This is a genomic window from Blautia sp. DFI.3.45, from assembly GCF_020593505.1.
Lineage (GTDB): Bacteria > Bacillota > Clostridia > Lachnospirales > Lachnospiraceae > Blautia_A > Blautia_A wexlerae.
In genome coordinates, this window is the sequence record NZ_JAJDMI010000006.1 from 1 (window position 1) to 57,671 (window position 57,671).

51 protein-coding genes and 1 riboswitch (1 of these 52 running past the window's edge) are annotated in these 57,671 nt (G+C 42.6%); of the genes, 42 read left to right on the forward strand and 9 right to left on the reverse strand.

Translation table 11 applies throughout. The annotated features are described in order from the left end of the window. Positions 1-348: 348 nt before the first annotated feature. The 3 genes from LJE09_RS03380 to LJE09_RS03390 form a co-directional block, all read right to left on the reverse strand. Positions 349-1,275, reverse strand: a complete 927-nt coding sequence (locus LJE09_RS03380) for a DMT family transporter (RefSeq protein ID WP_055053085.1) — start codon at positions 1,273-1,275, stop codon at positions 349-351. A gap of 328 nt (positions 1,276-1,603) precedes the next feature. Then, positions 1,604-2,980: an NCS2 family permease gene (locus LJE09_RS03385; protein WP_055053058.1), complete on the reverse strand. Its 1,377-nt coding sequence runs from the start codon at positions 2,978-2,980 to the stop codon at positions 1,604-1,606. Between the two features lie 162 nt (positions 2,981-3,142). Next, positions 3,143-4,420, reverse strand: a complete 1,278-nt coding sequence (locus LJE09_RS03390) for an amidohydrolase family protein (RefSeq protein WP_055199706.1) — start codon at positions 4,418-4,420, stop codon at positions 3,143-3,145. 71 nt (positions 4,421-4,491) lie between these two features. Further along, positions 4,492-4,587, reverse strand: a riboswitch (purine riboswitch). A 516-nt stretch (positions 4,588-5,103) separates the two neighbouring features. Here LJE09_RS03390 and LJE09_RS03395 point away from each other — a divergent pair. After that, on the forward strand, positions 5,104-6,252 hold the full coding sequence (locus LJE09_RS03395; protein WP_055199707.1) for an AI-2E family transporter: 1,149 nt from the start codon (positions 5,104-5,106) through the stop codon (positions 6,250-6,252). A 163-nt stretch (positions 6,253-6,415) separates the two neighbouring features. Next, complete coding sequence (locus LJE09_RS03400) at positions 6,416-6,790, forward strand: BlaI/MecI/CopY family transcriptional regulator (protein ID WP_020993513.1); 375 nt, start codon at positions 6,416-6,418, stop codon at positions 6,788-6,790. Between the two features lie 144 nt (positions 6,791-6,934). Here LJE09_RS03400 and LJE09_RS03405 read toward each other — a convergent pair whose 3' ends face one another. Beyond that, a complete protein-coding gene (locus LJE09_RS03405) occupies positions 6,935-8,161 on the reverse strand; it encodes an argininosuccinate synthase (RefSeq protein ID WP_008706208.1) in 1,227 nt (408 codons plus the stop codon). Between the two features lie 460 nt (positions 8,162-8,621). Here LJE09_RS03405 and argC point away from each other — a divergent pair, with 460 nt between their 5' ends. The 4 genes from argC to LJE09_RS03425 all read left to right on the forward strand — a co-directional run bounded on the left by argC (position 8,622) and on the right by LJE09_RS03425 (position 13,445). Continuing rightward, positions 8,622-9,662: an N-acetyl-gamma-glutamyl-phosphate reductase gene (gene argC / locus LJE09_RS03410; protein WP_022380055.1), complete on the forward strand. Its 1,041-nt coding sequence runs from the start codon at positions 8,622-8,624 to the stop codon at positions 9,660-9,662. A gap of 369 nt (positions 9,663-10,031) precedes the next feature. After that, on the forward strand, positions 10,032-11,255 hold the full coding sequence (gene argJ, locus LJE09_RS03415; RefSeq protein WP_020993511.1) for a bifunctional glutamate N-acetyltransferase/amino-acid acetyltransferase ArgJ: 1,224 nt from the start codon (positions 10,032-10,034) through the stop codon (positions 11,253-11,255). Positions 11,256-11,371: 116 nt separating this feature from the next. After that, positions 11,372-12,268, forward strand: coding sequence for an acetylglutamate kinase (gene argB / locus LJE09_RS03420; RefSeq protein ID WP_055053055.1), 897 nt, complete (start codon positions 11,372-11,374; stop codon positions 12,266-12,268). Next, positions 12,255-13,445: an aspartate aminotransferase family protein gene (locus LJE09_RS03425; protein ID WP_055053054.1), complete on the forward strand. Its 1,191-nt coding sequence runs from the start codon at positions 12,255-12,257 to the stop codon at positions 13,443-13,445. The genes argB and LJE09_RS03425 overlap by 14 nt, the downstream gene beginning before the upstream one ends. A 65-nt stretch (positions 13,446-13,510) precedes the next feature. On the opposite strand, the gene LJE09_RS03430 is transcribed toward LJE09_RS03425, so the two are convergent. Then, positions 13,511-14,830, reverse strand: a complete 1,320-nt coding sequence (locus LJE09_RS03430) for an ATP-binding protein (protein ID WP_055053053.1) — start codon at positions 14,828-14,830, stop codon at positions 13,511-13,513. A 1-nt stretch (position 14,831) separates the two neighbouring features. Then, the gene (locus LJE09_RS03435; RefSeq protein ID WP_055053052.1) at positions 14,832-15,548 is read right to left on the reverse strand and encodes a LytR/AlgR family response regulator transcription factor; all 717 of its coding nucleotides are present in this window, start codon (positions 15,546-15,548) and stop codon (positions 14,832-14,834) included. Between the two features lie 385 nt (positions 15,549-15,933). Here LJE09_RS03435 and LJE09_RS03440 point away from each other — a divergent pair, with 385 nt between their 5' ends. The 16 genes from LJE09_RS03440 (at position 15,934) to mobB (ending at position 35,580) form a co-directional block, all read left to right on the forward strand. After that, positions 15,934-16,308 (forward strand): response regulator, encoded by a 375-nt coding sequence (locus tag LJE09_RS03440; protein WP_008706201.1) that lies wholly within the window; start codon positions 15,934-15,936, stop codon positions 16,306-16,308. A 26-nt stretch (positions 16,309-16,334) separates the two neighbouring features. Beyond that, positions 16,335-18,401: a hypothetical protein gene (locus LJE09_RS03445; RefSeq protein ID WP_055199710.1), complete on the forward strand. Its 2,067-nt coding sequence runs from the start codon at positions 16,335-16,337 to the stop codon at positions 18,399-18,401. 171 nt (positions 18,402-18,572) lie between these two features. Continuing rightward, complete coding sequence (locus LJE09_RS03450; RefSeq protein WP_055199711.1) at positions 18,573-18,893, forward strand: hypothetical protein; 321 nt, start codon at positions 18,573-18,575, stop codon at positions 18,891-18,893. 20 nt (positions 18,894-18,913) lie between these two features. Further along, the gene (locus tag LJE09_RS03455; RefSeq protein WP_227194290.1) at positions 18,914-22,033 is read left to right on the forward strand and encodes a hypothetical protein; all 3,120 of its coding nucleotides are present in this window, start codon (positions 18,914-18,916) and stop codon (positions 22,031-22,033) included. Positions 22,034-22,162: 129 nt separating this feature from the next. Next, positions 22,163-22,597, forward strand: coding sequence for a DMT family transporter (locus LJE09_RS03460; RefSeq protein WP_128866308.1), 435 nt, complete (start codon positions 22,163-22,165; stop codon positions 22,595-22,597). 96 nt (positions 22,598-22,693) lie between these two features. Next, on the forward strand, positions 22,694-23,575 hold the full coding sequence (locus tag LJE09_RS03465; RefSeq protein WP_055199713.1) for a helix-hairpin-helix domain-containing protein: 882 nt from the start codon (positions 22,694-22,696) through the stop codon (positions 23,573-23,575). Positions 23,576-23,585: 10 nt separating this feature from the next. Next, positions 23,586-24,278 carry a response regulator transcription factor gene (locus LJE09_RS03470; RefSeq protein WP_008706194.1) on the forward strand — a complete coding sequence of 231 codons (693 nt, stop codon included), beginning with the start codon at positions 23,586-23,588 and terminating at the stop codon, positions 24,276-24,278. 58 nt (positions 24,279-24,336) lie between these two features. Beyond that, on the forward strand, positions 24,337-24,435 hold the full coding sequence (locus LJE09_RS19100; RefSeq protein ID WP_368222107.1) for a DUF6783 domain-containing protein: 99 nt from the start codon (positions 24,337-24,339) through the stop codon (positions 24,433-24,435). A 207-nt stretch (positions 24,436-24,642) separates the two neighbouring features. Further along, entirely contained in the window at positions 24,643-25,125 is a 483-nt protein-coding gene (locus LJE09_RS03475; protein ID WP_008706192.1) for a complex I 24 kDa subunit family protein, read from the forward strand. After that, entirely contained in the window at positions 25,122-26,999 is a 1,878-nt protein-coding gene (locus LJE09_RS03480) for an NADH-quinone oxidoreductase subunit NuoF (RefSeq protein ID WP_227310965.1), read from the forward strand. The genes LJE09_RS03475 and LJE09_RS03480 overlap by 4 nt, the downstream gene beginning before the upstream one ends. A 13-nt stretch (positions 27,000-27,012) precedes the next feature. Next, complete coding sequence (gene fdhF, locus LJE09_RS03485; protein ID WP_055053035.1) at positions 27,013-29,721, forward strand: formate dehydrogenase subunit alpha; 2,709 nt, start codon at positions 27,013-27,015, stop codon at positions 29,719-29,721. A gap of 210 nt (positions 29,722-29,931) precedes the next feature. After that, positions 29,932-31,656, forward strand: a complete 1,725-nt coding sequence (locus tag LJE09_RS03490) for a [Fe-Fe] hydrogenase large subunit C-terminal domain-containing protein (protein ID WP_055053034.1) — start codon at positions 29,932-29,934, stop codon at positions 31,654-31,656. Further along, the gene (locus LJE09_RS03495; protein ID WP_070100109.1) at positions 31,643-32,845 is read left to right on the forward strand and encodes a PP2C family protein-serine/threonine phosphatase; all 1,203 of its coding nucleotides are present in this window, start codon (positions 31,643-31,645) and stop codon (positions 32,843-32,845) included. The genes LJE09_RS03490 and LJE09_RS03495 overlap by 14 nt, the downstream gene beginning before the upstream one ends. A 269-nt stretch (positions 32,846-33,114) precedes the next feature. Then, positions 33,115-33,549, forward strand: coding sequence for an MOSC domain-containing protein (locus tag LJE09_RS03500; RefSeq protein WP_020993504.1), 435 nt, complete (start codon positions 33,115-33,117; stop codon positions 33,547-33,549). A 239-nt stretch (positions 33,550-33,788) separates the two neighbouring features. Further along, positions 33,789-35,051 (forward strand): molybdopterin molybdotransferase MoeA, encoded by a 1,263-nt coding sequence (locus LJE09_RS03505; protein WP_055059783.1) that lies wholly within the window; start codon positions 33,789-33,791, stop codon positions 35,049-35,051. A 16-nt stretch (positions 35,052-35,067) separates the two neighbouring features. After that, positions 35,068-35,580, forward strand: a complete 513-nt coding sequence (mobB, locus tag LJE09_RS03510) for a molybdopterin-guanine dinucleotide biosynthesis protein B (protein ID WP_008706182.1) — start codon at positions 35,068-35,070, stop codon at positions 35,578-35,580. Here mobB and fdhD read toward each other — a convergent pair. Then, on the reverse strand, positions 35,555-36,373 hold the full coding sequence (gene fdhD, locus LJE09_RS03515; protein WP_070100662.1) for a formate dehydrogenase accessory sulfurtransferase FdhD: 819 nt from the start codon (positions 36,371-36,373) through the stop codon (positions 35,555-35,557). The genes mobB and fdhD overlap by 26 nt on opposite strands. A 210-nt stretch (positions 36,374-36,583) precedes the next feature. Here fdhD and moaA point away from each other — a divergent pair, with 210 nt between their 5' ends. Continuing rightward, the gene (gene moaA, locus LJE09_RS03520; RefSeq protein WP_144137285.1) at positions 36,584-37,558 is read left to right on the forward strand and encodes a GTP 3',8-cyclase MoaA; all 975 of its coding nucleotides are present in this window, start codon (positions 36,584-36,586) and stop codon (positions 37,556-37,558) included. On the opposite strand, the gene LJE09_RS03525 is transcribed toward moaA, so the two are convergent. Continuing rightward, positions 37,541-38,077 carry a type III toxin-antitoxin system ToxN/AbiQ family toxin gene (locus LJE09_RS03525; RefSeq protein WP_144137284.1) on the reverse strand — a complete coding sequence of 179 codons (537 nt, stop codon included), beginning with the start codon at positions 38,075-38,077 and terminating at the stop codon, positions 37,541-37,543. The two genes, moaA and LJE09_RS03525, sit on opposite strands and share 18 nt — an antisense overlap. A 217-nt stretch (positions 38,078-38,294) precedes the next feature. Between LJE09_RS03525 and mobA the strand changes: the two genes are divergently transcribed. From mobA to holA, 16 genes are all read left to right on the forward strand, one after another. Continuing rightward, positions 38,295-38,915 carry a molybdenum cofactor guanylyltransferase gene (mobA, locus tag LJE09_RS03530; protein ID WP_128866314.1) on the forward strand — a complete coding sequence of 207 codons (621 nt, stop codon included), beginning with the start codon at positions 38,295-38,297 and terminating at the stop codon, positions 38,913-38,915. Between the two features lie 74 nt (positions 38,916-38,989). Beyond that, complete coding sequence (locus LJE09_RS03535; protein ID WP_144137282.1) at positions 38,990-39,649, forward strand: CPBP family intramembrane metalloprotease; 660 nt, start codon at positions 38,990-38,992, stop codon at positions 39,647-39,649. 553 nt (positions 39,650-40,202) lie between these two features. Further along, on the forward strand, positions 40,203-40,562 hold the full coding sequence (locus LJE09_RS03540) for a hypothetical protein (protein WP_227310966.1): 360 nt from the start codon (positions 40,203-40,205) through the stop codon (positions 40,560-40,562). A gap of 109 nt (positions 40,563-40,671) precedes the next feature. Next, positions 40,672-40,869, forward strand: a complete 198-nt coding sequence (locus LJE09_RS03545; protein WP_055059787.1) for a phage holin family protein — start codon at positions 40,672-40,674, stop codon at positions 40,867-40,869. A 624-nt stretch (positions 40,870-41,493) separates the two neighbouring features. Next, positions 41,494-41,727, forward strand: a complete 234-nt coding sequence (locus LJE09_RS03555; RefSeq protein ID WP_227226643.1) for a hypothetical protein — start codon at positions 41,494-41,496, stop codon at positions 41,725-41,727. Beyond that, positions 41,720-42,244, forward strand: a complete 525-nt coding sequence (locus tag LJE09_RS03560; protein ID WP_055059789.1) for an RHS repeat domain-containing protein — start codon at positions 41,720-41,722, stop codon at positions 42,242-42,244. Before LJE09_RS03555 ends, LJE09_RS03560 begins: the two co-directional genes overlap by 8 nt. A 64-nt stretch (positions 42,245-42,308) precedes the next feature. After that, positions 42,309-42,722, forward strand: a complete 414-nt coding sequence (locus LJE09_RS03565) for a hypothetical protein (protein ID WP_062807411.1) — start codon at positions 42,309-42,311, stop codon at positions 42,720-42,722. Continuing rightward, positions 42,723-43,175 (forward strand): DUF5071 domain-containing protein, encoded by a 453-nt coding sequence (locus LJE09_RS03570; protein ID WP_025578529.1) that lies wholly within the window; start codon positions 42,723-42,725, stop codon positions 43,173-43,175. It begins immediately after the preceding gene. A 345-nt stretch (positions 43,176-43,520) separates the two neighbouring features. Beyond that, on the forward strand, positions 43,521-44,972 hold the full coding sequence (locus LJE09_RS03575) for a sensor histidine kinase (RefSeq protein WP_025578528.1): 1,452 nt from the start codon (positions 43,521-43,523) through the stop codon (positions 44,970-44,972). Between the two features lie 11 nt (positions 44,973-44,983). Then, the gene (locus LJE09_RS03580) at positions 44,984-45,925 is read left to right on the forward strand and encodes a GerMN domain-containing protein (protein ID WP_118338559.1); all 942 of its coding nucleotides are present in this window, start codon (positions 44,984-44,986) and stop codon (positions 45,923-45,925) included. Positions 45,926-45,953: 28 nt separating this feature from the next. Then, positions 45,954-48,251 carry a DNA internalization-related competence protein ComEC/Rec2 gene (locus LJE09_RS03585; RefSeq protein WP_227310968.1) on the forward strand — a complete coding sequence of 766 codons (2,298 nt, stop codon included), beginning with the start codon at positions 45,954-45,956 and terminating at the stop codon, positions 48,249-48,251. Between the two features lie 177 nt (positions 48,252-48,428). Beyond that, positions 48,429-49,718 carry an L-aspartate oxidase gene (locus tag LJE09_RS03590; protein WP_025578522.1) on the forward strand — a complete coding sequence of 430 codons (1,290 nt, stop codon included), beginning with the start codon at positions 48,429-48,431 and terminating at the stop codon, positions 49,716-49,718. After that, a complete protein-coding gene (gene nadC / locus LJE09_RS03595; RefSeq protein WP_173700885.1) occupies positions 49,711-50,562 on the forward strand; it encodes a carboxylating nicotinate-nucleotide diphosphorylase in 852 nt (283 codons plus the stop codon). Before LJE09_RS03590 ends, nadC begins: the two co-directional genes overlap by 8 nt. 74 nt (positions 50,563-50,636) lie before the next feature. Then, positions 50,637-51,185 (forward strand): transcription repressor NadR, encoded by a 549-nt coding sequence (locus LJE09_RS03600; protein ID WP_173721280.1) that lies wholly within the window; start codon positions 50,637-50,639, stop codon positions 51,183-51,185. A gap of 19 nt (positions 51,186-51,204) precedes the next feature. Then, positions 51,205-52,122, forward strand: a complete 918-nt coding sequence (gene nadA, locus LJE09_RS03605; RefSeq protein ID WP_055151112.1) for a quinolinate synthase NadA — start codon at positions 51,205-51,207, stop codon at positions 52,120-52,122. Between the two features lie 173 nt (positions 52,123-52,295). Then, a complete protein-coding gene (gene holA, locus LJE09_RS03610) occupies positions 52,296-53,282 on the forward strand; it encodes a DNA polymerase III subunit delta (protein WP_008706160.1) in 987 nt (328 codons plus the stop codon). Positions 53,283-53,404: 122 nt separating this feature from the next. Here holA and rpsT read toward each other — a convergent pair whose 3' ends face one another. Then, the gene (rpsT, locus tag LJE09_RS03615; RefSeq protein WP_020993497.1) at positions 53,405-53,668 is read right to left on the reverse strand and encodes a 30S ribosomal protein S20; all 264 of its coding nucleotides are present in this window, start codon (positions 53,666-53,668) and stop codon (positions 53,405-53,407) included. Positions 53,669-53,885: 217 nt separating this feature from the next. On the opposite strand from rpsT, the gene gpr reads away from it, so the two are divergent. The 3 genes from gpr to lepA form a co-directional block, all read left to right on the forward strand. Next, a complete protein-coding gene (gene gpr, locus LJE09_RS03620) occupies positions 53,886-54,800 on the forward strand; it encodes a GPR endopeptidase (RefSeq protein ID WP_177968919.1) in 915 nt (304 codons plus the stop codon). Between the two features lie 78 nt (positions 54,801-54,878). Then, positions 54,879-56,183, forward strand: a complete 1,305-nt coding sequence (locus LJE09_RS03625; RefSeq protein WP_022380110.1) for a stage II sporulation protein P — start codon at positions 54,879-54,881, stop codon at positions 56,181-56,183. A 233-nt stretch (positions 56,184-56,416) separates the two neighbouring features. Then, positions 56,417-57,671: the 5' portion of a translation elongation factor 4 gene (lepA, locus tag LJE09_RS03630; RefSeq protein WP_025578511.1), read on the forward strand. It continues 554 nt past the right edge of the window; only the first 1,255 of its 1,809 coding nucleotides appear in the window; the start codon lies at positions 56,417-56,419; the stop codon falls past the right edge of the window.

A 57,671-nucleotide genomic window follows, 5' to 3' on the forward strand; every position in this document is an offset into this window, starting at 1 on the left:
ATACCCCCATATAGGACTTTTATATTTCATTGTCCTATATGAGGGTAGCATATCAGGATGAATTTCTGACGAAGTGGGGAGTTTATTTTTTTAAGTTAGTCAGAGACTATTTCTGTTACATAGCTTCCATGCCCGTCTATAGCAATAACTTTTTCTTTTCCATCTTCTGTTTGAAATATCCATGGAGCAGAATAAGGATTACGAAAAAAAGGCTTACAACGAATGGTGGTGTGGTACAATGCTGTAGAAAGAAGAATGCTGGAAAGCCGTATAGTCGTATGAAGGAGAAACTCACATGCAGTTTGATGAGAGGAAAGAGGGAATAGACCCTCTGACCTACTCTGCATATTATTCTGTCTGCTTCTGTGGAAGCTGTGCAAGGATGATAGCAGCAAACATGATGACACATCCAAGGATTTCTTTAGTACTTAGTTGCTGTCTGAGGATGATCCATCCGGCTAGGACAGAGATGCAGGATTCCAGGCTGAGTATCAGGGATGCTACAGTTGGGTTCATGTTTTTCTGACCGATAATCTGCAAGGTGTAAGCTACTCCGCATGACATGACACCTGCGTAGAGGATTGGCTGCCATGCTGCCAAGATGGATGAGAGTTCCGGATGCTCAAGGAGCAGAGCGGGAATGCCGGAAAGGATACCACATGTCAGGAACTGAATGCAGGAGAGCTTTACTCCGTCTACTTTTGGAGAAAAGTAGTCGATGACCAGTATGTGCAGTGAAAATAGAAATGCGCATACCAGTACGAGCAGATCTCCTTTTCCGATAGAAAATCCATCTGTGATGCACAGGAGATAAAGTCCGATCAGAGCCATTGCAACGGCAGCCCAGATAAATTTTGTGCATTTTTTGCCAAGGAATAGTCCGATGACAGGGACGATCACAATATAACAGGCAGTGATAAAGCCGGCTTTTCCGACGGTTGTATACTTGATGCCGAACTGTTGGAAATTGCTTGCCAGACAGAGGCAGATACCGCAGGCGATACCGCCGATAATCAGAGTTTTTTTCTCCTGCATATTGGATACAGTATTACTTGAGGTGTCAGATCTGCCAGATGCTTTGGAAGCAGAATCTGAAGGAGAGTTTCTCTTTTTCAGAATAAAAATCAGTGGAATCAGAACGACTGCTCCGATAAGGGAACGGACGGCATTAAAAGTAAAGCCTCCTACGTATTTCATTCCTACGCTTTGAGCCACAAAAGCGATACCCCAGATAATCGCTGCGAGAAGCAGGAGCAGGGAATTTTTTAAAGGGATCTGTTGTTTTTGCATGATGTGTGTAATCCTTCCTTATATTAATGTGTAAAATAATAAAGTGTAAATAGAATGTATAAAATGTGGATAAAACAAAATATTTATTCATTCAGTGTGGACAGAGGCACTGGAATTTTGTAACTGTTCAGTGCCCTCATATTATAAAATATTTCAAATATATTTTAAGAGTGCCGGTGCCTTATTGATCTGAAAATGAATAAACACTTTCATAATTATACATCATAGATATAAAAAGAGAAAGAAGATTATAGAAATAAAAAGAAGCCTCTGCAGGAGACTTCTTTTTGTAAATGTGTATCTGATATTTATATCAGATAAAGATATATTTCAAAATAAACAATACAGCGAGTACATACATCAGTACACTGATCTTCTTTTCTTTTGCTTTTCCTGTAACAACGTTGATGATCACATAGGAGATAACACCCATGGAGATACCTTCAGAAATGCTGTACAGGAATGGCATTGCGATGATCGCGATAAATGCCGGGATTGCTTCAGTCATGTCGTTGAAGTCAATCTTGGTTACTGATGTGAGCATCAGGAATCCAACGATGATCAGAGCCGGTGCTGTGGCAAAGGACGGGATTGCCAGGAAGATCGGGGATAACAGCAGTGATAATCCGAAGAGGATGGCTGCTACCAGGGAAGTAAGTCCTGTACGTCCGCCTTCAGCAACACCGGAAGCACTCTCTACGAAAGTAGTAACTGTGGAAGTACCACACATAGCACCTACTGTAGTTCCTACTGCGTCAGAAAGAAGAGCACCTTTGATGTTTGGAAGTTTGCCTTCTTTGTCAAGCATATCAGCTTTGGAAGCAACACCGATCAATGTTCCAAGTGTATCGAACATATCTACAAACAGGAATGCAAACATAATGACTACGAAATCAAGTGTGAAGACAATGGAGAAGTCCATTTTCATAAATGTGGGAGCCATGCTTGGAATGGAGATTCCGTTTGAAAAATCAGGCAGGAGGCTGAACCAGCCGGCTGCAGGATCAGGTTTGTAAAGTCCTGTCAACTGACAGATAATGCCAAGTCCCCATGTGATCAGGATACCCCAGAGAATGTTTCCTTTTACACTCTTAACAAGAAGGATGGCAGTGATGAGAAGTCCGATCAGCGCCAGAAGAACTGTAATTCCTTCTGTATTGAAGGTTCCGCCGGAAACGGAGGATTTAAAGGAAAATACACTTACCAGAGTGGAGTCGTTGTTAACTACGATCTTAGCATTCTGCAGTCCGATGAAAGCAATAAACAGTCCGATACCAACAGATACCGCATGTTTCAGGTTCATTGGGATCGCATTGAAAATTGCCTCACGCACATTGGTCAGAGATAACAGGATAAAAATAATACCCTCTACAAATACAGCTGCCAGTGCCTGCTGCCAGCTGTAACCCATGCCAAGAACAACAGTGTAGGCAAAGTAGGCATTCAGGCCCATGCCAGGTGCAAGAACGAATGGATAATTAGAAAGCGCAGCCATCAGACAGGTGGCAATAAAGGATGACAGTGCGGTCGCTGTAAAAACAGCTCCTCTGTCCATGCCGGATGCTTCCAGAATGTTTGGGTTTACAGCCAGAATGTATGCCATTGTCATGAATGTGGTAATACCTGCCATAACTTCGGTCTTTACATCTGTGTGGTTCTCTTTGAGATGGAATAATTTGTCAAGATTCATAATCTTTCCCCCTTTTGATTTTAAAAATTGCCGGCTGTTTTGTGGTGTCTCAGATAATCATCCCGAAAAAACAGGGTGAAACTCCTGGAATCAATCGTCTCGGCATATCGTTTTGTTAACGATATGCCGGAAAAACACCATCAGAATCTGTATTTCCTGCAGTTACAGAATCTTTCTTCCGGCTACATATTTAGCGGTAATATTGCGGTCATCGGAAAGGTAGATCAGTCTTTCAAGTCTGTCCTTCGGAGAGAGCTTCAGTGGAGTTGGAATAGTGCTGTCATTAAGCACAACCGCATCAAATTCATACCCCTCCTTAAAGCTTCCAACCTTTCCAAAGAAGGAACCGCCTCCTTCTGTTCCCATATAAAAGGCTTCTTCAACAGTGAGCGGCTTCATGGAAGAATCAACCAGCCGCCAGTACAGCTTGGAAACCTGAATAGCATCAGCCATGGCACGCAGAATAGAAACGGAAGTTCCACCTGCAATGTCAGAGCCCAGTCCGATGTGTAGGCCTTCGTCCAGATAACGTCTCGCAGGAGAGATACCTGAGGCGAGATTTGTGTTGGACTGCGGACAATGAGCAATATAAACGCCTTGCTTTTTCATAAGGGCAATTTCTTCATCCGAAGAATGAACACAATGAGCCATAATCGTCGGACAGTCACCGCCGAAAAGATCAAACTGGCTATATGCTTCTCCATAAAAATGTGTATTCGGGCAAAGCTCCTTCACCCAGGCAATTTCACCGAAATTCTCAGAAAGGTGAGACTGCATCGGCAGGTGATATCTCTTCTGAATCTCCGAAAGCTTCTCCATCAGCTCATCAGAACAGGATGGAGTAAATCTCGGAGTAAGGATCGGCTTTACATTTTCAAATTTATCAAGCGTATCCTTAATCCACTGAACCGTAGCATCAGCAGAAGCCTGAGCACTCTCTTCCTGCAACTGCGGAGAACCATTACGGTCCATATTTACCTTGCCGACCATAGCCTTTATTCCGGTTTTATCCAGTTGTTCCATCAGGATCTCGGTAGCAGGGACATGCAGAGTTCCGAAAATACATGCTCTTGTATTCGGGCTCTTCTTCATATTCTCAGTGAAAATAGAATAAGCCTCTTTTGCAAACTCTGTATCTTCATAACGCGCTTCCTGCGGAAAAGTATAAGTATTCAGCCAGTCCAGCAGCTCAAGATCCATACCCGAGGCACGAAACGTATACTGCGGAGCATGAAGATGCAGATCAGTCAGTCCCGGAATGATCAGCTCATCGCCAAAATCTGTACATGAGATTCCTGCAAATTTCTCAGGAAGCTCATCAAACACCCCTGCACATCGCCCATCTTCACATACTAAATATCCATTTTCAGTGATGGAAAGTTCTGTCAGAGAATTACTGTAGCAAATTGTTCCCTTTAAAACAAAAGTCCGCTCGTTCATAACCATACCTCCTTTTTGTGGTTAAGGAAAGGCAAAAAAAATCTACCGATGCTGCCTTTACCTCATTCTTTCTCCCTGGGGAGAGAACTTATAGACAACTATTACGGTAGTTGGTAGAAACGTCCAACCGATTATGGACATATATAAGTTTACTTATATTGTTTATAAAATGATTATAAAATATTTGCAGTTAACTGTCAATTCCTTTCTGCAATTTAATTTATTATTCTTTTTTGTATTGCTATTTGATAATTCATAGTCTATAAAGCATTTTACAGGCAGAATTTATATAAAGTATATGATATCCCATGTGAACTTATACAATCTCTTTCATATTTAAAGTTTTTCTTATTCATGTAGGCTTTTAACATGCGAATTGATGCGATATTTTCCACCTTCCAATTACCAGCTTAGAAAAATATTTTATCTGCTATGCATTTGCAGGCATCTTAGAGATTCTTAGTCCTCTTAAATCTGCGTTATGAGAAGAAAAGTCCATTGCCTGAGCACCAGCGAGCAATCACAGACTTTTCTTCTCATGCTTTTAGCAGATTTCAGATGACTTAGAATCTCTTAGATGTCGAAACCGCATAGCAGATAAAATATTTTTCTAAGCGTCCCTCATTTTATTATTAAAATATGATATAATACTCTCCAATATCAAAAAGAAAGGAAAAACAAACATGCAGCTAGACAAAGAAAACATAAAAAAAATTCGATGGCTCATCGCATTCGCAATTCTCTTATATCTGGGTGTCCAGAACCTGCACATAGTTATCAGCACTGTCAGAGTTCTGCTTGGCTTTCTCTTTCCGTTCATCATTGGTTTCGGAATCGCTTTTATCCTCAATATTCCAATGAAATTCATAGAACATCATCTGTTCGGAAAAGCCTTGAAACAAGAGAAAAAAACAGCACAAAAACTGGCAAGGCCGGTCAGCCTGGTGCTTTCTATCTGCTTTGTGATCTGTATAATCGTGATCGTTATGCTGGTAGTAGTACCGGAACTGGGGGCAACATTCGTAAACATAGCGAAAAAGATAGAAGAAAATATTCCGGTTTTCCAGAAATGGATCGACAATGTATTCGGAAACAATCCGGAAGTTGTGAAATGGGCGCAGTCTCTTGACATTGAGCCGGGAAAAATAATCGATTCTGTACTCGGCGTACTGAAGAACGGAGTCAATAACATTGTTTCCTCCACAGTGTCCATCACCATAGGACTTCTGACTACTGCAATGAATGTATCCATTGGCTTTGTATTCGCCTGCTACGTCCTTTTGCAGAAAGAAAAGCTCCTGCAGCAGATAAAAAAAGCAATGTACGCAATGTTCCCGGAAAAACCGGTCAGATATCTGGCACATGTATGGAATCTGGCAAACAGGATTTTTTCCAGCTTTATTACCGGACAGTGTATCGAAGCTGTGATTCTTGGAAGTATGTTCTTTGTATCCATGACAATCCTGCATTTTCCATATGCAATGCTGGTGGGTGTCCTGATTTCATTTACAGCATTGATCCCGCTGTTTGGCGGAATTATCGGATGTTGGGTAGCATTTTTTCTGATCCTTATGATAAGTCCTGTAAAAGCAGTTCTGTTTCTGGGACTTTTCCTTATCCTGCAGCAGATAGAAGGAAACCTGATCTATCCTCATGTGGTAGGTGGTTCTGTCGGGCTTCCATCCATCTGGGTACTGGTAGCTGTAACACTTGGCGGCAGTCTGATGGGAATTGCGGGAATGCTGATCTTCATTCCGACAGTATCTGTCATCTATACACTTTTCAGAGAGTGGGTATATGCCCGTCTTGAGAAAAAACAGCTTGTTTTATGACGAAATGATTCGTGATGTGTAGAAAGATGTATTATTGTCCGGACAAACTTGGTAACAAATTTGTAAAAGGACTGTAAATCAGTGTAAGGTCTCTGTAATTGTAATTAATTCGATATTTCTGTATTATAGTGATATCTGGTTAAAAATGGAAGGAGATCTTAAGATGGACATCTTAAAAGGTAAACGTTATGATATTATGAATGTGCTTTGGGAAGAGGGAAGACCATTGTCTGCTTTTGAGATCAATGACATTGCACCGGAACTGAAAATGCCGACAGTAAGAAGATGCCTGGAGCTTCTTTTGAAAGAGAACCTGATCCAGGTTGCGGGAACTTCAATGAACGGCAAGGTGTATGCAAGAAATTATACCCCTCTTCTTTCAAGAGAGGATTATTTAAAGGGAAATGCCAAAAGCAGAAAGATTAATCCGGTGGAAATGATGAATGCGCTTCTGGAATCTGATGGGATTACAGTGGAAGAGCTGGAAAAACTTCAGGAGCTTATCGATAAGAAACGTGCGGAACTGGAAAGCAGATAATCATAAACATAGCAGATAAAACGGACATGGCCATCTGGCTGTGTCTTTTTTGTGCCATTTTTTACAGAATTGCAATACTGTATCAGGTAATAAAAACAGCCAGATGAATAAAGTGTCCATCTGGCTGAATCTGTTATCAATTAATTATTTCTTGTTCTGCTCAACTTCTTTTAACATCATAGCGCGAACTTTCAGTGGAAGTCCGAACAGTGTGATGAATCCATCTGCATCGTGGTGGTCATAGAGGTCACCTGTTGTGAAAGATGCAAGAGATTCATTGTACAGGCTGTATGGAGAAGTTGTACCGGCTTTGATGATGTTGCCTTTGTACAGTTTGAATTTCACTTCACCTGTTACATATTTCTGTGTGGATTCAACGAATGCCTGGATTGCCTCTCGAAGTGGTGTATACCATTTTCCTTCGTAAACAACCTGAGCGAACTGGCTGCCAAGTTTCTTCTTGGTTTCCATTGTCTCGCGGTCAAGTGTAAGTTCTTCGAGCTGTTCATGAGCTGCCATCAGGATAGTTCCACCAGGAGTCTCATATACGCCACGTGATTTCATACCAACAACACGGTTCTCAACGATATCAACGATACCGATACCGTTCTCGCCGCCTAATTTGTTAAGCTCAGTGATAATCTCGGAAACTTTCATTTCTTTGCCGTTTAATGTTTTCGGAACACCCTGCTCGAATGTCATGGTAACTTCTGTTTCTTTATCAGGGGCTTTCTCAGGTGTAACACCTAAAACAAGCATATTGTCATAATTTGGAGCCTGGGAAGGATCTTCCAGTTCCAGACCTTCATGGCTGATGTGCCATAAGTTTCTGTCACGGCTGTAGCTGTGGCTTGCATCGAATGGAAGGTCGATTCCATGAGCTTTACAGAATGCAATTTCATCTTCACGTGACTGCATGGTCCATTTGTCTGTCATACGCCATGGAGCGATGATTTTGATGTCAGGAGCAAGAGCCTTGATGCCAAGTTCGAAACGGATCTGGTCATTACCTTTACCTGTAGCACCGTGGCAGATAGCAACTGCACCTTCTTTACGTGCGATCTCAACTAATTTCTTAGCGATTGCCGGACGGGCCATGGATGTACCAAGGAGATATTTGTGTTCGTATACAGCACCTGCCTGTACACATGGAACGATGAAGTCATCACAGAATTCATCTACGATATCTTCGATATATAATTTGGAAGCACCGGAAAGCTTTGCTCTTTCATCCAGTCCGTCCAGTTCGTTTCCCTGACCGCAGTTTACGCAGCAGCAGACAACATCGTAATCAAATGTTTCTTTTAACCATGGGATTAAGGCTGTGGTATCAAGACCGCCTGAGTATGCTAAAACGACTTTTTCTTTCATGATTGTATTCCTCCTGAAATTGGATTTTATTATTTTCCTGATTTGTAAAAATTTCCTGAGATATCCGTTTGCCGAAAGTAAATGAATAGGTCGGGAGTTCAGCGCATTATTTTTGAATAAATGCGGTAATTTCTGATTGAAATTTTTGAATAAATATTCAATGCGGAACAAGATGATTTCGTGTGATTCCGCTTAACAAGTGATAATATACACCTTTTTTTATAAATATGCAATAGAAAAATGCAAAAAAGTTTTATCTGTTTTTGCATAAATATGCAACATAATATAGGAAAAGACAGGGGAAAATTCGTGAAGCAAAATAGAATCCATGTAAAAACATTGAAAAATGACTATTGCATATTATGCAGGTAAGATGTATAATTAGTCCAGCACTCTGATAGAGTAAAGTTTTACTATGAAATGAAGACCGCCGGATGAGGCGAAGATGGAGGAAATTATTATGATTAAAGCAGGAATTATCGGTGCCACAGGATATGCAGGTAACGAGATCGTGAGACTGCTTCTGGGACATAAAGATGTGGAAGTTGCGTGGTATGGTTCAAGAAGTTATATTGACCAGAAATATGCAGATGTTTATCAGAACTTTTTTAAGCTGGTAGATGCGAAATGTATGGATGATAATATGGAAGCATTAGCTGATGAAGTGGATGTGATCTTTACAGCTACTCCTCAGGGACTGTGTGCTTCTTTAATTAATGAAGGAATTCTTTCTAAGGCGAAAGTTATTGATCTGAGTGCGGATTTCCGTATTAAAGATGTGAAGAAATATGAGAAATGGTACGGAATTGAGCATAAAGCTCCGCAGTTTATTGATGAGGCGGTTTATGGTTTGTGTGAGATTAATCGTGAGGAGATTAAGAAGGCAAGATTGATTGCGAATCCGGGATGTTATCCTACATGTTCCACACTTTCTATTTATCCGCTGATTAAAGAGGGACTGATCGATCCGTCTACCATTATTATTGATGCGAAGTCCGGTACTTCAGGAGCAGGACGTGGAGCGAAGGTTGCCAATCTGTTCTGTGAAGTAAACGAGAATATTAAGGCTTATGGTGTTGCAACTCACAGACATACACCTGAGATTGAGGATCAGCTTGGTTATGCGTGCGGTAAGGAAGTGCTGATTAATTTTACACCTCATCTGATTCCTATGAATCGTGGTATTCTGGTGACTGCTTATGCTTCTCTGACTAAGGATGTTTCTTATGAAGAGGTGAAGGCAGTTTATGATAAGTATTATGAGAATGAGACTTTCGTTCGTGTGCTTGATAAGGATGTTTGTCCGCAGACTAAGTGTGTGGAAGGAAGTAATTATGTGGATGTGAACTTTAAGATCGATCCGAGAACTCATAGAGTTATTATGATGGGGGCTATGGATAATCTGGTGAAAGGTGCTGCGGGACAGGCTGTGCAGAATATGAATCTGATGTTTGGATTTAAGGAGGCTGAGGGACTGCTGCAGGTGCCGATGTGTCCGTGATAGATTAATGGAAAGGGACGCTCCGGAAATTATTTGGTTTTGAACGCGGTTTCGGGGCTTACTAACTCTAAGTGCTCGTGAATTTGCTAAAGGCATGAGGCGGCTTGTCAAACTCGCTCCGTTGCAAACTTCGCTCAGACAGTGATGCAGCCGCCTCATAACGCAAATTCCCGAGCACTAAGAGTTACTACAGCCCCTGCAAATGCGTTCAAAACCAAATAATTTCCGGAGCTGACTTTTCAGGACGGAAGAGATGTGGATGTCTGACGGACGTGACTGCGCAGGGGAGTTGCGGCAGTCGCTGAGAGTGGAGGATGTGGACGGGAAACAAGATAGTTTGTCTTATTATATAGAAAGGATTGAGGTTTTATGAAGATTATAGATGGCGGCGTTACGGCGGCTAAGGGATTTAAGGCAGCGGCGGCTGCGGCTGAGATTAAGTATAAGGGCAGAACGGATATGGCTATGGTTTACAGTGAGGTGCCATGTGTGGCTGCGGGGACTTTTACTACCAATGTGGTGAAGGCTGCGCCTGTTAAATGGGATCAGGATATTGTTTATAATCATCCGTCTGCACAGGTGGTGATCTGTAACAGTGGTATTGCCAATGCATGTACTGGTGCAGAAGGGTATGGTTATTGTAAGGAGACTGCAGATGCGGCTGCTGAGATTCTTGGGGTGGCTGCTGACAGTGTGCTGGTTGCTTCTACAGGTGTGATTGGTATGCAGGTTCCCATTGACCGTATTAAGAATGGTGTGAAGATGATGGCGCCGAAGCTGGATGGTTCTCTGGAGGCTGGTACTGAGGCGGCGAAGGCGATCATGACTACTGATACCAAAAAGAAAGAGGTTGCTGTTCAGATTGAGATTGGCGGTAAGACGGTTACTGTTGGTGGTATGTGTAAGGGTTCCGGTATGATCCATCCGAATATGTGTACAATGCTTGGGTTTGTTACTACTGATGCGAAGATTTCCAAGAAGATGCTGCAGGAAGCGTTAAGTGAGGATGTTAAGGATACTTACAATATGGTTTCTGTTGATGGAGATACTTCTACCAATGATACAGTTCTTCTTCTGGCCAATGGTCTGGCTGAGAATCCGGAGATCACAGAGAAGGGTGAGGATTACGAAACCTTCAAGGCTGCGCTGAATTATATCAATACTACTCTGGCGAAGAAGATCGCAGGTGACGGAGAGGGTGCGACTGCACTGTTTGAGGTGAAGATCATTGGTGCAGAGTCTAAGGAGCAGGCAGTTACATTGAGCAAGTCTGTTGTTACTTCTTCTCTGACAAAGGCTGCTATCTACGGACATGATGCAAACTGGGGAAGAATCCTGTGTGCTATGGGATATTCCGGTGCGAAGTTTGATCCTGAGAAGGTGGATCTGTTCTTTGAGAGTAAGGCTGGTAAGATCCAGATTATTGAGAATGGTGTGGCTGTGGATTACAGTGAAGAAGAGGCAACGAAGATTCTTTCTGAGGAAGCTGTCACAGCAATCGCTGATGTGAAGATGGGTGATGCCACAGCAACTGCATGGGGCTGTGACCTGACTTATGATTATATAAAAATCAATGCAGATTACCGTTCATAACAAAATTCTGTGAATAAGGGTGATTTTAACCGAATCAGGTAAGTCTCCTGCTTTAATTGCGAAAAGCAATAAGCAGGGATGGAGACCAGACATTGACTGGAAAAAAGGAGAGAATAATGGTTAATCAGAAATATTTGGACAAGGCGGAGGTGCTGATCGAGGCACTTCCTTATATTCAGAGATTTAATCGTAAAATCGTAGTTGTAAAGTACGGCGGAAGTGCCATGCTGGATGATGAACTGAAGAAGAACGTGATTAAGGATGTTGTTCTTCTGAAACTGGTTGGTTTCAAACCGATCATCGTTCATGGCGGTGGTAAGGAAATCAGCCGCTGGGTTGGCAAGGTTGGTATGGAGCCGAAATTTATTAACGGTCTTCGTGTTACAGATAAAGATACTATGGAGATTGCAGAGATGGTTCTTGCGAAGGTGAATAAGGAACTGGTTGCCATGGTGGAATCTCTTGGTGTAAATGCTGTTGGTATCAGTGGTAAAGACGGTGGTCTGCTGAAATGCCGCAAGAAACAGACAGAGGGTGGAGACATCGGATTTGTTGGTGAAGTTACAAAGGTTGAGCCGAAGATTCTGGAGGATCTTCTGGAGAAAGATTTCCTGCCGATCATTTTCCCGGTAGGTTATGACGATGAGTTCGCTACTTATAATATTAATGCGGATGATGCTGCATGTGCCATTGCAGAGGCTGTTCATGCTGAGAAGCTTGCATTCCTTTCTGATATTGAAGGCGTTTATAAAGACAAGGATGATTCGTCCAGCCTGATCTCTGAACTTCATGTAGATGAAGCACAGAAACTGATCGATGACGGTTATGTAGGCGGAGGTATGATTCCGAAGCTGAAAAACTGTATTGATGCCATTGAAGAAGGCGTTAACAGAGTCCATATCCTTGACGGAAGAATTCCTCACAGCTTACTGCTGGAGATCTTTACAAACAAAGGTATTGGTACTGCGATTCTGAGAGAAGACGGGGAGAAATATTACAATGAACATGAATGAACAGATGAAGGAATCCGAAGAGAGTATCCTTCACACTTATAATCGTTTTCCTGTTGTTTTTGAAAAGGGACAGGGATGTTATTTATATGATTCCGAGGGAAAGGAATATCTGGATTTTGCAGCAGGTATTGCTGTAAATTCTCTGGGATATCACTATCCGGGATATGATGAAGCATTAAAAGATCAGATTGATAAGCTGATGCATATTTCCAACTTATATTACAATGAGCCGATCATCGAAGCAGGTGCGAAGCTGGTAAAGGCAAGTAAAATGAGCAAGGCATTCTTTACCAACAGTGGTACAGAAGCAATCGAAGGTGCTTTAAAAGCAGCTAAGAAATATGCATATGTACGTGACGGACATGCAGATCATGAGATCATTGCCATGAACCATTCCTTCCATGGAAGAAGTATCGGAGCACTTTCCGTAACAGGAACTGCTCATTACAGAGAGCCCTTTGAGCCTCTGATGGGTGGTGTGAAGTTTGCGGATTTTAATGACCTTGAGAGCGTAAAGGCTCAGATCACAGATAAGACCTGCGCGATCATCACTGAGGTTGTTCAGGGTGAGGGTGGTATTTATCCGGCGAAGAAAGAATTTCTGGAAGGTCTGCGTCAGATCTGTGATGAGAAAGATATTATGCTGATCTTCGATGAGATTCAGTGCGGTATGGGAAGAACCGGACATTATTTTGCATGGCAGGCATACGGTGTACAGCCGGATATTATGACAAGTGCCAAGGCTCTTGGATGTGGTGTGCCGGTAGGTGCGTTTGTATTGAATGAGAAAGCTGCCAAAGCTTCTCTGGAGCCAGGTGATCATGGTACAACTTATGGTGGAAACCCGTTTGTATGTGCTGCAGTCAGCAAAGTATTTGACATTTATGAGAATGATAAGATCATTGAACATGTACAGGAAATGACTCCATATCTGGAACAGAAACTGGATGAAATTGTTGCAAAACATGAATGCGCTGCAACAAGACGAGGCATGGGCTTCATGCAGGGAATCGTGATCCAGGGCCGCCCGGTTGGTGAAGTTGTAAAGGCTGCGCTGGCAAAAGGACTGCTGGTGATCTCTGCAGGCAGTGATGTACTCAGAATCGTACCTCCGCTTGTGATCACAAAAGAACACATCGACAAGATGGCTGCAATTCTGGATGAGTGTATGGAATAATTTTAGATACTTCAAGAGATATTTGAATATTTTTGCAAAATGCTCCGGGTATAATCAATAACTGATTATATCCGGAGCATTATTTTTGCAGAGAAAATACCATCTTTATAGGTAAAGTCACAGGCACCGCCGTTTTTGTCGATAATGTGGCGGACAGATTCGATTCCTATGCCGTTTCCAGAGCGTTTGGAGGATTGGAAAATATTATTTTTTTGCTGTATTTTGCCATCGAAGGTGTTCTCCACATGGATCAGAAGCAGATGATTATGGTGGGGATAAACTTCCACATTAATCTTTCTGCGGGCGGGTACTGTTTTCACACTTGCCTGGATGGCATTTTCCAGCAGATTGGAGAACACAAGGCACAGATTGATCTCATCTATGGAAAGATCAGCAGGCAGGGAAACCAGTGCATGAAAAGGAATGTTTTCTCTTTCTGCAATGGTGGAATAATATCCGAAAACACTGTCAACAGCCTGATTTTCACAGAAATGCAGGTTATAGTCAGAGATTTTGCCGGTTGCAGCAGAGAGATATTCTTTAATTTTTTCTATGTCACCCTGTTCTGCCAGAGCGGACAGACGGACAAAATGATGGCGGATATCGTGACGTGCCTGCCTTGCTTCTTCAATGGCCATGCAGAGATTCTCGTATCTTTCCTGTTGAAGGGAAAGAAAATGGTTCTCCTGCTGAAGTCTGGCATTTCTGTTCAGGCTGACTGCCATCATAAGAAACAGGACATAAAACAGAAGCAGGATTATGAGCAGTACAAGACTGAAAACAATATAACACTGCAGGACTCGCCCAGTATATAAAGTACTGCGGTATTTAGGAATCATAAAAAGATTCACTCCTATGAAGATTACCGGAAGGATCCAGAATACATACCAGGTTTGAGCAAAGTTTTCGTCTGCGACCATTGTCTGTACACCGTGGAGGGCAGGATACCAGGCTGCCAGAACAAACAGCAGACAGATGACGTTATAGAAAATTCCGGCACCAGTGTGCAGCCACAGTTCGTTTTCTGTAATATGTAGGTCAGCAGTCATAAGGGCATTGACTGCCCGGGACAGACTTTTGACACATGTAAAAACTGCGAAGACTGCCAGAAAAATACTGACGGATTTCCAGACAGAGATTTTTAATGTTTTATGGTAAATGAGCATAATGACAGGCAGCAGAGGAAACAGGAACCATCTGGTCGGAATTTGCAGGGCACAGCAAACTGCCCCTCCCAAAATACAGGTTCCCAGAAAAAGGGGAAGAAGCCATGCTGTCAGCTTAAGCGGTGTCTGCCTCAGATAGTTCTTTACAGGCAGATATGCCAGCAGTATACCGGGAATGATTACGAAAAGTTCAAGTACAGGGCGAAGTATGTCAGTCATTTCAGGACCTCCTTTGGAACAGAAATTCCATAAATGTCTGTCTGGCGTTTTTCAGCAGCTTCCGGCTGACAGAGACATTGCTTCCGTTATCAAGGCGAAAGCCTGTTCCGTCAAAATCAACGGCATGCTCCAGATTGATCACAACGCCCCGGTTACACTGATAGAAACGTGAGTCCATTTTCAGGGAGGTTATGAAGGAATCAAAGGACTGGCGGGTGACCAGTTCCCTTTCACCGGAAGTGTGAATGTGGATCATATGGGAAAAATGTTCTGCGTAGATTATTTTCCGGAAGGGAATCTGAATATTACTGCCGTTTACCTTTACATCTATGTATTTCCCGGAATCCGGGATGCGGGAAAGGATTTCATCTGCCAGTACGGAAATATCATTTTCACTGTAGGGCTTTACAAGATAGTGGAGAGCCCTGACCTGAAATCCCTCTAATGCATGGTCAGTGGAAGTTGTTGTAAAGACTAGCAGACAGTCAGTATCTGACCTGCGAAGTTCTTTTGCTGTATCAATCCCGTTAGAACCATTCATATAAATATCCAGAAACACTACCGTGAAAGGACATTCCTTCGCTGCAGTGAGGAAAGTTTCTCCATTTTCATATTCAAATATATCTACGTGGACATTGCGCCTGGAAAATTGAGATTCCAGTCTGTTGCGAAGCAGTGTCCGTTCTTCTGAAATATCATCAACAATTGCAATTCTCATAGTAAATCTTCCTTTATTTATAAAATGATGTTAGGGTCAAAAGGCATTTTGCCCCTAACTTGATATCTACGAATTGCTTCGCTGCAAAGCAGCTCCCGCAATTCTCAAACATTCGAAATCCGCTGATTTACTACGTAAATCGCTGCTTTCTCATGTTTGGCGGGTCCCAAGTTCAAAAGTCTTATCGTGCAAGCACGAACGACTTTTTGAACTTTTGACCCTGATATCATAAAATTCTGCTATAAGTATATCACAAAACAATACCATGGATTTGCAATTCGTGTCATTTTCTGTCGTTTCGTGACAGAATTATTGAAAAAATTTTTGACTTTTTTATAATGAGGATAACAAATGGGAGTACATCAAATGGAAGAGGAGGGATGTCGTGTATTGTATTGCCATATTAACTGATCAGGAACAGGAAGGACAGAACTGTGCGGAATATATCAGGAATTACTGTACAGAAAAGAAAGTTTTTCCATTGATTGAAATCTATCAGAATCAGGAACAGTTTTTTGGGCGGATACGAAAAACAGTACCGGCAGTGGTGTTTCTTGCATTGCCAGGTGTGTCTGGGCTGAATGCGGCAGAACATCTCCGTTCCCTGTATCCGAAATGTGGAATCATCTGGTGCAGTGATCTTGATTTTTCGCTTCATGCGTTCAGGATGCGGATAGAATATTTTTTTATGAAACCTGTGGAAGAGCAGAAAATAAAAGAAGGACTCTCCATCTGGTTTGAACGCAGAAATGTAATATGACAAAAACACTCAGGAGGAAAACAATTATGAAGAAAAGAGCTTTAATTCTTGCAATGATCGCTTTTATAGCAGCTACAACATCTGAACCGTCAATAAATATGGTACGTGCAGAGGAAACACAGGTAGAAGAAACACAGACAGAGGAAAATGCAGGTCAGACATCAGAATTGCCTATAAAGACACTTACACCGAAGGTTATGGATGTGAATCCTTATATGGCAGCAAGTGATTCCAATATTCATCATGACTGCTATAATACAGATTCAACAGATGAGGTATTGCCTGTTGATATTTATTCTGAGATCAATGTTTCTTATGAAAAAGTTAATCCTAATGCTTCCCCGGCAGTCTTTTTTGATTCTTACGGACATGCAGTAGTTCCGTTGCTTGGTGGACTGGCAATCCGTGATATTAATGCAGAGGAAACACAGACACTGGGATATTTTTCTCCAAAACAGCATGATAATGGAGATTATCTGATCCAGAGTTCCTATTCCTTTGTAGATGAGAGTAACCGTCTGGTGTGTCCGACGAACGATAATCGGGTACTTATGCTTAAGGCTACAGATGAGGAGGGAAATGTACTTCCGGAATTTGAGAAAGTGCTGGATATTGATATTAAAGCGGCAGCAGAGGCAGCACTTGGAAAAACACTGGATCAGAATCTGTTATCTGTAGTTTTTGATTATGAGGGAAATCTCTGGTTTGCAACAGGAGGCTTCCGCATTTATCCCGACAGAAAACAGCAGGGAACCTTTGGCTATGTTTCACGTGCAGCTATCGATAAGATCTTGAATGGAGAAGATGTGGATCTGTCAGATGCAGTGTTTGTATATGAACTGGAACCGGGAGAGGGTGCAGAGAATGGTATTGCGGCATCTAAGGAGGGTGCGGTCATTCTGACAAATCAGAAGTGTTATCTGCTCAAGGCGGATAATGGTGTGAAAAAAGTCTGGGAAACTTCCTATAAAAGTGTGGGTGCCAAGGAAAGCAAAGAAGGCGATGAGACGACAGGTGGCGGTCTTGCATGGGGAGGTGGATGTTCCCCGTCTCTGACCAAAGATCTGGTTATGTTTACAGACAATCAGGATCCGGTAAATCTTATTGCGGTGGATATGAAAACAGGAGAACAGGTTGCGAGTATGCCTGTTATAGATGAGCTTCCGGAAGGTACACAGGTGTCTGTGGAAAATTCTGCAATTGTATATGATGATGGAGAGGGAACAGTAAGCACAATCGTATGTAACTGGTTTGGTGCAGGAAGTGCGAAGCTTGGAGAAGCAGATAATGATTCCTCAATACAAAGCTATGAGAATATTTATGATGTGGGCTGGCTGAGACAGGGCAATAAAATGATCGCGCCGGGTATAGAACGTGTGGATACAGTTAAGACGGAGGACGGATATGAGATGAAGAGTATCTGGTGCAGAAGTGATCTGTCTGACACTTCCATGATGAAGCTGTCCACTGCAACAGGATATATTTACGGATATGTACAGAATCTGGAAACTGGTATGTGGCAGTATATCATGCTTGATTTTGAGACAGGCGAGACTGTATTTACCATGGATATTTCTGACAAACCGGGATACAATAACATGGCTATCGGTATGTATGCCGGGAATAGCGGAAATTCACTTTATTGTCCGACCGGTTATCTGGAACTTCTGAGACTTCAGGACAGGTTTGTATATCTGCCGGAAATGCCTTACCGCAAGGTGGATCTGGATCAGGCAATGCGCAATGTGTTAAGCCAGGAGAAATTTGAAGCAGACGGCGGCCAGGGAGATGTGGAAGGATGGCTGAACACGATCACAATTGAGAATGTACATCCGAATACGACCGTTGCAATACGTATGAAAGGAATCTCAGGGGAAACAGGTTCTATGAAGCTGTATGCATATGGCGCAGATGGTACCTTGAAAGAAGTTCCGGCAGAGAAATGGCATATCCAGACAGAAGATGGTGAAACACCGGATACATTATCCGAAGACGTACTGTATGAGGTACACATGACTGTGGAAGATGGTGGTGACTTTGATCTCAGCGAAACGGAAAAAGAGATTAAGATATCCGCTGTTCTGGGAATCTGAAGGAGATTCGATACAATAATATAACCTGATTTTCCGTTTTTGGGAGCTGTTTCGGCAGCTCTCAAATTTTTTAAAAAAATTTGATTTTCAGGTGAGAGTTTTTCGGTTTTTTTGTACCTATATAAGTGAAAGACTTTTTTTGACTGTTTTTTGGGAAGGAGGTTGGAAGGTATGTATGATACCAAAACCCGTATCGCACTGGTAAAAAAACGAATGCATGAATATCACCGCCGCCAGGAGCGGCGCGCAGTCTGCCGGCTGTCTGTTCTGTGTACCCTGTTATTCCTGTCTCTTGTGGGAGCAATGGGGATAATGCAAAGCCAGCCAATAAACGTTACGGGAATGTACGGCACAATTCTGCTGCATGAGGACGCAGGCGGCTATGTGTTGGTGGCTGTCATTTCCTTTAATGTGGCAGTCGTGATTACCGCATTATGTATCAAATTCAGAAAAAGAGGACAAAAGAGTCAAGACGCAGAAGATCATGTATAAAGAAAGGAAAGGTGGAAAGCATGAGGAAAAAGTTATTAGCCGGGATTCTGGCACTTGCACTGTGTTCCGCAAATATGATCCCCCAGACCATATTTGCAGAAGAATTTACTTCCGGAAATCCGGATGTAGTGTCTGAGGAAGAAACTCCGGAGATTTTTACCAATGAGGAGCTGGAAGAGGCAGGAGAGACAGATGAGGAACTGTCTGTATTCAGTTCAGAAGAGGTTCCAGAATTTAACGATGCCCCCGATGAGGCAATGGCTGCTGCGGAAAATGAACAAGCTGGAGAAATTGTTGATTTAGCTGATAACGATAAGGTTACGAAAGGAGTTTATACTATAAAGTCGGCAGGAAATCACAAATTCATATGTAGCCAGGAAACAGGAAATAGAATTGTGGTTGATGGAGGAAAGATTTTGGCGGGAGCCAATATCAACATTTATCTTAATAACGTAAATATCAATACATTTGCTGGTCCGGCACTGCAAATAATGGGAAATGTGAAGGCTGCAGTCACTATCCATTTAACAGGCACAAATAGTCTTATAACAAAGGATAACTATAAAGCCGGTTTACAGAAAGATAACGAAGCTCAGCTTATAATAAAAACCAATGATTCAGACACTACTGCAGGAATCTTAAATGCTCGTAGTATCGATGGGGATGGCGCCGGAATTGGTGGCGGCTATCAAGGCTCCGGCTCTTGCAGTAATATTATTATTGATAGTTGTTCTGTAATTGCTAGTTCTACGTATGGTGCTGGAATTGGTGGCAGCAAGCAATGCGCTGGCAGTGATATTACCATTAATAATGCTTCTGTAAATGCTAGTTCTACGGGTGGTGCCGGAATTGGTGGCGGCTATGGATATGGAGGTTCTTGCGAAAATATTACCATTAATGGCGGCTCGGTAAAAGCCTCTTCTGTATCCGGTTCCCCAAAAAACGACCAAGATGAGGTTTACTGTTGTACTATTAACAATCCTGATTCTTTAAAGGTAAAAGTTGACGGTAGTCCATGGACACCTGTAAATCATACAAATGTTGAACCTAATAACACTAATTTGTATGCATGGCTAACTGAAGCAGAGCACATTATAACTGTTGGAACTGAAGAAAGGAAGTATTCTTTCAATAATAAGCAATTTAGTCGTATAAAAACAGATCCCACCGCTGACCAATTTGTTTTTACACAGCCAAATTTTACATATAATAAAGATAACCCTGTTGATATTAGTAAATGTATCAAATGGAAAGATGATGTCACTGGTCATGGTGAAATTACTCAAGTAACGTATTTTAAAGAAGATGGAATTTCACCCATAAACAGCCCCACAGATGCGGGTACTTATACTTTTAAGATTAATGTAGAGGAAGGTGAATACTACAGTTCAGCTACTTACATATCTGCACCAGAATGGAAATTTATCATTTCAAAAGCACAAGCACCTTCAAATAAACCAACCATTACTACAATACCCGTCTCATGGTCATGTAAGAAAGTCGGAGATGTTAAGAACTGTTTCGAGGATGACTGGAAATGGAATGATTCCGATATTTCTAAAGAATTACCTGTAGGAGAAGAAGTTTCCGCTAGAGCAGTTTATAATGGTACAGATGCTGACAATTATGTAAATAAATCTGTTGAATTTAAAATCACCAGAAAAGCATGTACACACCCACATACCGCAGAACGTTACTACTCCTCTCCATCCTGCACTTCCAGCGGCTACAGCGGAGATACCTACTGCACAGACTGTAATGAAACACTTTCCTATGGTTATACCATTTCCGCATACGGCCATGACTATGACAACGGCGTTATCACTACAGAACCAACTACAGAAACTGACGGAATCATAACTTACACCTGTAAACGATGCAAACATCAGGATACAAAAAATCTCGGAAAGCTTGGTGACGGGGAACCTTACATTGAGGGAAGTTTCCAGAAGAAAAGCTGGGATACTGTTAATGATCTGATCAAGACATCCAAAGAAAAAGATACCATCTCCATTATCATGAATGGTGCCAGGACACTTCCTGCTTCCGTTTTATCCGGGATAAAAGGAAAAGATATTTCCCTGAATCTTGATATGGAGAATGGTTTCATCTGGAAGATTAACGGTACTTCCATTACAGCAGAAACACCTGCAGATACCGATCTTTCTGTTACAAACACAGCAGAATATATCCCGGCAGCATTATACAGCCTGATTTCCACAAACCAGAATGATTTCGGTTTCCATCTTGGAAGAAACGGAACTTTTGATTTTCCGGCTGTGCTTTCTGTAAAAGCAGATGCCTCCTGTGCAGGACTTATGGCAAATCTGTTCTGGTATGATGTTGAGAATGGGGTTCTGCAGTGTATCCAGACTGTAACTGTAGGCGGTGCATTTGAGGATAGCATTCCATATGCTGACTTTACCCTTTCCAAAGGACAGGATTATTTCATGGCATTTGGTACAGAATCCCTCAATGGCAGAGTTATTCACACAGACGGAAGTATCACAGATGAAAACGGTGCATACCTGCGACCTGCCGACACCAAGATTTCCAGCTACTCCATTGACAGAAACAAGCTTACTGTCAAACTTGCCAAAGGATGTGCCGGTGCTCAGGGTTATGACTTCGTGATCAGCAGGAAATCAGATATGCTTAAGACCGGTAAATTCAGCAAAACAGTTTCCTCAACCGGCAAGCCACAGGCATCTTTCAGATATCTGGCAAAAGGTACCTGGTATGTGGCAGCCCGAAGCTGGGTTCTGGATGCACAGGGCAATAAGGTCTATGGTTCCTGGACAAAGGTTAAAAAGATCAAGATCACAGTTGTCACACCACAGCAGCCAAAGATCAGGGATATCACTGTAAAAGGAAACACAGTGACTGTTACTTACACAAAATGTAAAAATGCCACAGGTTATGAGATTCTGCTCGGAACCAAATACAAGACCTCCGCAGGAGAGAAGTATCCGGTTAAGAAATATGTGAAACGTACAGAAGGCAAAAATACCGTAACTGTAACCTTTACAAACGTAAAGAAAGGTACCTGGTATGTGACAGTGCGATCCTGGAATAGAACCTCCAAGAACAAGTCCAGAGTTTACAGTCCATATTCCACAATGAAGAAATTTGCTGTATGATTTTTTCGTAACTGAATAAACTGATACTAAAGAAAACAAGAGGTGCTGCTAAACGGCAGTACCTCTTTTCGGTACAGAAATGATTACCGGAGTAAGCAGAATGATCATATTATCCAGGAGGGCAGATTTATGTGGGGATTTATAGTGGCATTGATTTCAGGGGCACTGATGAGCATTCAGGGTGTTTTTAATACGGAGGTGACAAAGCAGACCAGCCTCTGGGTATCAACCGGATGGGTACAGCTGTCGGCTTTTGCAGTCTGCGTTCTTGCCTGGCTTTTTACAGGACGGGAAAGTGTGGCTGCACTCTGGCAGGTGAACAATAAATATACACTTCTTGGCGGAGTGATCGGAGCGTTTATTACCATTACAGTAATCCAGAGTATGGGAGCCCTTGGACCTGCCAGGGCAGCAATGCTGATCGTTATTTCGCAGCTGGCAGTTGCTTATGTAATTGAATTATTTGGATTGTTTGGGGTAGATAAAGAACCCTTTGAATGGCGCAAAATCCTTGGATTGCTGATCGCGATTTCCGGAATTGTTATATTTAAGTGGCAAAAATAAGAGTTTACTATTGTAAAATCATTAAGATTTCGTTACAATAAGGGTGGCATTATGGACAGGGGGACTCTTACTCTGAGAAATAAGAGGAGGACCCTTATGATAAAAATAAAAAACAGATGTTGTTATACTGTGACACTGATATTATGTGGAACTTTGTTTCTTACAGGACTGACAGGATGTAAGAGCAGAGAGGCACAGTTTCTGATAGATGGATTGCAGGAAGCAAAGGCAGAGGTGGATGCGGAGTCATCAGAAGAGAAAACATCAGGACAGAAGTCGAAGAAAGATACAGATGAGAAGAAAGCTGATACAGAAGATCGACAGAATGATGATGGCAGTTCTGCAGAGTCCTGGAAAAAACAGGCAGAATCAGATGGTTCAGATGCAGGTAATGGGACAGGAAGTGATTCCGGGAAACATATTTCAGATGCTGATATAGATAATGGGTCAGAAGCAGTTTCTGATAAGGAAATGCAGCAGGCGATGATCTATGTTGATGTCTGCGGAGCAGTTGCGAATCCGGGAGTTTTTCAGCTGGCAGCCGGGAGCCGGGTGTTTCAGGCGATTGAGGCAGCGGGAGGATATCTTCCCGAGGCAGCTCTAACCTGTGTAAACCGTGCAGGAGTTCTGACAGACGGACAGCAGCTTTATATTCTCACACAGGAAGAGATGGAGCGGCAGGGACTGGATCCGGCAGAGATGTCCGGGGCATCAGATGGACAGATGAATGGAAGTGCCGGGACAGGACAGAACACGGGGATGACCGCTCAGGTTCAGCAGGATAACAGGATCAACATAAATACAGCAGATGAAGCTCAGCTTACTACGCTGACGGGGATCGGTGCAACACGTGCGCAGGCGATCATTGCCTACAGAGAAGAGAACGGGCCATTTGCTGCGATAGAGGATATTATGAATGTACAGGGTATCAAAGAAGGTACTTTTGCAAAGATAAAAGATGAGATAGTAGTAGGATAAGGAGAACCGAATGAGCAGGAAAGTTTTGGTAGTAGATGATGAGAAACTGATCGTAAAAGGAATCCGTTTTAGTCTGGAACAGGATGGTATGGAGGTAGACTGCGCTTATGATGGAGAAGAGGCAGTAGAGAAAGCAAAAGATAAAAAATATGATATTATCCTTCTGGATCTGATGCTGCCGAAGATGGACGGGCTGGAAGTATGCCAGCAGATCCGTGAATTTTCCAATGTGCCGATCGTGATGCTGACAGCTAAGGGCGAGGATATGGATAAGATCCTTGGTCTTGAATATGGTGCGGATGATTATATCACCAAACCGTTCAATATCCTGGAAGTTAAGGCACGTATCAAAGCGATCATGCGCCGTGCGGGAAGCGACCACGAGGAGAAAGAAAAGGCAAAGAGCATTCAGGTGGGCGATCTTCGTATGGACTGTGAAGGCAGACGTGTATTTATTGCAGGTAAAGAGATTAATCTGACAGCAAAGGAATTTGATGTACTGGAGCTTCTGGTATTTAATCCGAATAAGGTTTACAGCCGTGAGAACTTGCTGAATATTGTATGGGGATATGAGTATCCGGGTGATGTCCGTACTGTAGACGTACATATCCGCCGTCTCCGTGAGAAGATTGAAACCAATCCAAGTGAACCGAAGTATGTACACACCAAATGGGGCGTTGGATATTATTTCCAGGCTCAATAAAAAGAACGCATGAAACAGTCAGACCACATTTTATGAAACAAAGATCATAAAATGTGGTCTGTTTTTTGTTAGGACTGATTGTGACGCACATCTTGCAGAAAGCCTTTTTCAGACACGCTCTAGAGAAAGAATGGCAGTTCAGTTTGATTTAGTTTAGTTTGGTTTACATCTGAGATGGTTTAGTATTGAACAAAACTGATAAAAATTAGACAAACAAAATAAACATCTATAGAGGAAAATGATAAAAAATTAGAAAATTTCTATAAATGCGCTTGTGAAAATGACGAAAAAGGCATATAATTAACGTTACAATATGTAAAGAGTGCAATAAAAAGAGAAAAAACAGGTATAAGGAGGGTGCGAAATGCTAGATCAGTCATTTTATCAGAAAGCGGATGAGATCATTGCTTTCTATGGTAAAAAGCCGGCATCACTGATTCCGATCATGCAGGATATTCAGGGGGTGTACAGATATCTCCCGGAAGAATTGCTTACATATGTTGCGGAGCAGATCGGTGTGACAGAAGCGAAAGCGTTCAGTGTTGCCACATTTTATGAGAATTTCTCATTTGATGCGAAAGGTAAATATGTGATCAAGGTCTGTGACGGAACAGCCTGTCATGTAAGAAAATCAATACCGGTTCTGGAGGAACTTTATAAGAAACTGGGGCTGTCAAAGACAAAGAAGACGACAGACGATATGATGTTTACTGTGGAAACAGTTTCCTGTCTTGGTGCCTGCGGACTTGCACCGACTATGATGGTCAATGAAGAGGTATATCCGAGAATGACTCCGGAGAAGGCAGATGAGCTGATTGATAAACTGAGAGGGGGCGAACAGGGATGATCCAGAATAAGGAAGTATTGGAGCAGATCAGAGAAGAAGCTGTGAAAGAACTTAATTCTTATGACTGTCGTATTCTTGTCTGTTCAGGTACCGGATGTGTGGCAACCGGTTCTCAGAAAATTTATGAGAAATTCATGGAGATTGCCAAAGATGCTCCGGGAGTTACCATTGAGTTTGGACCTCATGACAAAGATGCACATGTAGGTATAAAGAAAACAGGATGTCAGGGTGTCTGTGAACTTGGACCACTTGTTCGTATCCAGAAAGGCGACGATGTGATCCAGTATACGAAGGTTCAGATCGAAGACTGCCAGGAGATTTTTGAGAAGAGTGTTCAGGGTAATGAGACTATCGAGAGACTGCTTTATCAGAAAGGCGGTAAAGTAAGCCGCGGACCGGAAGATATTCCGTTTATCGCGAAACAGACCCGTATTGTTTTGAAGAACTGTGGTAAGTTTGATGCAGAATCTCTGAATGAGTACATAGCAAGCGGCGGTTTCCAGGCTCTGGAGAAAGCAATGTTTGAGATGAATCCGGATCTGGTTATTGATCAGGTTGATAAATCCGGTATCCGCGGACGTGGTGGCGGCGGTTTCCCGGCAGGTAAGAAATGGATTCAGGTAGCACGCCAGGCTGATCCTGTTCATTATGTGGTTTGTAACGGTGATGAGGGTGACCCGGGAGCATTTATGGATGGCTCCGTAATGGAAGGTGATCCGTATCGTCTGATCGAAGGTATGATGCTTGCAGCTTACGCAGTAAGAGCACAGCATGGATATATTTATGTACGTGCAGAATATCCGCAGTCTGTAGCACGTCTGAAACATGCAATTGCAGTTCTGGAGGAGAACGGACTTCTGGGAGACAATATTCTTGGAACAGGATTCTCTTTCCATATGCATATCAACCGTGGTGCAGGAGCTTTTGTATGTGGTGAAGGTTCTGCCCTGACTGCATCTATCGAAGGAAGCAGAGGCATGCCTCGTGTAAAACCGCCCCGTACAGTTGAACAGGGATTGTGGGCAAAGCCTACTGTTCTGAATAACGTAGAAACTTATGCAAATATTCCGGAGATCATTCTCAAAGGAGCTGACTGGTACAGAAGTATCGGTACAGAGGGTTCACCTGGAACAAAGACTTTCTCATTGACCGGTTCTATCGAAAATACAGGTCTGATCGAAGTTCCGATGGGAACAACTTTAAGAGAGATTATTTTCGATATCGGTGGAGGTCTGAAATCCGGCGCTGCATTCAAGGCTGTTCAGATTGGCGGACCATCCGGTGGATGTCTGACAGAAGAACATTTGGATGTACCTCTTGATTTCGACTCTGTTAAGAAATATGGTGCGATCGTTGGTTCCGGTGGTCTGGTAGTTATGGATGAACATACCTGTATGGTAGAGGTTGCACGTTTCTTTATGGGCTTCACCCAGAGAGAATCCTGCGGTAAATGTGGTCCCTGCCGTATCGGCACCAAGCGTATGCTTGAGATCCTTGAGAGGATCGTAGACGGAAAGGGTGAAGTAGAGGATCTGGATAAACTGGAGCATCTTGGAAACTTTATCAAGGACCGTTCACTCTGCGGACTTGGAAAGAGTGCACCGCTTCCTGTACTTTCCACATTAAGAAACTTCAGAGATGAATATGTAGAGCATATTGTTGATAAAAAGTGCGCGGCTCATGTATGTAAGGCAATGCGTTCTTATGTGATCGATCCTGAGAAATGTAAAGGATGTACCAAGTGTGCGAGAAACTGTCCGGTTGGTGCGATCACAGGCAATAAGAAAGAGCCTCACAGCATTGATACCTCCAAGTGTATTAAGTGCGGAACATGTCTGGAAAATTGTGTATTCGGCGCAATTTCTGTGAATTAAGGAGGGTGAAAAGATGATTCATTTGACAATAGATGGAATTCCTGTAGAAGTGGAAAAAGGTACGACCATTCTGCAGGCTGCCAGACAGATCGGAGTGGAGATTCCTACACTCTGCTATCTGGAAGATGTATTGCCGGATGGTTCCTGTCGTTTGTGCGTGGTAGAAGTAACAAACAATGGAAGAACCAAATTTGATACGGCATGTACACTTCGCTGCTCAGAGGGTGATGAAGTACAGACAATGTCAGAGAAGGTAGTTGCATATCGTAAAGATACCCTTGACCTCCTTCTTTCTGATCATCGTGTACATTGCTTCTCCTGTGAGGCAAACGGTGACTGTAAATTACAGGACTACTGTTTTGAATATGGTGTGACTGAGACAAGCTATCCCGGTGAAATGAAGGATATGCCGATAGATGATACCAATAAATTCTTTACCTATGATCCAAGCCTGTGTATTCTCTGTCATCGCTGCGTGAATACATGTAAGGAGATTGTGGGAAGAGGTGCCATCGACACTATGGATCGTGGTTTCCAGTCAGTGATCGGTGCACATTACAAACATAAATGGAACGAAGGTATCTGTGAATCCTGCGGTAACTGTGTACAGGCCTGTCCGACAGGTGCACTGACCATGAAGCGCAGAAAGAAATATCGTCCGTACCAGATTGACAAGAAGGTTCTGACTACCTGTCCTCACTGTGCAACAGGCTGCCAGTATTATCTCCTTGTAAAAGACGGAAAGATCGTAGATACAGAAGCTGTAAACGGACCGTCCAACAAAGGGCTGCTCTGTGTTAAGGGACGCAGCGGATGTTTCGATTTCGTACAGTCACCGGAGCGTATTAAATATCCGCTGATCAAGAATAAAGAGACAGGTGAATTCGAACGTGCAACATGGGATGAGGCGCTGGATCTTGTTGCTTCCAAATTTATGGAGATCAAGAAACAGTACGGCTCTGATTCTCTTGCAGGCTTTGCATGTTCCAGATCACCCAATGAAGATATTTACATGGTACAGAAGATGGTTCGCTGCTGCTTCGGCACCAACAATACAGATAACTGTGCACGTGTATGTCATTCCGCATCTGTAGCAGGTCTTGCGATGACTCTTGGCTCAGGTGCCATGACAAACCCAATTGAGGATATCACAAAGAATGCAGATCTGATCATGCTGGTTGGTTCCAACCCTGAGGAAGCACATCCTGTAGTCGGCATGCAGATCCGTCAGGCCATCAAGAGAGGCTGCAAGCTGATCGTAGTTGATCCTCGTGATATCGGTCTGGCTAAGAAAGCAGATATCCATCTGAAACTGAAACCTGGTACAAATGTTGCTTTTGCAAACGGCATCATGAATGTGATCCTTTCTGAAGGTCTTCAGGATGACAAGTTCATTGCAGAGCGTACCGAAGGTTTTGAAGAATTAAAGGAAATCGTAAAAGATTACACACCTGAGAAGGTAGCTGAAATCTGCCACATTGACGCAGACGATCTGAGAAAAGCAGCGATCATGTATGCAAAAGCTGACCGCGCTCCAATCATCTACTGTCTTGGTGTAACCGAACATTCCACAGGTACAGAGGGCGTTATGTCCATGTCCAATATGGCAATGATGGTTGGTAAGCTTGGACGTGAAGGCTGTGGTGTTAACCCGCTTCGTGGACAGAATAACGTACAGGGTGCCTGCGATATGGGCGCTCAGCCGAATGTATATCCAGGATATCAGAAGGTTACTGATCCTGCAGTTCGTGAGAAATTTGAGAAAGCATGGGGTGTAAAACTTGATCCGAATATAGGAACTCATGCAACTGATGTATTCCCGAAAGCAATCACAGGCGAGATCAAAGGTCTGTATATCTATGGTGAGGACCCGGTAGTTACTGATCCGGATACCACACACATTATCAAAGCATTAAAGAGTCTTGATTTCTTTGTACTTCAGGAACTTTTCATGACAGAGACAGCTCAGTATGCAGATGTTATCCTTCCTGGTGTAAGCTATGCAGAGAAAGAGGGTACATTTACCAATACAGAGCGCCGCGTACAGAGAGTCCGCAAGGCTGTCACAGTACCTGGAGAGATGAGACTGGATACAGATATTATTATTGATCTGATGAACCGCATGGGATATCCGCAGCCACATCTGACTTCTGCTCAGATCATGGATGAGATCGCATCCCTGACACCGAGCTTCGCAGGTATCAGCCATGAACGTCTTGACAGTGAAGAAGTTCATGGACAGGGACTTCAGTGGCCATGTACCTCCAAGGATCATCCGGGAACACCGATCATGCATGTTGGTAAATTCTCCCGTGGTCTTGGCTGGTTCTACCCTGCAAAATATGTACCGTCAGCAGAACTTCCGGATAAGGAATATCCGATCATCCTTATGACAGGACGTATTCTGTATCATTACACAACAAGAGCCATGACAGGAAAGACACCTGAGCTTATGGAGATAGAAGGTAAGTCATTTATCGAAATGAACATCGTAGATGCCGATAAGCTGGGTATCAAAAACGGTGATAAAGTCAGAGTTTCTTCCAGACGAGGATCCATTGAATCTACCGCTCGTGTAGGTACAAAGACCTCACCGGGTGAGAGCTGGATGCCATTCCACTTCCCGGATGGAAATGCAAACTGGCTGACCAACGCCGCACTTGACAAATACGCAAGAATTCCTGAATATAAGGTATGCGCAATTAAGATTGAGAAAGCATAAAACAATATCGGAGACAAAGTTCCGGATCTGATATCGTAAATATTATATGGGGCTGTCGCACATGGATCTGCTGTCCTTGCGGCAGCTCCATATTCCTTTATGGAAAGGCAAAAATAATCATTCGGCAGTACATCATTCTGTGAAAGTACGGAACGGTTACAGATAATTTTTTGTGAAAAATATAGTGTTACATAATAAGGAGTACGAGGCATGCAGAGATTTCAGTCAATCCTTCAGTTTAAAAAAGTCAGTTGTAAAAATTGTTACAAATGTGTTCGGAACTGCCCGGTCAAGGCGATACGTGTTCATGATCATCAGGCCAGGATCATAGAAAGTCAGTGTATTTACTGTGAGAAGTGTATCCTTGTCTGCCCGCAGGATGCCAAGGAAGAGCAGAATATGATTCCTGCAATCTGCAATGCAATGGAGAATAAGACGCAGGTTATAGCCTCTCTTCATCCAGCATATCTGGCACGTTTTGGGGTAACCGGTATCAATGGAATAAGGGAAGCGATGAAGAAGCTGGGATTTGCAGATGCAGCGGATGCAGCAGAAGGTGCAAGCCTGATGATTTCGCAGTACAGAGCACTTTTTGCGGAACAGAAAGAGCCGGGAATAATGATCTCTTCTGCCTGCCCTGTAATCGTACAGCTTGTCAAGAAACACTATCCGCATCTTCTGGGAAATCTGGTACAGTCTGCCTCTATGATGCAGTTTCATGCCAGTTATCTGAAAAAAAAATATCCGAAGGCAGAGATTGTCTATGTAAGTCCCTGTATTTCAGCTATGTCAGAGTTGAGAGACTCAGGAAATGAAGTGGATTATGTGATCACATTGGAAGAGCTGGCACAATGGATGAAAAAAGAAGGGATTTCCATAACTGAGAAAGAACCTGAGCAGATTGCCTACCGTTCCAGAGAAATCGCCATTGCGGATGGTTTAACAGACCTGCTTGGGGCTGTAAAGGGAATCCGCAGGCTTTCTGTAAGTGGGATGGAGCAGTGCAGGGAGGTTCTGGAAGAACTTCATCCGGAGGATTTTGAAAATTGCTTTCTTGAGATGTATGCATGCAGCGGCGGCTGTGTGGCAGGTCCTTCTTTCCAGATGAAGAAGGGACATTATCTGGCAGATGTTCTTGCAGTGAAGAATGCAGCCTTTGGAAAAGATTTTCACAGAGAGCAGGGAGACTATGAACTTCCGGGATTTGAATTGAGAAAGAATTTCGGTTACTGTCCTGCACAGGAACAGGAAGAGGTCTCAGAGGAAGAAATCAGGGATGCTCTGGCGGAAATGGGAAAATTTTCTCCAAAGGATGAATTAAACTGCGGTGCCTGCGGGTACAACACATGCAGGGAAAAGGCAATTGCCATTATCCAGAATAAGGCTGAGGTTGCCATGTGTATTCCATATATGCGGGCAAAACAGGAAAGTTACTCCAATAAAGTCTTTAATGCCATGCCCGGACTTCTGGTAACTGTGGATTATAATCTGAAGATCATTCAGATGAATGAGGCGGCGTCCAAATTGTTCAATATGCCGAAAAAGCGGCGCCTGATCGGGAAACCGGTATCGGAGATCATGGATGATTACAGTCTGGCGAGTATACTGGCTTTTGAACGGAATCTGATGCAGGATGAGATTTATCTGGAGGATCAGAAATGTTATCTGGATCGCGTAATGACGAATGATAAAGAAAATAAAATGATTCTCTGCATTATGAAGGATATTACAAAGGAGCGGAAGCATAAAGATCAGATTCATAATGCCCAGATTGAAGCTGCGCGTATGGCAGATAAGCTGGTAGAAGAACAGCTGAAGATCGTGCAGCAGATCGCCGGACTTCTTGGAGAAACTGCTGCGGACACCAAAGTGGCAGTAGAAAAACTGAAAAATACCATACTTCTGGAGAGTGAAGAAGAGAATGAAAAGAAATAAGCATCATGGACTGAATGTGGAATTTGACGGCTTATGCATGGATTTTGGTCATGTGAGCCTGAATAAAAAGAAAGAATTTCTCTGTGGGGACTGCTATAAGATTGAAGAAAATGATGAAGACCATGTTCTGGTGCTTTCTGACGGACTTGGGAGCGGAGTAAAGGCGAATATCCTTTCCACGCTGACTGCGACCATGCTCAGTACCATGATCATTAATCAGGTGGAACTGGATGAGGCAGTGCGTGCAGTGGCAAAAACGCTTCCTGTGTGCAGTGTGAGAAATCTGGCATATGCCACCTTTACAGTGCTGAATTTTCAGGGGAAACAGGTAAGCCTTTATCAGTTTGATAATCCGGATGCAATTCTGATCCGGGATGGCGAGCTCTTTGATTATCCGGTGGAGACAAGTATGATCGAAGAGAAGGAAATCCATAAAAGCTGTTTTGAACTGAAAGATGAGGATATGCTGATCATTATGTCCGACGGTGTCACCAATGCGGGAATGGGAAAAACTACCAACGGCGGCTGGGGAAGAGATGATGTAATGGCTTTCTGCAGGGCAAAGTACCATAAAGGGATGAGCGCACAGGAGATGGCAGGCTATCTGGCAGAGGCCAGCCTGGATCTGAATCTGAATGAAACGGATGATGATATTACAGCCATTGTTCTGCGGATGCGGCATAAACAGGTGGTAAACCTTATGATCGGTCCGCCAAGTAAGGAGGAACATGATGAGCGATATCTGAAGTCCTTTTTCGATTCAGAGGGATATCATGTAATCTGCGGCGGAACTACTGCACAGTGTGCTGCCAGGTATTTGGATAAAGAGCTGATCTCTCTTAGTGAAACTGCCTGCGGAGACGTTCCTGCCTATTATAAGCTGGAAGGTACAGAGCTGGTGACAGAGGGATTTCTTACGATTGAGCATTTACTTGAATATTGTGAAGAATGGATGGAGGACAGGCTGTCCTTTAACAGGCTGAAACGAAAAAAAGATGCGGCAGCATTGCTTGGTGTGATGCTGTTTGAGCAGGCAACGGATATTAATTTCTACTTCGGTGGTGCTATCAATAAGAGTAACGTGGAATTGGGAATCACAGAAAAAAGGAAAGAACAGGTAGCAGAAGAACTTGTGGAGCATCTGCAGAATGCAGGAAAGAATGTGAATATTGCATTCTGGGCGATCTGAGAAAGCAGGAAAAACAGCAGTACATGGTTTTATAAAGAGATATCAGGGTTACTGTTCACTGGTAATATCCCGCGAGGTGTTTTTTGTGAGCGAAGGTCACAGAAAACCCGAGACATACCGCGCGAATTTATGCGATTAGCATAAATTGAGTTTGCAAAGCAAACGATACTCCTTGGGCTTTGCGCAAGGAGGTTCATATTTTTTGCATCGCGAAGCGTGTTGCTGTGAACGGAGTGAACAGTAACACATCAGGAAGGATGAGACAGAAAATGGCGAAGATATTATGTGTATGCATCAGTAAGGAACGCAAGACCTGCTCGCAGAACATTCATGAATGCGAAGCTGATCTGCAGGGACTTGTGGGAGATGTGCATTATGGAATGGGCGGAAGAAAGCAGGTCAGTCTTCTTCCTTATGAGAAGGTAAAAGAATATTTCGAACAGTCCGAAGAAGAATTCAGATATGGCAGATTTGGAGAAAATCTCCTTGTGGAAGGGATTAACTGGAACAGTATTGCGGAGGGGAACAGATTTCGTTGTGGAGATGTACTTCTGGAAGCAGTCAGGATCGGTGCGGGCGGTCCTGCATCAGATGCCTATAAGGGAGAAAAGGTATGCACGCCCATGGAACCCTGGTTTGTATTCTGTCAGATTCTGGAGGCAGGAAGGCTGAGAGAAGGAGAAATCATTCTCCAACAGAGATGAAAAATATGTAATTCTTCAGCAGTGGGCTGAATATTATGATGTTATAGCAATTTCCAAAATACTGAAGACAATCTGGTTTATAAAAAATAAGGCTCTAATGGAGTATCTTAGTGATATTATTCTCTGAAATTGCTATAGAGTTCAAAAGGTAAAACTAATATATCCGTCAATTGACCCGGTGGTTATAAAGGTATTGAAAAGACTATAAAAATGTAATATACAAGAGGAGGAATTAGTGCGTGGAGGGAATCAGTGTAGAACAGGCAGTGGAACAGATTCTGCAGCATACGCCTGTAATAAACGAGACAGAAGAAACAGAACTGAATAAAGCAGGGGGAAGAGTCCTAGCGCAGGATATGGTGGCAGGGTTTGACAATCCTCCTTTTGACCGCTCTCCGGTAGATGGCTATGCGTGTAAGGCAGAGGACCTTGCAGGTGCCACTAAAGAGCATCCGGTGAGGCTGAAAGTCATGGAAGAAATCGATGCCGGACAGTATTCGGAAAGAGAAATCCAGCAGGGACAGGCAGTGCGCATTATGACAGGGGCTGCAATACCCAATGGCTGCAACTGCTGTATTTATCAGGAGGATACCGATTATGGAGAAGATACGGTAGAAGTTTACAGTGAACAGAAGCGATGGAGTAATTATTGCTTCTCAGGAGAGGATTTCAAAAAGGGAACTACACTTCTGAAAAAAGGAACACATATTGGATATGTGGAGGCAGCAATTCTGGCCGGAATGGGAGTGGCGAAAGTGCCGGTTTACCGTCAACCGAGAATCGTGCTTCTGACTACAGGAGATGAGGTGGTAGAACCGGGAATTCCATTGCCGGAAGGAAAAATTTACAACAGCAATATGACAATGCTGTCTGTCAGACTGCGTGAACTGGGAATCGAATCTTTCCATATGGAAGCAGTTAAAGATGATCCGACGGTTATGTCTGAGAAATTAAAAGAAGCAGCAAAAGTGGCAGATATGATCATCACTACGGGAGGTGTATCTGTAGGCAAGAAGGACATTATGCATGAGTCCCTGAGACTGATGGGGGCAGAGCGGATTTTCTGGAGGGTAAAGATGAAACCGGGAATGCCTACACTGTTTTCTGCATATAAAAAGACTTCCGATATAACTGCAACAGATCATTGCGCTTCAGAAAGAGAGATTCCGATCATCAGTCTCTCCGGAAATCCTTTTGGTGTTGCAGTCAGCATAGAACTTTTGATTCGTCCTGCACTGGAAAAAATGATGCAGGATCCATCAATCGGTCTGAAAGAAGTAAATGGCATTATGGCTGATAACTTTGAAAAAGGAATCAAGGGCCGCCGCTTTATCCGGGCATATCTGGAAAATGGAAAATTTCATCTTCCCAATGGTCTTCACTCTAACGGAGTCCTCAGTTCCATGGCCGGCTGCAATTGCCTGATTGATACAAAAACCATGGAAAATCAGGAAAGCAGAAGCCTGAACGCAGGGGATAAAGTGGGCGCGATTTTGCTTTGAGAGGAGCAGCAAACAGGTGGAAAGAAAAAGAATATTTGCAATCAGCGGTGTAAAGAATTCAGGGAAAACAACTCTGATCTGCAGGCTTTTGGAGATTTTTAAAGACAAGGGCCTTAAAGTGGCGGTGTTGAAGCATGACGGGCATGATTTCGTGCCGGACGTACCAGGAACGGATACATACTGTCAGCTTCAGTCCGGAGCCTACGGCACAGCAGTTTTTTCAGCAGGCAAATATATGCTGGTAAAACAGCAGCCGCAGATTTCCGAAAAAGAGCTGGCAGAATTTTTTCCGGAGGCAGATCTGATCTTACTGGAAGGATTTAAATACAGTACTTATCCGAAAATTGAAATTATCCGTAAGGGAAATTCGGCAGAAAGTGTCTGCAATCCGGAAAAACTGATGGCGATCGCCACAAACCTGGATGCAGAGGAAAGAGATGCACTGTCTGTACTGGAAAATGTTCCATTCTTTGAACTGGACAATGCAGAGTGTATTGCAGAATTTATTCTGTCGGATTATTTCCGGTAAAGAGTTTCATACGGTCACGTCGCGCGGCACAGATAAGGGTAAGGTGGTATTCTTTGGCCATGGCAACTGCCTCGGCGGAAGGGGATGCCTTGCTTGCCAGAACCGGTATTCCGGCGCGGATTGCCTTGATCACCATATCTGTAGGGATACGTCCACTGGAATAAACCACGCATTTTTTCAGGTCAATATTATGGCGCAGGGCATAACCGATGGCCTTATCCAGAGCATTATGACGTCCGATATCTTCGCACTGAAAGAGCAGTTCTCCGCCACAGGCAAGAAAACAGCTGTGAGTTGCCCAGGTCTGGCTGTGAAGCGGGGTACCATTGGCGAAACAGTCTGCAAGATCAAAGATCCACTGTTTTTTCCATGGGACAGGTGTAACTGGCGTCATTGGCTGATCTGTGATAAAATAATCATTAAGAACACGATTTCCGGTGCAGCAGGTCGGAGTAGGAGCAACATAATCTTCATTTTCCTCATGAGACTGCCCGGATTTATTTTTACTCAGGATCACGCGGGCACGTTTGCCGAATTCACAGATGTAGATCTGGTCAACGTCATCAGCAGAAGAGATGATTCCTTCAGTAAAAAGACGCCCCAGAACCAGTTCAGCCAGATGTTGTGGGATACAGATCAGTTTCATGGTCAGACGTTCATTTACATATACATCCATCATGTGTTCCACAAGGATTGGTTCTGTTTCTTCATGAGTTTCTCCGTCACGACCCAGAAACTCATAGGTAACATTCTCGAGCAGATTCAGGTTGTGGTATTGTTCGTTGATTTTCATAGGACAGTTCCTTTCGTCCGGTAAGGATTTTAATAATCTTGATACATTAAGTATAGACTGCGGAGTATGGAGTGTCAAACGATTATGAGAGAAAATATTGCCTGTGATTTTGACGACGAATAACAGAAGAAAAGGTTACAAAGGTTGCGGTTCACCCGTATCCGGTAACAGGAAAATCAATTATTAGAAAGTAAAAGGCAGGTAGAGCCGATGATAGACAAATATGGAAGAGAAATAGATTATTTAAGGATTTCCCTGACAGACAGATGTAATCTGAGATGCATTTACTGTATGCCGGAAGAAGGCGTAAAATCCCTTTCTCATGCAGAAATCCTCACATACGATGAGATTCTCCGCATCTGCAGGTGCGCAGCAGATCTGGGAATCCGTAAGATTAAACTGACAGGCGGTGAGCCTCTTGTTCGTAAGGGCTGTGCAAGTCTTGTAAAACAGATCAAGGCGATCCCGGGAATTGAGAAAGTGACATTAACAACAAATGGAATCCTGCTCGCCGAGCAGCTGGATGCATTACTGGATGCAGGAATTGACGCCATTAATATCAGTCTGGATACTTTGGATTCGGAACTGTTCAAAAAAGTAGCGAGACGTGACGGACTGGAAAAGGTATTTGAGGGAATCGAAGCAGCACTTGCACATCCGGGACTTTCCCTGAAGATCAACAGCGTTCCGGTGATCAAGGAAAAAGAAAACTTCATCGGGATTGCAGGACTGGCGCAGAAATATCCAATCCATGTGCGTTTTATCGAGATGATGCCAATCGGATTCGGAAAACAGTTCCCATTCCAGGATGAAGAATCTATCAAAGCAGTACTGGAAGAAGCCTACGGTCCGATGCATGCAGTCAATGAACGCTACGGAAACGGTCCATGCCATTACTATGAAATCGCAGGATTTAAGGGAAAAATCGGATTTATCAGTGCAATGACCCACAAATTCTGCAGTCAGTGCAATCGAGTACGTCTTACATCCGAAGGATTCATGAAAGGATGCCTCCAGTATCAGAAAGGTACAGACCTGCGGGGGCTTATGCGCGGCGGCTGCACAGATTCGGAACTGAAAAAAGCAATTTATCAGGTGATCTGGAATAAACCGGTGAGCCATAATTTTTATGAAGCGAAGACAGAGCAGGATGAAATCAGAGGAATGTCACAGATTGGTGGGTGAGGTATGTAAATAAGAAAGACACTTTTCTTCTAACATTTTGAAATTGCAGCATCTTGCGGCAAGGGAAGAATCTGGTTTGGCAATACACTTCTGGTATAATTTCATGGCTTTGTTTTGCAAAGTATTCTGAATATTGTCAATCAGAAATTTTTCTTTTTGGAGCAGATAAATATAATCGGTTTTTTCTTTGTCACTTTTAAAAGAACGGAAACAATCAATCTGATTATATTTTAATTGCGTAAGACAATTGTCTGGAACGGGAATCATGTTATTGATATTTAATACTGCATAAAGATATCTGGTAGATTCATCCTGAAGTTTGTGGAAATCCAGACTGTTTGACATTTTTTGATGTTTGGGTTTGGCGGAAGAGATAGGAACATAGTAATGAAAATTTCCAATTGTAAGAAGAGTTCCTACATGAAGTTTTAAACGTTCCCCATATTCCACATATCCAACGTGGGAATCAAATTGTGTTAGGTAATTTATATATTTTTTATCAACAATATACCAATTCATAAAACCTCCTGAAAGTAAAAAGTGGGTGGATTACTCCACCCATTACTGTTAATCGATTGTTTTAATTGGACAACCTAACCGCTTTTAAACGAGTGTTTTGGCTGGACACTCTAACCGCTATACAGACATTTCTGTCTGTGATTTTATTATATGTAATATGAAGAAAAAAATCAATACTTTTATTGATGATTTATATAAACAAAAAGGAAAACTGATAATGAGAAAGAAAGAAATTTCTATGATTATTCTTGCTGGCGGTGCCAGCAGCCGCATGGGACGGGACAAATCAGATCTGACGATAGATGGGAAGACATTTCTTGAGATGCAGATAGAAAAGGGGGAAAAGCTTGGAATCAGTGATATTCTTCTGTCTGGCTATCATGGTGAAAATAAATATAAATATCCCATTATACCAGACCGCTTCCCGGGAAAAGGTCCGTTGGGAGGGCTGGAAGCCTGTTTTCGTAAAGCAAAGAATCCATATTGCCTGGTACTTGGTGTAGATGTTCCTCTGGTTCCGGCAGAGGAACTGGCTGCACTGATTCGCCAATCTCTGCATTCAGATGCAAAAGCAGTGATACTGAGCCACGGCGGGCATGAGGAACCTCTTATGGGAGTATACCGTACAGAACTGGCAGACGCCATGCTTGAAGAAATCACTCTGCGCAAAGGCGCGGTATTTGCTTTTCTGCGGAAAAATGGATACGAATGCTACGAAAGCCAGGCTGTGGCCTGGTATTTTTCCAATATCAATGATTCGGAAACATATAAAGAAATAGCGGGAAATCATTTTAGATTCAATTGGAAAACTGTGATGAGAGTCGACAGAAACGTTTGATTGCTTATTACAGGAATAGCTGACAAAATGAACTGTTGATGTATTTTCAACATTAAAGAATAAGGGTGGTGATTATGGCTGAGTATAAGAATTGGTATTTGGCTGGAGAATCGGGAATGAAGGATGAGAGAAAAAAATTAAAATTAATTATATTACAATGCATAGCTGTGATAACTGCAAATTTTATTACAATCTGGTATTTCGAAGAACTTTTTTTCAGGGGATTTTGGTATGTTATTTTTGCATCATTTATTTTAACTTTTATATATATCATACGGAGTTTTTGCTGTTTGAGAAAGATTCGTGTATTTTGGTTTGCGGCAATACCAGTTTTTCTATTTGGAATATATCTGGCATTTTTGTTTAATGATGGAATAAAAAAATTAAACTTTCAGGTATATAAGGAAAAAAGGACTGAAATTGTTCAGATGGTACAGAATAACCAGATAAAAATAAGGAAAGATATGGAATTAATCGAACTACCAGAAGATTATAAAAAATGTTCTTCAGGTGGAGAAGCTGTAGTCCGGAAAAATAATGGCAGTTATACAGTGGGATTCTGGTATACACAAGGCTTTTTGGACAGTGGATTTTCTTTATTTGCCTATAGTAATGATGACAGTCGGACAGATGTGATTCAGATGGTAAAAGAATATGGAGGAATAGAATATGAAATTAATCTGTCTGAGAAAGAAAAGGGCTGGTATTATGTTACGGCAAAAGTCGGTGAGTAATTGAGAAAATGAAAGCGAAATATGTCTGGCGGTTCAAATTAGAATTAAGGAGAACAGAAATATGGATATACAAATACTAAATATTGCTGAACTGTTACTATTTGTTTTCATGATTTGTACTTGTATAAGGATATACAGACAAAAGAAACAAAAAGGAAAAATATCGTTAAAAACGTTAATTATGTTTTTGATAAACCTTATATTCTATGCTATGGTAACTGGAACTAATTATCATCGAACTCACCCGGGAGAGAGTAAATTTCAGGCAGGGATTACATATAATAATGTACGTATATTTATTTATAGTATTGTCTTTTGTTTAGGCCTGGCAATCATGAAGAAAATGAAAAAGCTTGCGTCAAAGTGGATTATAACATGGGCGATATTATGTACGGTATTTCTAATTGTAATGTCGTTTTGCGAAATAGAAAATGCATATGTGAGTTTTTCAACAGCAGATTAGGCAGAAAAGTATTATGGAATTGAAAAAAATAAAATAGATGAAATATATGGTGAAGATTCCATAGAGGTATTATATCTTGAAGATAGACAAATGAATAGTAAAATAATTTATAAAGAAGAAGGAGGGTGGAAATGTACATCACATTCTGAGATAAAATGTCTTTATAATAGGGCTGATTTTAAGAAAGATAATACAATTGTTGTGCGAGAATGTACGATAACCGGAGAACTGTATATCAGTGTTATTTGTGGAAAGAAAGATAATAAAGATTTCCAGATATCAGATATACAAAATACAATTTTTACAAAAAAAGAATTTGTAAATAAAAATGGAGAACAGATAAGTTATAATGGCTATCTTGGAAAAGAAAAACCAAAAAATTATGTGATTCACTTAGATGGCGAAGAGATATCTATAGACTGGAACGAAAGTGATATTATGATTGTTTGACAGGAACAAAGTTAAAGATGAATAAAGTTGATTATGAAGAGAACGGTTGGCATTCCCCCACCGACCGTTTTTTTTGTACCCATTTTTAAGAAAAAAGAGGTGAAAAACTATGAAATACAGAATAATTACATTAATTGGTCTTGCCGAAAGTACTCTGGCAGTGTGTTTTGGAGGTTGGGATAAATTCCTGCAGACATTGCTTTTGTTTATGGCAATCGACTGGTTTACAGGGGGAATCCTTCTTCCGGCAGTATTTGGAAAAAGTCCGAAATCTGAAAATGGTGCACTGGAAAGCAGAGCAGGCTAGAAAGGGTTGTGCAGAAAAGGCATGACATTGTTGTATGTTCTCATTGCTGCCCGTCTGGAGGCATTGATGGGAACAGAATATCTGAGAGATAAGGACAGTTGCTGTACAACTTAAATGTGACTTATCTGGTTGAAGGAACTGTAGTCTGGCAGAATAATGGTGGTTGTACAGTGGATTTTCTTTATTTGCTTATAGCAAGAATGATAACCGGACGGATGTGATTCAGATAGTGAAAGAATATGAAATTAATCTGTCAGAAAAAGGCTGGTATTATGTTGCGGCAAAAATAAGCGAGTAATTGAATGCTTACTTATTTCAGAAAAGTCTAACGGAGCAAATTGTTGATGCATTTCCGGTATTAAAGAGAATCTTTACAGTCTTCCTAAAACAGTTAAGAATGGTTCTGAAACCTTAAACTATACGTATGACGCAAACGGAAATATCATAAGTATCAAAGATTCTGCAGGTGAGAGTACATTTCGATATGACGAATTAAATCAGCTGATCCGGGAAAATAATCATCAGTTAAACAAAACCATCACTTATGCCTATGATCTGGGTGGTAATCTGACAGTAGAAAAAGAGTACGCATTTACGACTGCGGAAACTCTTCCTGATACACCTGTGAAGACAATGACAGGAACTTATGACAGTGCATGGAAGGATAAACTCCTGAGCTGGGATGGCACAGCAATGACTTATGATGCCATTGGAAATATGCTTACCGGAGGAGGAACAACTTATACCTGGACACAGGGACGCAGGCTTTCCGGTGTAGAAAATGGAAAGAGTATTAAATATCTTTACGACAATATTGGTGCCAGAGTGAAAAAAAACAGTAGACAATACAGTGACTGAATATCAGTGGGCAGGAGATCTTCTCCTTTCTGAGAAAACTGACGGAAGAATCATCTGGTACTGTTATGACTCCCAGGCCAATCTGATCTTTGTGACTATCAGGGGAATCACCTATTTTTATGTACGAAATGTACAGGGTGACATCATTGCCCTTGTTGACGCAGATGGAAAAGTGGTAGTAAAATATACTTCTGACAGTTGGGGAAAAGTGATTGCTGTTACAGGTGAGCTGGCAGATACAGTAGGTGTTCAGAATCCATTCCGCTATAAGGGATATTATTATGATAATGAAACAGGTATGTATTATCTGAAAAGTAGATATTATGATGCGGAAATTAAAAGATTTATTTGCGCAGATGGATATTTTTCTACTGGAGTAGGAAAACATGATTGTAATATGTTTTTGTATTGTAATAATAATCCGATTATGAATGTTGATGTTAACGGATATTCATTTATATCGTTTGTAAAAAAAATCAATATCATTTGTAAAGGATATTGTCGGTGCGGTAAGTAAAGGCATTTCGATATCTGGAGGCTCTGCGGTTGCTATTGCGACATCAGATGGACCATCTCCAGTAATGGATTTTGTAGCAGCCGGAATTGTATTAGGTTTTAGTATTTATGAATATTATAAGGATAAAATTCACGATAATACACAAACAAAGATTTTAAGTTTGCCTAGAAATAAAAAAGATGTTGTTATTTATAGATATGGAGGAACGAATCCTGGAAATTTAACGCCTTCTCAGAAAGATTCAGATACAGGCTTATCGTTCTCAACAATTCCACCTAGGATGGGAGGAAAAGCAGCTGTTACAACAATTAATACATTAAATAAGACAGGGATAGTTTATGCATATCAGGACAAATTAACACATGTTAGTGTGGTGCCAGTAGGAGTAAGTATTCAAACATGGATAAATGCAGGGAGTGGTTCAATTTGGACTCAAGCGGTAAAGAGTGTTGTAGTAAAATGGGATGGAGGAAACTAAATGGGAACAGATATTGATACTATTTTTAAAATGTTAAGTTGGAATAGTTCAGAAAAAGAACAATTGAGAGGAATAGATGAAGCGAAAAAAATAGAATATCTTTCCGTTTTATTTCAACCAATAGAAGATAAATCTGTATGGGAAAACTGTGCAAAGGTAATTAGCTCAAAATCAGATAATGAATTAAAAAAATATATGAATAATATGTTTGAATGGATAAAAGATATGAATTGGCCGGGTGCATTTGATATATATGCAAGAATTAAGCGAATGAATGTAGATTGTATAATGGAAAATTACATATATGCAATAAAAATAGCACTGAAATATCAAGATATAAATTGGCTGGACTATTTGTCTGGACTAATTGAAAATCCTGAGGTTTATAAACTTTTACCTGAAGAATATCAAAAATTAATGACAAAATATTATAATGATTTTTGGAAGGAATAACTTTAAAACAAAAGAGAGCGGTTGGCATTTCACCCCACCGACCGTTCTTTTTGTACCCATTTTTAAGAAAAAAGAGGTGAAAAACCATGAAATGTAAATTTTGTAAGGACAGTTGCTGTATAGCTTGAATATGTCATATCTGTTCGGAGAAGCAAAAGTGAGCGTATATAATAAAAGAGCGATTGAGGTAATATTTCCTGAGATATGTCTTGCGCATTGATTGCTGCAAAAAATAAATTACTTTTCGCTAAGATGTAGAAAAGCCCATTTTTCTGTGATAAGATGATAAGGATTCGATAAACAATGATTGTTTTACGAACAGACAGAAAGCATGCATCAAACTGCATGACAGAAGAGAACGGAGTTGAAAAGGTGAAAAAAAGAAAAAATTTTTTCAGAAGTCTGCGTTTTCGTATTCTGATCATCCTGATCATTCTGGGAATCGTGCCGGGGGTTATTGTAACATATACGATGCTTCATAACTATCAGAACCGGGCGGTTGCAATGCTTACAGAGACAGTGGGTGATCAGTGCGATATTTTATGTAATCTGATCATCAGGGAGAATTATCTCAATGATACAGATTCAGAGGTTGTAAACAGCAAGCTGGAACTGTTTTCCAATGTGTATAACGGACGTATCCTGCTGGCTGACAGAGATTTTAAGATAGTAAGTGATACCTTCCACACAGAGGAGGGAAAGACGCTTCTCAGTTCACTGGCTGTAGCCTGTCTGAAAGGAGAAGAGACAAGCAATTATGACGCCAGAAGTAAAGTACTGGAGCTTGCAGTTCCTGTACAGAGTCCGGATGTGCAGCAGCTTCAGGGCGTGATGCTGGTAAGTGTTTCGGCTGTTGATATTGCAGAAACACTGGCAGAGATGGAACAGAGAGGCGTGATGCTGATCGGAAGTATTGTTGTTCTTTCAGTATTTCTGGCATGGCTGCTCTCTACAATACTTGTAAAACCACTTGCAAGAGTGACGAAGGCCATTGAAGACCTGACAGATGGCATGCTGGATGAAGAAATCAGTGTTCCTGACTATACGGAGACAGAGCTGATCACAGATGCATTCAACAAGATGGTCAACCGCATGAAAATTCTTGATGAATCCAGGCAGGAGTTTGTATCCAATGTGTCCCATGAACTGAAGACACCCCTGACTTCCATGAAGGTTCTGGCAGATTCTCTGGTTGGACAGCAGGGCGTCCCGGAGGAACTGTATCAGGAGTTTATGAGTGATATTACTGCTGAGATCGACAGAGAGAATAAGATCATTACAGATCTGCTCTCGCTGGTAAAGATGGATAAGAAAGCAGCAGATGTAAACATCACCCATATGGATATCAATCAGCTTCTGGAGGATATCCTCAAGCGCTTGCGTCCCATTGCAGACAGGCGCAATATCGATCTGATCCTGGATTGCTTCCGACCTGTGGATGCAGATGTGGATGAGGTGAAGTTTACTCTTGCTGTCAGCAATCTGGTGGAGAATGGCATTAAATATAATGTGGATGATGGATGGGTGCGCGTGTCACTGGATGCAGACCATAAATATTTCTATATAACAGTGGCGGATTCCGGTATGGGAATCCCTGAGGACAGTATAGAAAGAATCTTTGAGCGTTTCTATCGTGTGGACAAGTCCCATTCCAAGGAAATCGGGGGAACCGGTCTGGGACTGGCGATCACCAAGAGTTCTGTTGCAATGCACCATGGAACGATCAAAGTATTCAGTAAAGAAGGAGAGGGAACTACATTCTCTGTGCGTATTCCTCTGTCTTATATACCGTCATAGGAGGTGCCATTGTGAAAAAGAAACTTTCAATCATTATAACAGCGTTAATACTAAGCATCCTTGCGACCGGGTGTTCTGTGGAGATACATGAAGATCCGGGTAAACAGGATGCCAAATATTATCTGTACGATATCAGCTCTGATGAAACTCAGCTTCAGAAGAAAAGCTACTCTCCGGAGGAGACAACTGCAGACTATATGCTTAAGGATATGATGCAGCGGATGAACAGCCAGCAGACAGATTCGCAGAACCGGGTCAGTCTGCTTCCTGAAGGAGTACAGATGAATTACAGTGTAGAAGAGGACGTGCTGGTGGTCAACTTTAACAGTCAGTACAGCAGCATGAGCCGCGCCAGGGAATTACTTGTGCGGACAGGTGTTGTGAAGACTTTCCTTCAGGTTCCGGGGATCAATTCTGTGCGTTTTACAATAGAAAATGAAGATCTGACAGATTCCAGGGGACAGGCTGTGGGAAATATGACTGCAGATACCTTTGCCGAGTTCACAGGAACTGAACCGGATGCCTATTGCAGCAATACCTTTACGCTTTATTTTACTGATAAGAGTGGTCAGAAGCTGGTAAAAGAACAGCGTACTGTGCGGTATAAACGCAGTATCCCCAAAGAGAGAATCGTTCTGGAACAGTTAATGAAGGGACCGCTGGAAAAAGGGCATTACCCCACAATTCCGGAGAATACGGAGGTTCTGAATGTGACCATAGCAGACAGGATCTGCTATGTGGCATTTGACGGAGTATTTTCTTCCTATGCGCTGGATGTATCGGAGAAAATACCGGTATATTCTGTGGTAAATTCGCTGCTGGATGCGCTGGATGCAGACAAAGTGCAGATTACGGTCGGCGGGAAGGACAGGCTGGATACCTTTGGTAAGAAGATGGAGCTGTATCATTTTTATGAAAGAAATGATAAGCTGGTAGTCAAGGAAAAAGAGTGATATTCATAAACGAAGAGGAGGCACAAAAGTGAGGAGACGCCCTGTGTGTATCCTGTGCATGCTTCTGGTTGTTTTTCTGTGTGTGACAGACTGGCTGGGATTTTCCCTGATAAGGGGGAATCCACTGCCACAGTCTGTGCAGACATGGATCAGAAAGCATCCGGAATCCACCATCTGCGGGGAGGTGGTCAAGTGTCGGGAGAATGAAGATTTTCAATCTGTATATCTTAGAAATACTTATCTTATTTACAATTCTGAAAAAGTTTCCATTGATAATATAAAGGTTTATTTAAAACAAAAAAAGAATCATAGCGGTAACAGTGATGTTGATAAACTTCTGGCAGGAAGTCTTGTTCTGGTGTCCGGAAAACTGGAAGAAGTGCAAAGCCCCACGAATCCGGGAGAGTTTGACAGTAAAGCATACTATGGCTGCCAGAGGATCTATTATGTGATGAAGAAAGGAAAGATAAAGAAGCAGTCGCAGAGTCATTCTGCATATGGGCAGTTCCTGATCGATATGCAGCAGAAATTTGCAGGTATTCTGGAGAAGACCTGTGGAATGGAAGCTGGAGCGTTTGAAGCAATCGTGCTGGGAGATAAAACAAATCTGGATCCGGAGTTGAAAATGCGTTATCAGATGGCAGGAATTATACATATCCTGGCGATTTCGGGGCTCCATATCAGTCTTCTTGGAATGGGACTGTATAATCTGCTGAAAAAAATCGGTCTGGGTATCTGGCCGGCAGGCCTGCTGGCGCTGGTGATTATGCTTCAGTATGGGATGATGACCGGAGGGACTGTTTCAACTATGCGGGCAGTATGTATGTTTTTACTTTCTGTAGGTGCAAAGATCGCAGGACGGATTTATGATATGCCTACAGGAATGGCGGCTGCGGCGATCCTGATCCTTATGGAAAATCCGGCGTATCTGCTTGATGGAGGTTTTCTGCTGTCTTTTGGATCGGTGATTGGGATTGGCTGTGTCTGGCCAATGGTGCAGGAGGGGATGGATGTATTAAACCGGAAAAAACGAAGTAAGGTTAATGAGAAGGGAAAAATCAGAGATAAACTTCTGATGTCATTTCTGGCATCCGGAGTTGTGCAGCTTACCACACTTCCCATAGTGCTGTGGTTTTACGGAGAAGTGTCGGTGATGGGGATTTTTCTGAATCTGCTGGTGTTTCCTACTGTGGGGATTGTACTGGGAAGCGGAACTGCCGGTGCATTACTTGGATTAGTCACTGTCAGAGGAGCGTTTCTGGCTGTTGTTCCGGGCAGGATTATTCTGAGAGGCTATGAGCTCCTGACAGTGCTGCTGGGGCGACTTTCGTTTTGTACATGGATTGGCGGAAAGCCGGAAGTGTGGCAGATCGTTGGATATTATCTGGTTCTGGCAGCAGCGGTGTGGATGTACGGAGCGGGTGTGATGAAAAGTGAAAATGGTAAGATCTTTGCGTGGAAAATCCGGGCTGTATATGCAGGTATGGTATGCTTTGCAATTCTGCTGATCAGTTACAGACCGCATGAAGATTTCCGCATCGCCTGTCTGGATGTGGGACAGGGAGACGGAATTGTGGTGGAAATAGAAAACAGATGGAATATCCTGATCGACGGGGGCAGTACGAATAAGAATGAACTGGGAAAATATCAGCTGCTCCCATACTTGAAGAGCAGAGGGATTTCCAGACTGGACGGAATTTATGTTTCTCACACAGATGAAGATCATATCAGCGGGGTGCGGGAACTTCTGGAATTTGTTGAGAAAGATCTGACTTCTCTGCGCATAGAGAATCTGATCCTGCCCAAATGGAGCGATATTCAGGAGAATAAAAATTATCGGGAGCTGACAGAGCTGGCAGAGTCAGCGGGAGTCCGGGTGCTTACTGTGAAAGCAGGAGATGAGATCAGATATGGAACTGTCAGACTGAAGGTTCTGTGGCCGGAGTCCACAGCATCAGGGAAGGAAGTAAATGAAGATGCGATGGTTCTGGAAATGATAAGCAAAGATTTCAAAGGGCTTTTTACCGGAGATATCGGGATGGTGACAGAAGAAAAACTGATACAGAATGGGTGTCTTGAAGATGTGAACTTCCTGAAAACAGCTCATCACGGTTCCAGATATTCTACAGGAGCAGAGTTTCTGGAAATCGTCAGACCGGAACTGGCTGTTGTTTCCTGTTCTGCAACAAACACATACGGGCATCCGTCGCCGGATACGCTGGAACGGCTGAAGAAGAGTGGAAGCAGAGTGCTGATCACCAGAGACTGTGGGGCGGTTACAATAGTCAATGGAAAATCTGTTTCTGCCTTTAACCGAATCAAGTAGGACCCCTGTGGAGATGTGAAAAGCAATGAGCAGTAGGATTTTCAAAGTGGTTACGTTCACAGTAACTCAAAGCAAACAATGTTGTCATAATTATATACAGGTGTCTTGACACCTGTATATCCGGGGAGTATAATTGCACAGACAAACGAAAATCAGGCATGATGTGAGGAAAGAAAGATGAAAGAACATTATGATGTCATTATTGTGGGAACAGGGGCAGCCGGACTGTACTGTGCACTGAACCTTCCGGAGAAAATGAAAATCCTGCTTATCACCAAGCAGGAGGCAGACCAGTCAGATTCATTCCTGGCACAGGGCGGAATCTGTATGCTGCGCGGCGAAGATGACTATGAAAATTATTTTGAAGATACCATGCGGGCAGGACATTATGAGAATAATAAACGGGCAGTAGATCTGATGATCCGCAGCTCCAATGATATTATCAGAGATCTTCTGCGTTATCATGTGGATTTTGCAAGGGATGGTCTGGGAAATCTGGCATTTACCAGAGAGGGAGCACATTCCCAGCCAAGAATTCTTTTTCATGAGGATATTACAGGAAAAGAAATCACACAGACTCTCTTAACTGCTGCAAAAATAAAAGAAAATATTGAAATCTGTGAATATATGACTATGGTAGACCTGATCTCCAAAGATAATACAGTCTGCGGAATCATTGCAATGGACCGGAATGATCAGGCATTTCCTGTTTATTCTCAGTATGTGGTTCTTGCCTGCGGCGGAATCGGCGGGCTTTTTAAAAACTCTACCAACTTTTCGCATATTGCGGGAGATGGTGTGGGAATTGCAATGAAGCACCATGTGGAAATGGAAAATCTGGACTATATCCAGATTCATCCGACAACTCTCTATTCAAAGAAACCCGGACGGCGTTTCCTGGTTTCAGAATCAGTCAGAGGAGAAGGTGCTCTTCTGTATGATAAGAACGGACAGCGTTTTACAAACGAATTACAGCCGAGAGATCTGCTGAGCCAGAAGATTTTTGCCCAGATGGAAAAGGATGGAACAGAGTTTGTATGGGAAGATATGCGCCCTCTGGGAGAGAAAACAATTCTGGAACATTTTCCTCATATTTATGAACAGTGCGTGGAAGAAGGCTTTGATCCGAGAAAAGAGCCAATCCCGGTTGTTCCGGCACAGCATTATTTTATGGGTGGGATCAAGGTAAATCTGGGAAGCAAAACTTCCATGAAGGGACTTTATGCGTGTGGAGAGACAAGCTGTAATGGTGTCCATGGAAGAAACCGTCTGGCAAGTAATTCTCTTCTGGAATCTCTGGTCTTTGCAAGAAAGGCTGCAGATGATATGATATTTGGACAGACACCGGAATATGTGCGGGCAGATGCAATTGATATGAATATGTATGAAAGCAGAGAAGAACTGCTTAATGCCTGCCACGAAACCGTATTAAAAGAGATTGAAAGGATGAAAAAAAGTCATGAATAGTATTACAATGAAAATGCAGGCAGACAAGCTGATCCGTATGGCGCTTCAGGAGGACATTACCAGTGAGGATGTTTCCACGAATGCAGTGATGCGAAGCGCAGTAAAAGGAACCGTAGATCTGATCGCAAAGGAAGACGGAATCATTGCCGGACTGGATGTATATGCGAGAGTATTCCAGATTCTGGATGAGAAAACAGAGATCAGTTTCAACTTTAAAGACGGTGAGGCAGTAAAGAAGGGCGATCTTCTTGGAACAGTAACAGGAGATATCCGGGTGCTTCTTTCCGGAGAGAGAGTTGCCCTGAATTATCTCCAGAGAATGAGTGGTATCGCTACTTATACAAAACAGGTTTCAAAGCTTCTGGAAGGAAGTAAGGTAACACTTCTGGACACCAGAAAGACAACTCCGAACTGTCGTGTTTTTGAAAAATATGCTGTACGCATAGGCGGCGGATGCAACCACAGATATAATCTTTCTGACGGAGTACTGCTTAAGGATAATCATATCGGAGCAGCCGGAAGCGTAGCGAGAGCAGTGGCCATGGCAAAAGAATATGCACCATTTGTCCGTAAGATCGAGATTGAAGTAGAGACTATGGAACAGGTAAAAGAAGCAGTAGAAGCAGGAGCAGATATCATTATGCTTGACAATATGACACCGGAAATGATGAAAGAAGCAGTAGAGCTTATCGCAGGCCGGGCACAGACAGAATGCTCCGGAAATATCACAAAGGAAAATATCGCCAAAATCCTGGAAACAGGTGTGGATTTTGTTTCCAGCGGTGCACTGACACATTCTGCTCCAATCCTTGACATTTCCATGAAGAATCTTCATGCAATATAATAACATGGCAGCGAAGCTGTTTTGCAGCGGATAATTTGCTATAGGATTATATCGTGGAGAAAGGATGGGAAAGTATGAATACTGCTCAGAGAAGAACTGAAATTTTAAAGCTCCTTCAGCAGGAAGAAAAACCTGTGGCTGCCAGGGCGATGGCATCACAGTTCGGAGTAAGCAGACAGGTGATCGTGCAGGATATGGCTGTGATACGTGCATCTACACCGGGAATCCTGTCAACGACCAGAGGATATGTGTTGCAGCAGGATAAATATATTGCATGTACCAGGGAATTTAAAGTACGCCATGGGCAGGAGCATGCAGCGGAGGAACTGAATCTGATTGTGGACTGTGGCGGGCGGGTGAAAAATATCAGCATCAGCCACAGGGTTTATGGCCGTGTCACAGCAGAAATGGATATTCGTTCCAGACAGGATGTGAATGAATTTGTCCAGGCGATCAACAACAGCCATTCCAGTGTATTAAGCAGTGCTACTTCCGGGTATCATTATCATCTGATAGAAGCATCCAGCCAGGAAAGGCTGGATCTGATCGGAGAACAGTTAAAGAAAGCAGGTTTCCTTGCACCACTTCAGCCATGGGAAAAGGAAAAACATCATAATATATAAGTAAGAAGGGATTCAGAAGATGACAATAGCAGAAATTCAGCAGGAAATCCTGCGAATGAAAAAAGAACAGGATATCTGTATTCTTGCACACGCATATCAGGGTCAGGAGATTCTGGAAGTAGCAGACTATACAGGAGATTCCTATGGCCTGAGTGTACAGGCGTCCAAAAGAGACTGCAGCGGTGTGATCATGTGCGGCGTTCGTTTTATGGCAGAAACCTGCAAGATTTTAAGCCCGAAGAAGAGAGTATGGCTTGCTAATCCTGTAGCCGGATGTCCCATGGCAGAGCAGTTGGATCTGGAAGGTCTGCGTGAATTAAAAGCACAGTATCCGGATTATGCAGTTGTCGCCTATATTAATACAACTTCAGAACTGAAAACAGAATGTGACGTATGCGTTACGTCCTCATCAGCAGTTGAAATCTGCAAAAAGCTGGAGCAGGATAAGATTTTATTTATTCCGGATCCGAACCTGGGACACTACGTGGCAGAGAAGCTCCCGGAGAAAACTTTTGCATTTTACAAGGGCGGATGTCCGAGACATATCGTGGTCAGTGCAAAAGATGTAGAAAAAGCCCGCGCAGCGCATCCGGATGCACTTTTCCTGGTACACCCGGAATGCCGTCAGGAAGTAGTAGAGCAGGCTGATTATGTAGGCTCCACCACAGGAATCATGGAATTTGCAAAGAAATCCGAACATAAAGAATTTATCATCGGAACAGAAAACAGCATTGTAGAGCATCTCCAGTTTGAATGTCCTGATAAGAAATTCTACCCGGTTGCAGTACAGCTTACATGCATGAATATGAAGGTTACCACCTTAATGGACATCTATAACTGTCTGAAAGGACAGGGCGGGGAAGAAATCTTCCTTCCGGAGAATATCATGGAAGGCGCCGGAAGATGCATTCACAGAATGGTGGAGCTGGGCGGCTGAATAATAATCTGAAATTTTCTGCTGGCTATTATGTCATGGAATTGATACAATAAAAGTAACGTTACTGAGAACAGTAACAAAGTAACTGCTCTACAGTCTGATATCCTGGTATCTGTGAATAGAACAACAGATTGCTGAACAGTTACAGACAAAACAGCCTCAGGAGTAGAAAATTGAAAAACATACAGGCAGACATTAAATCAGGAAATTTTAAACAGGTGTATCTTCTCTATGGAGAGGAAGCATATCTGAAACAACAGTATAAACAGAATCTGGTAAAGGCACTGAATCCGGATGGGGATACTATGAACTTCAATCACTATGAAGGCAAGGGGATTGATGTAAAACAGTTGATCGACCTCTGTGAAACCATGCCATTTTTCGCAGAGCGCAGAGTTGTTTTGCTGGAAGATACAGGTTTTTTCAAAAATAAGTGTGAGGAACTGGCAGATTATATGAAAGAGCTGCCGGACTATCTGTATCTGGTTTTTGCAGAAACGGAAGTAGACAAGAGAAACCGCATGTACAAAGCAGTAAAAGCCTGCGGAAGTATTGCGGAATTTATCAGACAGGATGAAAAAACTCTGATGCGCTGGGCAGCAGGGATCCTGGGGAAAGCCGGAAAAAAGATCACCCAGAGAGACATGGAACTTCTGCTGACCAAAACAGGAACTGATATGGGGAATCTCAGGATGGAGATGGAGAAGCTTATCAGTTATACAGAAGGCAGGGATGTGGTGACTGCAGAGGATATTGAAGAAATCTGCACCACCCAGACAACCAACAGAATTTTTGATATGGTGCGTGCAGTAACAGAGAAAAATCAGAAGCGTGCACTGGAACTTTATTATGATCTGCTGACATTGAAAGAGCCACCGATGAGGATCCTGTTTCTTCTTGCGAAGCAGTATCGCCAGCTGCTGTTGGCAAAACAGTTTGCGGCAGCAGGACTTGCGCAGACAGAAATAGCTTCGAAACTGGGAGTTCCCGGATTTGTTGTGAGAAACATTACAACATGTGCCAGAGCTTACACCATATCTGAACTGGAACAGGCAGTAAAAGATTTTGTGGATGCGGAAGAATCAGTAAAAACAGGACGCCTGGAAGATAAGCTGAGCGTAGAATTACTGATCATTAAGTACAGCAGTAAAGTAAAATAAGAAAAACGGTAACTGCCGGATATTCTGGCAGTTACAAAAGATAATAACAAAAAAGACAGCCACATGACGGTGATGGCTGTCCTTTTTAATCATAAGCTTATAATTAAAAATTCAATCTATAATTAGTCAATGCTGTTAACAGCTTTAGCTAAACGGGCAACTTTTCTTGCGCAGTTGTTTTTATGATAAACACCTTTGGATGTAGCTTTGCTGATTGTGGAAACAGCATCTTTTAATGCTACTTCTGCAGCTGCCTTATCTTTATTTGCTACTGCTGCTTCAACTTTCTTCATAGAAGTTTTAACTGCAGATTTGATTGCTTTGTTTCTTGCTGCTTTAGTTCTGTTTACTAAAATTCTTTTCTTAGCAGATTTAATGTTAGCCAATTCGTACACCTCCAATTTAATTCGATAAAATATTATTATACTCCTGTCATAGAAACAGACACGGGCGCTCCTATGAACATGCTTATATATATTATCTCAAATAATCTTCCTTGTCAATACATATTTCCATAAAAAAAGCTAAAAATAGATATAAAAGATTGTTATAAGAACGGAGCAAACAGTAACAAATATTGAATGAAGTACGGAGGGAAAAGAGATGCTGGATAATTACGGAATAAGAACAGACCTGGCACTGGAGGCAACCGAACGGTTTACAGAGGAAAACGTAGAAGTCCGGGGAGTGGAAATCCACGAAGATTATAATGAAGAGAAAGATATCCGTACCACTGTGGTAAAAATCACCACAGAAAACGGTGCCCGGACAATGGGACGGCCCCAGGGAAGCTATATTACGATAGAAGCTCCGGGGCTTTCTGTACATGATGAGGATTATCACAGAGAAATTTCCCTGGAAATCGCCCGTCATTTACAAAATGTAATCAATCTGGAGCGTGAGCTGTCCATTCTGGTAGTAGGTCTGGGAAATTCAGCGATCACAGCCGATTCCCTGGGGCCTCATGTGGTAGAAAATCTTCATATAACGAGACATATGATAAGAGAGTATGGCCTGCAGAGCCTTGGAAAAGAAAAAATGCACCGTATCAGTGGAATTATCCCGGGAGTAATGGCACAGACAGGCATGGAGACGTCTGAGATCATACAGGGAATCGTGGCAGAGACAAAGCCGGACATAGTGATTGCCATTGATGCGCTGGCAGCAAGAAGCACCAGACGCCTGAACCGTACGATCCAGATCACAGACACAGGAATCAATCCGGGTTCCGGTGTAGGCAATCACAGAGTGGGGCTTACAGAAGAAAATCTGCAGGTAAAAGTGATCGGGATCGGAGTACCCACCGTAGTAGATGCGGCAACTATCGTCCATGATTCCATGGCACACCTTCTGGAAGCGCTGGAAGAGGCAGAACAGAAAGAATTTCTGGAAGAAATGATATTGCCCCATCTTCACACCATGTTTGTAACTCCAAAAGATGTGGATGAGACAGTAAAATACCTGAGTTTCACAATCTCAGAAGGACTGAACATGGCGTTTGAGGAAATAGGCGGCTGACCGGAAAATTGTTCCGTCAGTGTGAACAGGGTATAAATGGGAAAACATGGACATAGGATAAGTCAAGAGGTGATCCATGTGACAAACGTTCAGAAAGCGTTCTGCATTCTGCTTAGCATGTGCTTTTTTGCCACTCTGGCAGTATTGCCAGGGACATTTTTTACAGGAGAAAATGTGTACAGGCATCTGCCCCTGTACCGCTTTCTGGAAAAAAGAGCTCATATGAGTTCCTATGAAGATATTGAAACTTATAAAAAAATAGCAGGAGAAAACGGAAAATATCTGGGAGAGCGTGCACAGTCCGAACAATTGCTGGCAGAAAAAGGTGAATCTGAAGAATTACAGATACCAGAATCTACACCGGTACCGAAAGAAACAGCAATTCCTTCGAAAACAGTAAAATCAGCGAAAATATCAGAGTCAGCGAAAATATCAGAATCAGAACAAACTTCAAAAAAATCAGACAAGACACCTAAACCGAAAAAGATAACTGCGTCACCGGAAAATCATGAAACGGACAAATCACAGAAGCCGCAAGAGTCAGCAGCGCAGAATGACCAAAATATTCAGAACAGCACAGAAACCATTGCTGCTGCAGTTCCTCATCCAATAATCGACCTGTCCCCCGAAAAACTGGCAGATTATAATTATCTTCTGGGACAATTCTATATCGTAGATTCCAACACAGAAGCAGATGCCGTACAGATCAATGCCGGGGATTTTCTGAAACAGGACTTAAAAATTACCAAAGAAACCGATACCCCTCAGATTCTGATCTATCACAGCCATTCGCAGGAAACCTTCGCAGATTCCAGAGAAGGGGAAGAATCCGACACGATTGTAGGAGTAGGAGATTATCTGACACAGCTTCTCACAGAAAACTACGGTTATCAGGTAGTCCATCTCAAAGAGCAGTTTGACATGGCAGGCGGTGAACTGGACCGCAGCGCTGCTTATGATTATGCCCGCGATTATCTGGAACCTTATCTTCAGGAAAACCCGGATATCCAGGTGATCATAGACCTGCACCGGGACGGCGTCCCTGAAGACCGGCATCTTGTAACAGAGATCAATGGAAAACCCACAGCTCAGATCCTTTTTTACAATGGACTGAGTTATACGACATCCAAAGGTTCCCTGGACTATCTGCCAAATCCATACATACAGCAAAATCTGGCATTCTCCTTTCAGCTGGAATACCAGGCAGCCCAATACTATCCTCAATTTTACCGGGGAATTTACCTTGCAGGTTACCGCTACAATCTCCACCTCCGTCCCCGCTCCCTTCTTCTGGAAGCCGGAGCCCAGACCAACACTGTCCAGGAAGTAAAAAATGCCATGGAACCATTTGCCGACATCTTAGACAAGGTACTGCAAGGATAAATTCTATAGCAATTCCATAAAATAATGCAATCAAGACAGTTCAGCAGAGTGCGAAGGACAAGGAAGATACCTGCAGGCGTGCTGACGCACGGAAAAGATAATAATTACCAGAATGTTTCTGTGCGTCCCTGTAGATAAACAGATGACAAACCCTTGCTCCATATGCTATAATACAGAATTAGCAAACCCATCAATTACAGTATATAAGAAAGAACTCAGGAGGGAATTCCTTAATGATAGACCAGAGCAAAATCAGAAATTTCTGTATTATTGCACACATAGACCACGGCAAATCCACTCTTGCCGACCGAATCATCGAAATGACCGGCACTCTGACAGAACGTGAAATGCAGTCACAGGTACTGGACAACATGGAACTTGAAAGAGAACGTGGAATCACCATTAAATCTCAGGCAGTACGAATCGTATACAAAGCCAAAGACGGCGAAGAATACATCTTCAACCTGATCGACACCCCCGGCCATGTAGACTTCAATTACGAAGTATCCCGAAGCCTTGCAGCCTGCGACGGTGCAATCCTGGTAGTAGATGCAGCTCAGGGAATCGAAGCCCAGACATTGGCAAATGTATATCTTGCCCTTGACCATGACCTGGATGTCCTTCCGGTCATCAACAAAATCGACCTGCCAAGTGCAGAACCGGATCGTGTGGTAAATGAAATCGAAGATGTCATCGGCCTTGAAGCCCATGACGCACCAAGGATTTCTGCCAAAACAGGACTTAATGTAGAAGAAGTCCTGGAACAGATCGTAACAAAGATCCCGGCACCTCATGGCGATGTAGATGCACCATTAAAAGCCCTGATCTTTGACTCCATTTATGATGCATACAAAGGCGTTATCGTATTCTGCCGTGTCATGGATGGCCGTGTGAAAAGAGGCACCCAGATCCATATGATGGCAACTGGCTTCACCACAGAAGTTGTGGAAGTCGGATACTTTGGTGCAGGTCAGTTTATTCCATGTGAGGAACTGACAGCAGGCATGGTAGGATACATCACTGCGAGTATTAAAAACCTTGGTGACACTCGTGTAGGTGATACAGTTACAGATAAGGAAAGACCATGTGCAGAAGCACTTCCGGGCTATAAGAAAGTAAACCCTATGGTATACTGCGGATTATACCCGGCAGATGGTGCCAAATACGGTGATCTGAGAGATGCTCTTGAGAAGCTTCAGCTCAATGACGCCTCTCTGTTCTATGAACCGGAGACATCTGTAGCCCTTGGCTTTGGTTTCCGATGTGGTTTTCTGGGATTGCTCCATCTTGAGATTATTCAGGAGCGTCTGGAAAGAGAATACAACCTTGATCTTGTGACTACAGCTCCCGGTGTTATTTACAAAGTACACAAAACTAACGGCGAAGTTATCAATCTGACAAACCCCAGCAATCTGCCGGATCCATCAGAGATTGAATACATGGAAGAACCAATGGTAAATGCCGAGATCATGGTAACAACTGAATTTA

Bases quoted from the DNA above. Each gene is read 5' to 3' on its own strand.
- LJE09_RS03475 (WP_008706192.1), top strand. From the start codon at position 24,643: ATGCTAGATCAGTCATTTTATCAGAAAGCGGATGAGATCATTGCTTTC.
- fdhD (WP_070100662.1), bottom strand. From the start codon at position 36,373: ATGAAAATCAACGAACAATACCACAACCTGAATCTGCTCGAGAATGTT.
- LJE09_RS03570 (WP_025578529.1), top strand. From the start codon at position 42,723: ATGGGAACAGATATTGATACTATTTTTAAAATGTTAAGTTGGAATAGT.
- LJE09_RS03495 (WP_070100109.1), top strand. From the start codon at position 31,643: ATGAAAAGAAATAAGCATCATGGACTGAATGTGGAATTTGACGGCTTA.
- LJE09_RS03540 (WP_227310966.1), top strand. From the start codon at position 40,203: ATGAATAGTAAAATAATTTATAAAGAAGAAGGAGGGTGGAAATGTACA.
- LJE09_RS03500 (WP_020993504.1), top strand. From the start codon at position 33,115: ATGGCGAAGATATTATGTGTATGCATCAGTAAGGAACGCAAGACCTGC.
- LJE09_RS03435 (WP_055053052.1), bottom strand. From the start codon at position 15,548: ATGAGAATTGCAATTGTTGATGATATTTCAGAAGAACGGACACTGCTT.
- LJE09_RS03565 (WP_062807411.1), top strand. From the start codon at position 42,309: ATGGATTTTGTAGCAGCCGGAATTGTATTAGGTTTTAGTATTTATGAA.
- LJE09_RS03600 (WP_173721280.1), top strand. From the start codon at position 50,637: ATGAATACTGCTCAGAGAAGAACTGAAATTTTAAAGCTCCTTCAGCAG.
- LJE09_RS03405 (WP_008706208.1), bottom strand. From the start codon at position 8,161: ATGAAAGAAAAAGTCGTTTTAGCATACTCAGGCGGTCTTGATACCACA.
- LJE09_RS03460 (WP_128866308.1), top strand. From the start codon at position 22,163: ATGTGGGGATTTATAGTGGCATTGATTTCAGGGGCACTGATGAGCATT.
- LJE09_RS03535 (WP_144137282.1), top strand. From the start codon at position 38,990: ATGGCTGAGTATAAGAATTGGTATTTGGCTGGAGAATCGGGAATGAAG.
- LJE09_RS03400 (WP_020993513.1), top strand. From the start codon at position 6,416: ATGGACATCTTAAAAGGTAAACGTTATGATATTATGAATGTGCTTTGG.
- argC (WP_022380055.1), top strand. From the start codon at position 8,622: ATGATTAAAGCAGGAATTATCGGTGCCACAGGATATGCAGGTAACGAG.
- nadC (WP_173700885.1), top strand. From the start codon at position 49,711: ATGAATAGTATTACAATGAAAATGCAGGCAGACAAGCTGATCCGTATG.
- LJE09_RS03525 (WP_144137284.1), bottom strand. From the start codon at position 38,077: ATGAATTGGTATATTGTTGATAAAAAATATATAAATTACCTAACACAA.
- fdhF (WP_055053035.1), top strand. From the start codon at position 27,013: ATGATTCATTTGACAATAGATGGAATTCCTGTAGAAGTGGAAAAAGGT.
- LJE09_RS03395 (WP_055199707.1), top strand. From the start codon at position 5,104: ATGCAGCTAGACAAAGAAAACATAAAAAAAATTCGATGGCTCATCGCA.
- LJE09_RS03470 (WP_008706194.1), top strand. From the start codon at position 23,586: ATGAGCAGGAAAGTTTTGGTAGTAGATGATGAGAAACTGATCGTAAAA.
- LJE09_RS03445 (WP_055199710.1), top strand. From the start codon at position 16,335: ATGAAGAAAAGAGCTTTAATTCTTGCAATGATCGCTTTTATAGCAGCT.
- LJE09_RS03490 (WP_055053034.1), top strand. From the start codon at position 29,932: ATGCAGAGATTTCAGTCAATCCTTCAGTTTAAAAAAGTCAGTTGTAAA.
- LJE09_RS03545 (WP_055059787.1), top strand. From the start codon at position 40,672: ATGAAATACAGAATAATTACATTAATTGGTCTTGCCGAAAGTACTCTG.
- mobA (WP_128866314.1), top strand. From the start codon at position 38,295: ATGAGAAAGAAAGAAATTTCTATGATTATTCTTGCTGGCGGTGCCAGC.
- LJE09_RS03590 (WP_025578522.1), top strand. From the start codon at position 48,429: ATGAAAGAACATTATGATGTCATTATTGTGGGAACAGGGGCAGCCGGA.
- nadA (WP_055151112.1), top strand. From the start codon at position 51,205: ATGACAATAGCAGAAATTCAGCAGGAAATCCTGCGAATGAAAAAAGAA.
- moaA (WP_144137285.1), top strand. From the start codon at position 36,584: ATGATAGACAAATATGGAAGAGAAATAGATTATTTAAGGATTTCCCTG.
- LJE09_RS03430 (WP_055053053.1), bottom strand. From the start codon at position 14,830: ATGACTGACATACTTCGCCCTGTACTTGAACTTTTCGTAATCATTCCC.
- argB (WP_055053055.1), top strand. From the start codon at position 11,372: ATGGTTAATCAGAAATATTTGGACAAGGCGGAGGTGCTGATCGAGGCA.
- LJE09_RS03480 (WP_227310965.1), top strand. From the start codon at position 25,122: ATGATCCAGAATAAGGAAGTATTGGAGCAGATCAGAGAAGAAGCTGTG.
- LJE09_RS03465 (WP_055199713.1), top strand. From the start codon at position 22,694: ATGATAAAAATAAAAAACAGATGTTGTTATACTGTGACACTGATATTA.
- argJ (WP_020993511.1), top strand. From the start codon at position 10,032: ATGAAGATTATAGATGGCGGCGTTACGGCGGCTAAGGGATTTAAGGCA.
- gpr (WP_177968919.1), top strand. From the start codon at position 53,886: ATGCTGGATAATTACGGAATAAGAACAGACCTGGCACTGGAGGCAACC.
- LJE09_RS03455 (WP_227194290.1), top strand. From the start codon at position 18,914: ATGAGGAAAAAGTTATTAGCCGGGATTCTGGCACTTGCACTGTGTTCC.
- LJE09_RS03385 (WP_055053058.1), bottom strand. From the start codon at position 2,980: ATGAATCTTGACAAATTATTCCATCTCAAAGAGAACCACACAGATGTA.
- LJE09_RS03450 (WP_055199711.1), top strand. From the start codon at position 18,573: ATGTATGATACCAAAACCCGTATCGCACTGGTAAAAAAACGAATGCAT.
- LJE09_RS03575 (WP_025578528.1), top strand. From the start codon at position 43,521: ATGACAGAAGAGAACGGAGTTGAAAAGGTGAAAAAAAGAAAAAATTTT.
- LJE09_RS03425 (WP_055053054.1), top strand. From the start codon at position 12,255: ATGAACATGAATGAACAGATGAAGGAATCCGAAGAGAGTATCCTTCAC.
- LJE09_RS03390 (WP_055199706.1), bottom strand. From the start codon at position 4,420: ATGAACGAGCGGACTTTTGTTTTAAAGGGAACAATTTGCTACAGTAAT.